The organism is Kribbella caucasensis (assembly GCF_004361855.1).
Taxonomy (GTDB): domain Bacteria; phylum Actinomycetota; class Actinomycetes; order Propionibacteriales; family Kribbellaceae; genus Kribbella; species Kribbella caucasensis.
On sequence record NZ_SNWQ01000004.1, the window covers coordinates 173,015 to 227,581 of the forward strand.

Sequence of the window (54,567 nt, forward strand, 5' to 3'; positions counted from 1 at the left end):
GACGGACCGGACCCGGAGTGGACCCCGAAGGTGCTCGACCTGCTCGCCCGGTACAAGATCAAGGCGACGTTCTTCGTGATCGGCACCCAGGTGGCGGAACATCCCGAGCTCACCCGCCGCATCGTTGCCGAGGGCCACCAAATCGGCGTGCACACCTTCACCCACACGAACCTCGGCACCTTACCGGACTGGCGCCGCTCGTTCGAGTTGCGCCAGACCCAGCTCATCCTGGCCGGTGCCGCCGACGTCGACAGCCCGCTGTTGCGGCCGCCGTACTCGTCGACGCCGGAAGAGCTCGCAGACGCCGACTGGTCGGCGATCCGGTCCGCCCGCGAGGCGGGTTATCTGACGGTGCTGAGCACCCTGGACAGCGAGGACTGGCGGAAGCCGGGGGTAGCCAAAATCGTGGCGAACTCCACGCCGAAGGGCACTGCCGGCCAGGTGCTGCTGATGCACGACGCCGGTGGCGACCGCAGCCAGACGCTGGCCGCCCTGCAGAAGATCATCCCGGCCGCACAGGCCCGCGGGTTCCGGTTCGCGACGGCGAGTGATGCGGTGTCCTTACCGCAACCCGTCACCAAGGCGAGCCTGTCCGAGCGCGGCCGCGGGCTGGCCGTCATCGGGGCGATCCGGTTGAGCGACGGTACGACGACCGTGCTCACCTGGCTACTGGTCGCCGCGGGCGCACTGAGCGTGCTCCGTGCGGTGACGACCGTGATCGCGGCCCGACGGCATGCACGGGAGCGGTACTGGACCTGGGGCGACGGGACTCCGGTGACCGAACCGGTGACCGTGATCGTCCCGGCGTACAACGAGCGGGCCGGGATCGAGGCCGCTGTACGGTCACTGGTGGCGTCCGACTATCCGGTCGAGGTGATCGTGGTCGACGACGGATCGACCGACGGCACGGCCGACCTGGTCGAGTCGTTGCGGCTGCCCGGCGTACACGTCATCCGGCAGGCCAACGCGGGGAAGCCCGCGGCGCTGAACACCGGCCTGCAGGCCGCGTCGTACGACCTGGTGGTGATGGTCGACGGCGACACGGTGTTCGAGCCGGACGCGGTGCGATGGCTGGTCCAGCCGTTCGCCGACCCGGCGGTGGGGGCGGTCTCCGGCAACGCCAAGGTCCACAACCGTGGCGGCCTGCTCGGCCGCTGGCAGCACATCGAGTACGTCGTGGGGTTCAACCTGGACCGGCGGCTGTTCGACCTGGCCGAGTGCATGCCGACCGTGCCGGGCGCGGTCGGCGGGTTCCGGCGGAGCGCGCTGGAACAGATCGGCGGGCTCAGTGACGTGACCCTCGCCGAGGACACCGACCTGACCATGGCGCTCTGCCGGGACGGCTGGCGGGTGGTGTACGAGGAGCGCGCGGTCGCCTGGACCGAGGCGCCTGCCTCGCTGGGCACGCTCTGGCGGCAGCGGTACCGCTGGTGCTACGGGACGCTGCAGGCGATGTGGAAGCACCGTGGGGCGTGGGTCCAGCGGGGCCAGTCAGGCAAGCTCGGCCGTCGCGGTCTGACCTACCTGCTGATGTTCCAGGTCCTGCTGCCGCTGTTGGCGCCGGCCGTGGACGTGTTCGCCATCTACGGTCTGGTGTTCCTCGACCCGGTGCGCGTTCTCGCGGTGTGGCTCGGCTTCCTCGCCATCCAGACAGCCATGGGCTTCTACGCATTCCGGCTCGACGGCGAGCACCCTGGCCCGCTGTGGAGCCTCCCGCTGCAGCAGTTCGTCTACCGCCAACTCATGTACCTGGTCGTGATCCAGTCCGTGTTCACCGCACTGGCCGGCAACAGACTCCGCTGGCAACGAATGGAACGCTACGGCACCCTCACCACACCCCCGAGCAGCCCCGCAGACAACCTGGCCGACGCACCGCGCTGACCAGGTCGTCCGATCGGTGTCAGCTGACGGTGAGTGTCTTTGGGGGGCTGACGGTGGTGGCGTGGTCTGCGTCGGCTAGCCAGACCGCTCGGTAGTTGTAGGTGCCGCGGGCGCCCGGCTTGATGGAGAAGGCGTAGTTGCCGGTGCTGTTCAGCTTGGTTGTGGCGACGGTGGGCCAGGTTGTGCCCGACTGGCGCTGGAGGTAGACGGTTGTGCCCGGATGTTGGGGTCGCATGTACCCGTAGAACGTCGTGGTCTGACCGAGCTTGATCGCCGCCACGGACAGGTTAGCCGTGATCAGCGGCCGGACCTCGATGGTGGCGTTGCCGCTGCGGGAGCCGAGGAAGTCCGCCGACCCGTTGTAGCCCCACGCGTACACCGTGGACACAGTCGGCTTCTGCACGGAGCTGGCCTGGCCCGTGCTGTTCGACGTCACCCGGGCGACCTCACGCCAGGTGGAACTGTTCTTGGCCCGCGCGTACAGGGACAGCGGTACGCCGACCAGCGATGCGCCGTTGTCCTTGCGGGTCGCGCGGGTGTAGAGCGTGACCGCACCGCCGTACGTGATCGACGGGGTGCTGGCGGCCACGGTGGCGCCGGTGCCGACCAGGACGGTGTCGACGCCCGGGCCGATCTTGCCGGAGCTGTCCTTCACCCAGGCCCTGAACGCGTAACTGGTGGAGTTGGCCAGACCGGTTGCCGTCGTGCTGCTCGCCGTACCCGCGTAGACCGGCGTACCGACGTTCGGCATTGGTGGCGGGGTGAGGCCGGAGTTGCGGCGGACGATGACCTGGCCGAGGCTCGTGCCGGCCGGGATGGTCCAGCGCAGGGTCGCGGTGGAGTACTGGCCGGTGGCGTCGAAGCCGGTCACGGGTGCGGGCGGCGCGGTGAGGTTCACGGCGTTGCTGTCGATGTTGATCGTCACCCCGCCGTGCGTCTCGTTGTGCGGACCCGAGTACTGGTGGACCCGCTGGTGGTTGGTCCAGTACGACGCCGGGATGTACCTGTCGTCGGTGGTGTTCGTGACGTTGTTCCACCGGGCGAACCAGAGGTTGTCCGGTCGCGTGTAGGCGGTGTTGTTGTAGTTGTTCGACAGGTCGACGCCGCCCGACGCCGCGCCGGTGTAGACGCCACCGACGTAACCGCGGGTGTTCAGCTCGAGAGTCCAGCCGCTCACGTAGGACAGGACGGCCGCCGTGCACGGGGCGTTCGGCGTGTAGCCCTCGAGGTCGCTGTAGATCGCGCTGCGTGGCGCGAAGCCGAGCGCCTGCGCGGCGCTCACCGCGTTCGCCGCGGCGGCCCGGCCCTGGGCTCGCGCGGTGGCGGGATCCGACGACATCTTCGCCAGGTTGGTCTGGTTGACGCACGGGGCCTGCAGGCTGACGTCGATCAGCAGGAACTGCCAGCCCTTGGCGGCGTTGGTGCTGACCCAGGTCGGGGTCAGGTTCGGCTGCAGGTCGCAGCTGCGCATCTCACCACTGATGTAGATGCCGAGGGCCTTGTAGCCGGAGTTCGGGTAGCGCCAGGCGTCCATCGTGGACTGGCTCGGAGCGTCGCACGCGTCGAAGGCGAACCCGTTCAGGGTGCCGGTCGCCACCACCGTCGGCGCCGCCGCGGCGGCGGTCGCCTGGGGCTCGGCGGTCGCGAACGTCTTGCTGGTCACCCGGCCGGTGCTGAGCACCTTGCGCGCGGTCTCGGCGCCAGCCGGCGCGTAGTACGCCGTCACCAGGACGCCGGCGTCGCGGACGGCCTGCTGGATCCGGCCCTCGCTCGAGCGGGGCGCCCGGGTCAACGGCTCAAGCACCAGGCCCTCACTGCGGCCGACGAGGTGGGACGGGCAGTCGGGTTGGGCGGTGCTGCGGCCCAGGTAGACGGCCGGGCGGTCGAACCGCACGCAAGCGGTCGGGTTCTTCGCCAGATCGACCACCTGCCAGTCGGCGGGAACGGTGACCTGATAGCCACGGTAAGAAATGGTTTGATCACTCACGGCTTGCGCAGGGGCCCATGACTCGAACATGAACAGCCCTGACGCCAGAACCGCTACTGGGACAGCAAGCTTCCACAGCCTCACAAGCAAATCTCCTCACAGTGCCGAATCGGCCGACCGTGAGTATTTCAGAGACTTTGCGGAAGGCGCGTGAGTATTTCCCCTTGTTGCAACCCACCCCCGGGCGGCTCGAAGGTTTTCCCTCGTTCCGCCGATTCCACATCTCGATCGCTTCCCGATCAGGCATGAGGACGCGCAATATTCCGGCACCAGGCCGCCCGCCCAACGCGGCCCGATTCCCGGAGGAGCGCAGAAAATGCGAGCTCTCACAACCCGGCCCCGCGTCCTGGCGGTGCTGCTGGCCGGCACGGCACTCACCTTCAGCCCGCTCGGCGGTCAGGCAACTGCCAAACTGCCCGCGGACCAACTGACCAATCCGTGCTTCACCCCAGCCGGCGCCTCGGCCAAGGGCGGCCGAGCGGCCGACCACCGGGAGATCAGCGCGGCCGAGCAGAAGGCGATCGAGGCACGGACCGCCCAGTTGCTGAAGGCCAAGGCGGCCCGCGGCATCGCCGTACCGAAGGGTGCGCTCGCCGCCGCGACCGTGCCGGTCTACGTGCACGTGATGCGCGACGCGGCCGGCAACGGCGACGTCACCAACACCCAGATCGCCGACCAGATCGACGTCCTGAACGAGACCTTCGCCGGCGACGAGTCCTCGGCGGCCGCGGACACCGGCTTCACCTTCTCGCTGGCCGGCACGTTCCGGTACAACAACAACCAGTGGCACAAGGACAAGCAGAGCGCCTCGTACCGCAAGCAGACCCGCAAGGGCGGCGCGAACGCGCTGAACATCTGGCTGGTCGACTTCAGCTACCTCGGCATCGCGACCTTCCCTTGGGACTACGCCAAGAACCCGGGCGTCGACGGCATCCGGGTGCACTTCGACTCGCTGCCCGGCGGCTCGATCGCCAACTTCAACCTCGGCGAGACCGCCACCCACGAGGCCGGCCACTGGTTCGGGCTGTACCACACCTTCCAGGGCGGTTGCACGACGACGAACGACGAGGTGGAAGACACTCCGGCGCAGAGCAGCCCGACCAGCGGGTGTCCGGTCGGCCGTGACTCCTGCAACCTGCCGGGTCTCGACCCGATCCACAACTACATGGATTACTCGTACGACTCCTGCTACAACCAGTTCACCCCGAAGCAGAGCACGCGGATCAGCAGCATGTGGACCGCCTATCGAACCTGACCCCCACCTCCCACCGAACCGGCCCCGAGCGCTCCCCGGGGCCGGTTCATCGCGTCAGATGACGTAGCGGTCCCCCGGCCGGACGATGCGCAGCCAGCGGCAGTCGTACGCTCCCAACTCGACCCGGAGCGTCCCGTCGGCCCCCACGTCCGTCGTACCGGAGTGCAGTAGATCGACCGCCCGTACGCCGACACCCGCGCCGGCGACCGCGAGCGTCACGGCGGCCGGCTGATCGGAGAAGTTGTGCAGAGCGACGACGCTGCCGCCCTCGTAGTCGGAGCGGTGGGCGAACACCGACGGCGACTCGTGCTCGAGGATCGTGCAGCGGCCCCAGGAGAGCTCGGGCGACTCGCGGTAGCGCTGGACGAGCAGCTTCGTCCAGTTCAGCAGAGAGTCCGGGTCGCGGCGCTGGTCCGCCACGTTGACGTGCGCCGGACTCAGGTCACCTTCGACGACTGGCGCCGCGAGGTCGTCCGGGTCAGCCGGGGAGAAACCGCCGTTGGCGTCCGTGGTCCACTGCATGGGAGTCCGGACCGCGTTGCGCCCCTCTGCCGCCAGGTTCTCCCCCATGCCGATCTCCTCGCCGTAGAAGAGAACCGGTGTGCCCGGCAGCGTGAAGAGCAGGCTGTAGACCATCCAGAGCCGCCGGTGGTCGTTGCCGAGCATGGTCGGCAACCGCCGGCGCAGGCCACGGCCGTACAACTGCATGGACTCGTCTGGACCGAACGCGGCGAACACCTCGTTCCGCTCCTCGTTCGTGAGCTTGTCCAGCGTCAGCTCGTCATGGTTGCGGACGAACGTGCCCCATTGCGCCTCCTCCGGCGGATCCGGTCGCTCGCGCAGCGCCTTGACCAGCTCGGCCGGGTTCTGCCGGGCCAGCGACAGGTACAGCTTCTGCATGCCGATGAAGTCGAAGCACATGGTCAGCTCGTCGCCGTCCTCGTCACCGAAGAACTGCCGGGTCTCCTTGTACGGCAGGTTGACCTCGCCGAGCAGCACCGCCTGGCCGTTGCGCCGGCTGAGGAACGCCCGCAGGTCACGCAGGTAGTCGTGTGGATCAGGCAGGTCCTCCGCCTCGAGAGACCCGGCCGTGTCGAGCAGGAACGGCACCGCGTCCACCCGGAAGCCGGACAGCCCGAGCCGCAACCAGAATCCGATCACCCGGGTGATCTCCTCCCGGACCCGCGGGTTGGCGATGTCGAGATCCGGCTGGTGCTTGTAGAACCTGTGCAGGAAGTACTGCCCAGCCTCATCGTCGTACTCCCACAGACTGGTCTCCTGGTCCGGGAACACGATGCCCTTGTCCCCGCCCGCCGGCGGCTCGTCCCGCCACACGTACCAGTCCCGGTACGGCGACTCAGGGGACTGCCGCGCGCTCTGGAACCAAGGGTGCTGGTTCGACGTATGGTTCACCACCAGATCCGCGATCACCCGCATCCCGCGGTCCCGCGCGAGCGTGATCAGCTCGACCAGGTCACCGTGCGACCCCAATCGTGAGTCGACGCCGTAGAAGTCGGTGATGTCGTAGCCGTCGTCGCGATCAGGTGTCGGGTAGAACGGCATCAGCCACAGGCAGGTCACCCCCAGTTCGGCCAGGTGGTCGATCCGCTGCGACAACCCGCGAAGGTCGCCCCGGCCGTCGCCGTCAGCATCGAAGAAGGTCTCGATGTCGAGGCAGTAGACGACGGCGTTCTTCCACCAGACATCGGCGGTCTCGGTCAGCCTCATGGCCGGGTCACCTCCAGTTGGGGCAGCACCTTGGTGCCGAACACGTCGATGAACTCGGACTGCTCCTGGCCCACGTGGTGCAGGTAGATCGCGTCGTACCCGAGCTCGGCGTACTGGTTCAGCCACTCGGCGTGCCGGCCGGGATCGGACGAGATCCGCACGGTGTGGTGCATCGCCTCGGGTGGCACGTGACGGGCCGCGAGGTCGAACGACTCGACGGTCTCGGTGTCCCAGCAGAACGGCGGCGGGAACACGTTGGTCCGCCACTGCTCGTGCGCGATCCGCAGCGCCTCGTCGTCATCGCTCGCGTAGCTCAGGTGCACCTGCAGACAGAGCATGCCGCGCCCGCCCGCGTCCCGGTACGCCGCGGCCGTCCGGCGCAGGTGCTCCTCGTCGGCATTGACGGTGATCAGCCCATCGGCCCAGGTGGCGCACCACTTCGCCGTCTGCTCCGACACCGCGGCGCCGATGAGCTGGGGTGGTTCGTCAGGCAGCGTCCACAGCCGGGCGCGATCGACCGTGATCAGGCCGTCGTGGCTGACCTCCTCGCCCCGCAGGAGTCGCCGGATCACCTCGACCGAGTGCTGGAGTCTGGCGTTGCGCACGGACTTGCGCGGCCACGGGTCCCCGGTGATGTGCTCGTTGCTCGCCTCACCGGTACCGAGCGCTGCCCAGAACCGGCCCGGATACATCGAGGCCAGCGTGCCGATCGCTTGCGCGATGATCGCCGGGTGATACCGCTGACCAGGGGCGTTCACCACACCGAAGGTCAACCCCGTCGCCTGCAGAGCGGCGCCGAGCCACGACCACGCGAACCCGGACTCCCCTTGCCGCTCGCTCCACGGACTGAAGTGGTCCGAACACATCGCGGCGGTGAATCCGGCCTGCTCTGCCCGCACCACCGCTCGCAGCAGGTCGGCGGGCGGAACCTGTTCGTGCGAGGCGTGAAACCCGAAGACGGTCATGCGTCCCCGTGCCCGGGTGCCGCGGTTCCTACACGCTTTCCCCTTCTGCGAGTGCCGTCGTCAGCGTTTGGCGTTGTTGTTGGCGGCGTCGACCAGGGCGGCGGCGACCTCGCGGAGTTTGGTGTTGGAGGTCTGGGAGAGGCGGACCAGGAACGCGAACGCGCGGTCGGCGTCGAGCGAGTAGCGCTCCATCACGAGACCGACGGCCTGGCCGATCTGGTTGCGGGTCGCGAGGGCCTCGGTCAGGGACTGCTCCTGGCGGGCCCAGCCCATCGCGACCGCCGTCTGCGCAGCGAACAGACTGCCGAGGTGGATCGCGTCCTGGTCGATCGAGCCCGGCTCACCGGCGTACAGGTTGAGTGCGCCGCGGACGTGCGGCTCGGCCCGGAACTGGAAGGCGACCTGCGAGCCGATGCCGAGGTCGGCCGCCTTCGGCCCGAACAGCGGCCACCGAGGATCCGTGGCCAGGTCGTTCACGATCACCACCGGCTCCTCCAGCGCGGCGTCGAGGCACGGTCCCTCATGCAGCTCGTACTGCAACCGGTCGGCCTCGACGGCCAGCGGCCCACTGGGCGCGAGTGTGTCGATCGTGCCGTCCCGCCGGGTGATCGAGATGCTCACCTCGAGGATGCCGGGCACGGTGTCGGCGGTGCCGCGGGTGATCAGCTCCAGCGTCTCGTCCAGCTTCGCCGGTTCCTGCAGCAACTCGGAGACATCGACCATCGCCTCCGCAAGCTGACCCAGAACCGTCTCATCCTGTGCAACCATCGCCACCCCTCCTAGCTGGAGCGCCGATATCCCCCAGAGCGTCAGGCGCGTCTTTCAGCCATCGTAGGCCGGGTCGACCCCGTCGAGAGGGTTGAGCGCAGGCATCGCCTACCGCAACCAATCGACCACGGGGAGTAGGTTCTCTACATGATCCTGAAGCGCGCCGCACTGATCGCCGGAGTACTGATCCTCGCCTCGGCCGGGGCTGCCACCGCATCGACCGGCGCCGACCGCAGACTGATCGTGGGCGGCACGCTGGCGAGCACCTCCGAGGCGCCCTGGGCGATCGCGCTGACGAACTCGAATTCGTCGAAGCAGAGCAGCCGTTGGTGCGGGGCCACCCTCGTCCGGGCGGACAAGATCATCACCGCGGCGCACTGTATGACGAAACCGGCCGACAGCTACACCGCGATCCAGGGCCGTGCGGATCTCCTCGACGACGAGACCGGCCGGACGTCGGCGATCAGCAGGATCTGGATCCACCCGGACTACACGAACAACCGCAACGACTTCGCCGTACTCACTCTGGCTCAGCCGTTCACCGGCGTACCGACGCTGAAACTGGAGACCGATCCGAAGGCCGACCGGAAGGGAGTCGTGCCGACCGTTTACGGCTGGGGCGACACCGAGGACACCGGACCGGCCGACACCCTGCAGAAGGCGGCCGTCCCTGACCTGGGCGACAGCACCTGCCTGGCCGACAAGGGGTACGTCGGCAACGGGTACACGGCCGCCACGAACATCTGCGCCGGCTACCTCGAAGGCGGCCGGGACGCCTGCCAAGGCGACTCCGGCGGACCACTGGTCCTCAACGGCAGACTGCTCGGCACGGTGTCGTGGGGCAGGGGCTGCGCGGACCGCGGCTATCCCGGTGTCTACGCGGAGATCGCGCCGGCCGCACCGATCCTTCGCACGCAACTTGATCGTTGATCAGATTCATCTACCTGAAACGGTCCTGTTCCACAAGCGATCCCGGACAGGTTCGTCAACCCGAAACAATACTGACAAGTCAGCTTTCCCCCGGTCACTGAACCGATATAGCTGCGAAACAGCCCGTCATTACCTTCCTGATCAGCAAGGTCGTCTCTCCCGATCCCGTGCAGTAGCGAGCAAGTGCTCGGTGCGGTAGCTCGGTGTGCTGGAGCGAAGGCAGCGATGCGGCGCATCGTGGCCTTTGCTCCAGTGCAGCGAGATGCCGTGCCGAGTGCTGCGCAGCACGCAGGGGATCGGGAGAGACGACCTCCCTTGAGCTGCTCAGTGAGGAGATGGCATGGCCCAGACCAGAAGGCAGTTCCTCCAGCAAGTCGGTATCACCGGTGGGGCCGGGGTGATGTACTCCGCGATGGGCGCGATCGGCCTGGCCGGCGTCGCCGAGACCCCCGCGTACGCCGCCCCGACGCGGATGGAGTTGAACGGCCGCGGCAAACACGTGGTGATCCTCGGTGCGGGGATCGCCGGCCTGACCTCGGCGTACGAGCTCGGCAAGGCCGGGTACAAGGTCACCCTGCTGGAAGCCCGCAAGCGCCCGGGCGGACGGAACTGGACGGTGCGCGGCGGCACCGAGGAGAAGGACCTGCACGGCAACACCCAACGGGCGAAGTTCTCGTCCGGGCAGTACATGAACGCCGGCCCGGCCCGGATCCCGCAGCACCACGTGACGCTCGACTACTGCCGCGAACTCGGCGTCGCGATCGAACCCTTCGTCAACCAGAACGCCGACGCGTACCTCTACCGCGAGGGCACCACAGCCCTGTCCAGCAAGCCGATCCGGCACCGCACCGCCAAGGCGGACGTGTACGGGTACGTCTCCGAGTTGCTCGCGAAGGCGACCGACCAAGGCGCCCTCGACTCGGCCCTGACCGCCACCGACAAGGACGCGCTGATCACCTTCCTGCGTTCGTTCGGGTCGATCGGCACGAAGGAGGAAGGCTTCAAGTACACCGGCACCAGCGGCCGCCGTGGCTACGAGGTCGAACCTGGTGCCGGACTCGAAGGCGGCACCACCGCAGCGCCGTACGGGCTCAGCGACGTGCTCGCCAGCGGGGTCGGGAACTACTTCTCGTTCGAGTTCGGCTGGGACCAGGCGATGATGATGTTCCAGCCGGTCGGCGGCATGGACCGGATCCCGTACGCGTTCGAGCAGGCGATCGGCCGGGAGAAGATCCAGTACGGCGCCCAGGTGCTCGGGCTGCGCAACACCACCGAAGGCGTCACCGTCACCTACAGCACCGGATCGCGGCCGCGCGAACTCAAGGCCGACTACGCGATCTGCACCCTGCCGCCGCACATCGCCGCGACGATCCCGTCGAACCTGCCCACCGACATCGTCGGCGCGCTCCAGTACGCCCGGCCGACGAACGCGGGCAAGATCGGGATCGAGTACTCCCGTCGCTGGTGGGAACTCGACCACCGGATATACGGCGGCATCACCAACAGCAACCTCGACCTGGTGAACATGTGGTACCCGTCGACCGGGTTCCACAGCGACCGCGGCACCATGATCGGCTACTACAACACCGGCGCCAATGCGACCGCGTACGGCGCCCTCACCCCGGCCGCCCGGCTCGAACGGGCCCTCGCCCAGGGCGCCAAGATCCACGGCGACGTCTACACCAAGGACGTGAAGGCCGCGTTCTCGGTCGACTGGGCCGGGACCGAGCACTCCCGGGCGGCGTGGGTCGGCTGGACCTCCCAGACCGACGGCGTCTACGCCAAGCTGCTCGATGCCACCGGCAACATCTACTTCGCCGGTGACCACCTCAGCCACGCCATCGCCTGGCAGCACGGCGCGATGGTGTCCGCCCGGGCGACCGTGACCGCCCTGCACACGAGAGTGACCAGCCGATGAAGAAGCGCAACCTGATCGCCGGACTCGCCGTCGTCGCCGTCTCCTTCACCGCAGGGGCCGGCAGCGCGGCCGGTTGGTGGGACAAGCCGAAACCGCCCCACCCCGGCACCGTCGTACCGGCGCTGCCGGCCGGCCAGTCGAATCCGATGATCGCCACCGGCGTCGGCATCGGGGCGAACACGCCGTACTACAAGACCTCCGGCCTCGGCCCGAGCGCACTGAACACCGGCGCACCCGCAGGCAGCGAGGCGTCGTACATCGACACCACCGTCTTCCCCAGCGGCGTGCTCCCGGCCGGCGTCACCATCACCGAAGCCCAAGGCATCAATGTCCTCCGCCGCATCGGGGAGAACCTGCAAGCTGCCGGCCTCTCGTACGACGACGTCTACACGATGCGCGTCTTCCTCCAGAACCCCGCCGGCGCCGCCACCGCCGACTTCGCCGGCTGGAACCGTGCCTACCGCCAGTACTTCGCCAACACCGACCTCACCACCGGCCAGTACATCCCCGTCCCCCTGGGCACCGCCGCCCCCACCAAACCCTTCGTAGTCAACAAAGCCCGCCCCTCCCGCTTCGCCCTGGAAATAGAAAACCTCCCCGTCAACGGCTGGCTCGTCGAGGTAGAAGTAGACGCCGCCTACCCTGCCCGCTGATTCCTCAGCTTGGATGCCCTGGCCGGCCTTGTCCCCCGGCCAGGGCATCCGCTTTCCCCCACCGCTGACGGCTTATCGCACCGCTGGCCTACTGCAACTCGCCACCAGTGGCATGACAAGCCAGCGGCCGGCAGGAGCAGACTGGCCCTGGAAACGGTCGCCCGAGATTCAGGGGAGGGTGTATGCGATACGGGGTCTATCTGCCGAACCAGGGAGACTTTGCCGACGTCGGCGTACTCGTCGAGTTGGCGCGGTCGGCCGAGGCGGCGGGGTGGGACGGATTCTTCCTGTGGGACGAGTTGTTGCCGTTGCACCCGCACAGCGACACGGTTCGGGCCGCGTTGGGCGAGTCCGACGACGTGGCCGATCCGCTGGTGGCACTGACCGCGGTGGCGACGGCAACCGAGCGGATCCGGTTCGGCTCGCTGGTCGCCGCGGCACCTCGGTTGCGTCCGGAGGCATTCGCTCGACAGCTGGTGACGCTCGACCGATTGTCCGGCGGACGGGTTGTCGCCGGGGTCGGCCTGGGCGATCCGGCGGACCAGTTCACCGCATTCGGTCTGGAGCCGGACCTTCGGATCAGGGCGGCGATGGTCGACGAGTTCCTCGACCTGGTGAACCGCCTGTGGACCGGCGACCGGGTTGGCTTCGACGGCGCTCACTACACCTGCCATGGCGTCACGCTGCGACCGACACCACTCCAACGTCCACGAATCCCGATCTGGATCGGTGCCGGCGGCTCCCACCGCGCACCCCGCCGCCGAGCAGCCCGCTGGGACGGCTTCGCCCCCGCCAGCGAACAATGGCCGGACGTGGTGATCTCACCCGAAACGTATGCGGAGATCGCCACCGACATCCGCACCTCCCGCACCACCGACACGCCGTACGACGTGGTCTTGATCGGGAACGCGGCCGCCACCGAGCCAACGCCCGCCACGATCTCGCAGTACGAACAGGCCGGGGTCACCTGGCTCCTCACCCAGGCGCTGACCGTGGCCGACGCCCGGGAGCGAATCAGGCTCGGACCGCCCGACCCAGGAGGACGTTATGAGTGAGCCCATTCGTGTGTTCAAGAAGGGCGATTTGGTGGTGGCCGATCCGACGCCGGGGATGTTCCGGGAGCGGGCGTTCGAGCTGCCGATCCTTTGGGCGGGACGGGTCGTGACGGCTCCGGGGGCCGTTTCCGGGTGGCATCACCACGATCGCAACGAGTCGAGTCTGTACGTCGTCTCGGGTGTGCTGCGGTTGGAGTTCGAGGGCGGCGATGGGTACCTGGATGCCGTTGCCGGTGACTTCGTCCACGTGCCGGCGTTCACCGTGCACCGCGAGAGCAACCCCACCGACGAGCCCTCGGTAGCGGTGATCGCCCGGGCCGGCGGCGGCATCCCCACTGTGAACGTGGACGCCCCGAGGAAGTGATGCACGCCGACGGCCGCTCGAAGGAACCGCCCCCGCCAAACCCTTCGTAGTCAACAGGTCCCCCGCTTCGCCCAGCCGGGCGCACCCTCGATCCGAGGTGTTCTGAAATTGGCTTCAGGAGAGAAAACTGCTACGTTTTTCTCTCAGGAGGCTTCAAGTGAGCGTTGCATCGATGGTCCGAGACGAGATCGAGCGTGCCGATACCGGCACATGGTTCGTCGTGCGTGACGTCGTTGATCAGATCGGCTCGCGTCGCGCGGTCGAGCTCGCACTCACGAAAGCGGCACGCGAAGGCCGACTTGTATCCGTTCGCCGCGGCCTGTACTGGAAAGGTGCCAGGACTAGATTCGGCACGACGCGACCAGACACCTTGGACGCGGCGCTGGCGGTAGCTCGCGTCAACGACTTCCAAACCGGTGTCGGGCCCACCGGCTGGTCCGCGAGCCACACCCTCGGGTTGTCGACGCAGATCCCCGCCATGACCCACGTCGCCGTACCAGGCCGCCCTCCGGCCCCGCCTGCCGGCGTGCAGTTCCACTCTCGCTCGCCTCGCGGTCGACTCGGGCTGGGTGTGCTCGACGTCGCCCTCCTGGAGGTGCTATCACAGTTCCCGGACCAGATCGAGGCCTCGTGGGACGAGCTCGTCGCCAAGGTGCAGGCACTTATCGCGGACGGCCAGATCGACATAGCCAAGGTGAAGGCTGCCGCGCTCAAACAGCACAGTGTCGCGACTAGAGCGACCGCCGAGCGCCTCGTCACGGACCTGGCGCGACCCGATCGAATCAGGACCCGGGCGTTTGTCTGAGTCATCACTGCCCAGAAATCCTGGCGTCAAGAAGGAGCGGCTCGCGGACCTGGCCGACGAGCGTAACGCCCTCGTCGGTCAGGCAACTGATTGGTTTGCAGCTGGAGGCCGACGTATCCCGGCCGGCTACCTGGAGAAGGATTTCTGGGTGACAGAGGCTCTCCGGTCACTGTCCAGGCCTCATCGATCGATTCTCCGAGGACATCGACCTCTATATCGTCACCCGTTTCCAGCCTGCCGGCGAGGATCCGCCCATACTGCCTGACTTCCTCGACAGCGATGATGTCAGCAACCAGCGCGCCGACCGGCTTTTCAGCGCCTTGGCCGAACGGATGCAGGCCGATGTTCGGCGTGACGTGGTCAAGGACACCGAGAAGAACCCTCGGACAGGGACACGGCGCGCTTACCGATTGGAGTTTGCGACCGGCGGCGTACCAGTCGCGCTGCGGCCGCATGTGTTGATCGAGCTGACCCGGATGGGCAATCCGGAGCCGAACGCGCCCCACCAACTACGCTCGCTGGTCAACGAGTACGTGATCGCCGCCGGTATCCGGGACGCCGACTTCGCGGAGTTCGAGCCGGTCACCATGGACGTCCTGATGCCGCACCGCACGCTGATCGAGAAACTCTGTGCCTTGGAGTGGTGCGCCCAAGCCCTGGGCGAGCGACCAGATGCACTCTCACACATGGCGCGCCACTTCTATGACGTGCACCAGTTGCTTGGATCAGATTCGGTCATCGAATCCCTGGCAGCCGAGGCAGGCGGAGCGGACTCGATCGCTCGCGACCACGTCGAGCGAAGCAGCACGGTCAGACGAGAGACCGGTCCGCGACCCGATGGTGGATTCGGCAACTCTCGCTGGATCCACGATGCGGGCGTGCAGTCGATAGCGCAGGCGGCATACGAAAGCCAAGTGATCGCCCTGGCCTACGGTGCCATCCCAACGTTCAACGAGGTGTGCCAGCGAGTGGTTGCGCGAGCGGACGTGCTCTAGCAAGGCAGCTCGACAACGGTGGTTCAGTTGACGGGGATCGAGTCGTAGCGGGAGGAGATGGCGGCGCGGGCGGCTGGGTCACGGATGGCGTTGGGAGCCATTTCGCCGAGTTCGATGAACATCTCCTCGAGTCCGCCGGGCACCATCAAGGTGAGGAATCGGCCGCCGCCCGGGGCCGCGGTGATCGTGTGCGCCGTGTCGCGCGGTACGAGAATGTAGGTCCCCTGGTTCGCTTCGACAGCCTCATCGCCGACGGTGAAGGTGAACCGTCCGTCCAGGACGTAGAAGGACTCCTCGAAGCCGCGATGGAGATGCGGAACCGTCCATGCGCCCTCGGCGGTACCCCAGAACTCCGTCAGCGCGAAGGCGTTCGTGGCGTCGCCACTGGCCAGCACCCGCATCCGGGCGACACCGAGGTCCACGGTCCGTCCATTGCCTGACGTCACGACGTACGCGTGTCCCGGCAGAATCATCTGACCCACCCCTTTCACCGAGGGCCGGTACGACGCCGGCCCGCCGGTCTCAAGGTCGCGCCGAAACCGCGGCTGGGCAACATCAAAATCTGAAGTTGCCAACGGTCGCCTGCGGGCGGACGCTGACAGAGTGCGGGATTACGGCCAGTTCTGCCCGATCGCCAGGAGCTCCGAGCTACTGGCGGAGCGCTGGACGCCGATCATCGTCCGCAACCTGCTGAATGGCTGCCACACCTTCAACGAGATCCGGCAGGGAGCGCCGGGAATCTCGACTGCCCTGCTTGCCCAACGTCTCGAGGCCCTGGAGCGACACAGGGTGCTGGTCCGAACGGTGAAACCATCCGGCCGTGGCGTGACGTACGAGCTGACCGAGATGGGCCTGGCGTTGCGAGCGGTCCTGAACGCGATGGGTCAGTGGGGTGCCCAGTGGCTCGAGATCGAGTCTCGTCACGTCGACCCCGCCTACATCCTCTGGGCAACCCTGAAGCTCATCGACCTCGACCGGATCCCCGCGGAGACGACGGTGATCCGGTTCGAGCTGACCGATCGCCCGGCGGACGCCTACTGGCTGCTGCTGCGCCGCCCACAACCGGAACTCTGCACCCGCTCCAGCGGCTACACCGAGGACATCGTCTGCCGTACCGACTCGATGACCCTCATCGACCTGCACCTGAAGCGCCTGACCTACCCCGCCGCGATCCGCACCACCCGCCTCCAGCTGATCGGCCCACCCCACCTCACCCACCAGTTCCAAACCTGGTTCCACACCAGCCCCTTCGCATCCTTCGTCCCACCCACCCCGACAGGAGCGACCCCATGAGGTACGCCGAACTACGTCGGCACACCGACAACGAAGGTGATCACCTCACCCCGCAGGGCATCGCGGACGCCGAGGCGATCAGCCGCAATGAACTGCATCCGCCGTACGCGGCGTTCATCTCGACCGGCGCGGCGCGCGCCACCGAGGCGCTGGACATCTTCCGTCGAGCCGCCGGCCAGGACGACGTTCCTGTCACGGAGGTGATCGGCCTGCGGTCCTCGGTCGAGGATCGCTGGCGGGAATCAGCCAAGGCGGCGGGGAAGGGGGCAGATCTCGAAGCCATCCGGGCCGTCGATCCAGATCTGGTCGAGAAGGAGTCGTCGCTCCTCGGCCAGGTGTTGCGAGGGGTTGTGGACGCACTGCCGGACGGCGGCCGCGCGCTCGTCGTGGGACACAGCCCGACCAACGAGGCCGCCGTACTCGGGCTGACCGGTCAGGTGGTTCGCCCATTGGGAAAGGGCGAAGGCGTACTGCTGATGGAAGACGACGGGCGCTACTGGGCGGAGCCGCTGCACTGAGTATCCGACCGTTGACAGTGTGGGCGACAGGCTGCACGCTGCAGCCAACGCGTGGAGGGGGGCCTCCCGACAGTCACAGCAGCGGAGGTGCTCGATGGCCGACGACGACTCGACGTCCGACGACGAATCGAAGGGCGGATCGACCGGGGAGGACGAGGCGGCCTCGAAGGACGGGGAGGTTGACGAGACGAAGGTTCGTAATTGCACTGCTGATCGCTTGCGGTTGGTCAATGCCAAGGACGAGGCGTTTGTCTTCGCCCCACTCGAGAAGCGGACGCAGCCGGATGCGGCCCGGTGGCCCCTTCAGCAGCTCTTCGATCGCGAGATCCTCGTCGCCGTGGAGCCTTCTCGCAAGCGTGATGTGGAATGGATCCTGCAGCCCGCCGGCGGAGCGGCGGGAATTGCTTTCCTCGTGGCCATCTACGTTGCCGATGCGAATCCGATCCGCCAGGGGTTGGTCTGGGGCATCGTCGCCGGTATCTACGTGTTGCTCTTCGCCATGGCGCTGGTCGTGGCGCTGATCGGCGGTCCGGCCGTCGCCCGGCAGGCGGGACAGTTCGCGACGCTCTTCCTCGTCATCCTGATCAGTGTCGGCGTCCCCGCTGCCGTTGCCTGGCGGTACAGCGTCGAGGGTTTGTTTGCAGGTACTTCGCTGGCGGACCTGGGCCGGTTGCTTCAGGTCAGCTTCGTGAGTCTCGCCTGCCTGGTACCGGGACTGCTTTTCTTCCTGTTCGACCGGCAACGCCTCAGCACTCTTCGGGATCGCTTCGAACAGCAGATCTTTCGCCTCGACCCGAACGTCGACACGCTCGCCGACGCTTACACCCGCTACGGCAAGCAGATCGAGGAAACCTACGGCCACGGCGGCGACCGGACCGAGACCCGGCTGGAACGACAGCGGCGCTGGCCGATCGTGGTCGCCACTATCGCCCTCGCGCTCGGCTGGGTCATCACCCTGCTACCCGTCGGCGAACTGGACGACCCGAACACGCCGGCCGAGGTCGCCGCACTGTTCGTTCCGCAACAGAACGCCGTGGCCTTCGGTTTCCTCGGCGCCTACTTCTTCGCGATCAACCTCATTCTCCGGCGTTATGCCCGGGGCGACCTCCGGCCGAAGGCCTACACCACGATCACCGTCCGGATCCTGGTGGTCGTCATCCTCGGCTGGCTGGTCGATGCCATCGCGCCCGGCCAGAACGACTGGATCCTGGTCGTGGCGTTCCTGATCGGCATCGTGCCGGAAACCGTGCTGACCTTCCTGCGCGAGATCTACCGCGGGCCCACGATCGGCACCTACCTCAAGCCCCTCGACGAACCGCTCCCGCTGCATGATCTTGAAGGCATAGACCTGTACGACCGTGCGCGGCTCCTGGACGAAGGCGTCGCCAACATCGAAGCACTGGCGCACCACGACTTCATCGACCTGCTGCTGGAAACCCGGATCCCCGCGGCCCGCCTGGTCGACTGGGTGGATCAAGCCATCCTCTACCTGCACGTCGCCGGTCCCACAGCCAACGGGAAACACACATCTCCGGCAGCGCGAGCCAATCTCCGGCGGCTCGGCATCCGGACCGCAACCGACCTGCAGACGATCTGCACCAGATATCCAAGCGGCCCGGTCTTCAATCAGCTGGGCCAAGCCGTCTCGGATGGTCAAAATGACGACAACTGCACGCTGAACCTGCTGCTCGCGTCGCTGCAGGACGACGAATGGATGAACTACGTCCACAGCTGGCGAAGCAACGCGGTCATCGGCGACCGCACCATAAACCTGGCCGACAACGGCACCATCACCACCGACAACCGCACCGTGCCCCAACCACCCAGCGGTTAGAGGACCGCTCCTCGGGGGGCTATTTCTACGGCGGAGACGCCTCGGGCGTAGAGGACCAGGAGGCGGCCGCCGTGTAGGCAGCGGAGCATGCCGTCGTTGCCGGCGAGGGCTGCGACGGCGTGATCGACGACCTCGTCGTCGCTGGCGATGTCGGGTTCCTCGTACCTGACGTCCAGGTGATCGCCGCTCACGAGTCGGATCCGCAGCACAATTTCGGCCATGGTCGCAGCCTAGGCGTGCCGGTCATCGGCCGTCACGCACCAGGCAGCGGTGATCCTCAGGGCATGCGGTCGTAGGCGGGGAGCGTCAGGAAGTCGGCGTAATCGTCGGCGATGGCTACCTCGAGGAAGAGTTCGCGAGCGGCTTCAAAGCGCTTCGGGTCGTCGCCGAGGTTGGTGATCTCCTCGTCAGCGATCTGGGTGACAAGGGAAGCGGTGACGGGTTTGCCGGTGTCGAGGGTGACGTCGTTGTGGATCCACTGCCAGATCTGCGAGCGGGAGATCTCGGCGGTGGCGGCGTCCTCCATCAGGTTGAAGATGCCGACGGCACCGGTTCCCTCGAGCCAGGCGGCGAGGTACTGGATCGCCACGCTGACGTTGTTGCGGAGACCGGCCTCGGTGACCTGGCCCGGCGTCGACCCGATGTCGAGGAGGTCGGCGGCGGTGACCGAGACCTCTTCCCGGAGCCGGTCGAGCTGGTTCGGGGCAGAGCCGAGCACCTCGTCGAAGACCTTGCGGCAGGTCTCGACCATCCCCGGGTGCGCGACCCACGAGCCGTCGAACCCGTCGCCCGCCTCGCGGCGCTTGTCCGCCTCGACCTTGGCGAAGGCCTGCTCGTTGACGGCCGGGTCCTTGCTCGGGATGAACGCGGCCATCCCGCCGATCGCGTGGGCGCCGCGTTTGTGGCAGGTGCGGACCAGCAACTCCGTGTACGCGCGCATGAACGGGACCGTCATGGTGACGCTGTTCCGGTCGGGCAGCTGGAAGGCCTTACCCCTGGTCCGGAACGTCTTGATCACGCTGAACATGAAGTCCCAGCGGCCCGCGTTCAGCCCGGCCGAGTGCTCGCGCAGCTCGTACAGGATCTCCTCCATCTCGAACGCCGCCGGGAACGTCTCGATCAGCACGGTCGCCCGGATCGTGCCGCGCGGGATGCCGAGGAAGTCCTGGGCCAGCACGAACGCGTCGTTCCAGAGCCGCGCCTCCAGGTGCGACTCCATCTTCGGCAGGTAGAAGTACGGGCCCTGAACGCGATCGAGCTGCAGTCGTCCACAGGCCACGAGATACAGCGCGAAGTCGACCAGCGAACCCGAGGTCGGTGCGCCGTCGACCAGGAGGTGCTTCTCCGGCAGGTGCCAGCCGCGCGGCCGGACCACGATCGTGGCCAGCTCCTCGTCGGGCTTCAGCTCGTACGACTTGCCCGCCTCGCTGGTGAAGTCGATCTTCCGGGTGATCGCGTCGAGCAGGTTGAGCTGGCCGCCGATCACGTTCTCCCACAGCGGGGTGTTCGCGTCCTCGTGGTCGGCCAGCCACACCTTCGCGCCCGAGTTCAGCGCGTTGATCGTCATCTTCCGGTCGGTCGGCCCGGTGATCTCCACCCGCCGGTCCACCAGCCCCGGCGCGGCCGATGCCACCCGCCAGTTCGGATCATCCCGTACTGCGGCAGTCTCGGCCAGGAACCCCAGATCCGCACCGGCCGCGATCTCGGCGACCCGGGCCCGGCGCCGGTCGAGCAACTCCAGCCGGCGCGGATTCAGCTCCCGGTGCAGTAACCCGATCAGCTCGAGCGCCTGCTCGGTCAGGATCTCGTCGTACCGCTCGTTCATCGGTCCGGTGACCTCGACTGCCACAGCTGACTCCTCGCTACGAGATGACCACGACTTCGTGGTCGGTGATCCGGCCTACTTCGACCGTAGTCCAGCCGTCCGTGGAGCTCACCTCGACCTCCCCACCACCGACCAGGAACGCGGCCGCGCGACCAGTGCCCTTGACCCGGACAGTGAACGGCCCGACCGGCGTGAGTTCCTCCAATCGCCCCCGCCACGCGCCGCCCTGATCGAGGTTGACCAGGTGCACGATGAGCGCGTCACCCTGCCGATAGAGCTGGCAGTCCAGAACGCCGGTCCCGGCCACCTCCAACGGAATCTCCCCGGCAGCGGCCCAGCGGACCAGGTTGGCCAGCACCCGACCGTGGTCCGGGTGGTGATAGCTCGCGTAGAGCCTGTCCAGGTCGGCGGCGAGGTACGCGGTCCGGTCCCGCAGCACGAGCGCCGGTACGTCCGTCCGCGGTTCGACCATCCAGGACTTCTCCGGCGGGTAGATCGGGAACGGCGGTACGAAGGTCAGGGCCGCCCGATCCGACCGGACCACCTGAAGCTGACCGCCGAACGGCACCAGGTCGGTGTCCCCCAACCCGTCGGCGATCGCGCGATCCTCGATCCGCAGGTAGCTGTGACCGTCGAACGTCTCCCAGCTGGCCGCGCTCCCGGTGACACCGCGTCGCTCGCCGGTGTGGTGTACGCCGAGCAGGTCGGCGAGCGCGAAGTCGGCCCGCCGATCACCCCATTCGTCGTACAGGCTCGACTCGCCGGTCACCACCAAACCACGGCCACCAGACGCAAACGCCCGCAACGCCGCACACTGCGAATCGGTCAGCACACCAACGTTCGGCACCACGATCACCGCGCAGGCAGACTCAGCGACATGGTCCGCATGCACGGGCACATACGGGATCCGCGCACGGATCAACGCGTCCACGAATCCCCGGTAAGGCAGCATCGCCGTCTCCGGCCGGTCCTTGCCATGGAAGTCCACGCTGCGCTGACTCCAAAGCAACCCGACAGTCGCAACCGGTTCACGATCGATCAAGTAGGACTCGTGCTCCGAGTGCCAGCGGAACAACGGCTCGGCCGTCGCGTACTGCCGCCGGTCCTCGTGTACCGAGCCGATGTGGTGCCACCACGGCTGGATACCGCCCGCGAACCCCTCGACGGCCCACATCCGCGCCTCCGGCTCCGGCTTGCTCCCGAGCCGGAATGTCGGCGTGCCCGCGTCGTACATGGCCGTGCTCTCCGGGATCAACGTGTCCCACCCGAGCAGGCCGTGCAGCCGTTTCCCGCTGTCCGCGTTCGCCTGGAACCCGGTCTCGTCGTGCCGCCACTGCGAGTCGAGCAGGAAGATCGACGCGCGCCGGCAGATCTCCACGTCATCCCGCAACCGTTTGCTCTGCGCAACGACCTCACCGCCGTTCATGCCGATCCACAAGCAATCTGGACCGCCCACGCGCCGGGTCACCGAGTTGTTGAGATCCCAGACCGCCAGCCGGGTCTGGTAACTCCACAGGATCCACCGCCGGTACGCCGGGTCCGCCCAGTCCGCCCGCTTCGGAAGATCCTCGGTGAAGCCTCGGCGGCAGTGTTCGCAGTAGCAGATGTGGTCCCGATCGAGACCGCTCCAGCTGTTGTCGGTGATGCCCTCCGGTGCGCTCCGCTCGATGATCTCCTCGAGCACAGTGGGTAGAAATTCCTTGTAATAAGGCGAATTGACGCATGCGACGTACAGCTCGCCGGCTCGATAGGGGTTGCCCTCGGCATCGATCGCGAACCAGTCGGGGTGCGCGTCGTAGAAGGACTGGTGCGCGCGGTTCGAGTCCATCCGCGCGAGCACCACCAGCCCCTCCGAACGAGCCGCCGCCACGATCTCGCCGTACAGATCGCGGTCTTCCAGGAAGGCAGCCCGATGCTGCAGCGGAAACTTGCTCGGGTAGTACGCGACGATCCCGCCCGCATTGACGATGACGCCCTGCACCCTGGTCCGGCGCCACTGGTCGCGCCACCAGTCCGCGTCGTACCGGGCCGGGTCCTTCTCGGTCAGATTGGTCTGTGCCCAACGCAGCGTCCGTCGATACCAAGCGGCCGTCATCCGGCAAGACTCCTCATCGCGTCACCGGCGCCGGACAGGTTGTCCAGCATCATCTCCGAGTACTTGCGGCTCAGTACGACACCCTCCGCGCCGCCCTCGAAAGCGGCCAGCACCGCATCCCGGACGCTGCCCGGCGTACACGTGGTCAGATCGCCCTCGTTGTCGTCCCAGTTGACCTTCCCGACATCCCTGGCCGGCTCGAGTCGTTCCCGCGGACGGCCGACCGGGATGTCGATGTCGATCCCCGGGTAGATCTTGCTCTGGCCGTCGACACCAGCCACGGCGCGAGCGGTCTCGCGTCGGACGTAGTCGGCGGTGAACCCGGTCTGCGGCAGCTTCTCGTACGTGCCCTCGTCCAGCTGCAGCAGCTTCATCATCAACGGGTAGATGTCATCCGGCTCGGCGTCCCCGAACAGTGCGGAGCAGATGTTCTTCACCCAGGTGTAGAACCGCGGCCCGGCGCAGTTGTTGTAGATCACCACCTTGATGAAGTCGGAGAACTTCGCCATCTCGGTGTAGTCCTGGTCCGCCCGGTAGAACGGGCTGAACGAGATGTTGTGATACACGTGCCAGCCGACCTGGACCTGCGGCGAGATCGCCTTCGCGACGCCGTAGATGTCGCGGTACAACTGCCGCTGGCTCTCCGTCCACAACGTCTGCCAGGCCAGTACTTCGGGGAAGTTCAGCAGGATCCGCCAGAACGTCACGAACGCGCCGTCCACCGGACGTTCCCCGGCGCCGACCCGATGGTTCCACTCCACCAACTCGCGGTACCCCTGCTGCGCGCGGGCCACGTCGATACCGCGAGCCCGGCCGAGCTGCTGGCAATGCGGGCAGAAGCACCCGATCTCGGCGACCTCAACCGGCCCCTGCATCAGCAGGTTGAGTGGTCCCGGCCGCTCCGAACACCAGGCGAGCCCGTCCAGTTCATAGCTCTGCACGTAGTCCTCGACGAAGCCGAGATGCCAGTTGCGGTAGTCCGGATTGTTGAAGCACGGCCGGCGACCTGGGCGCGACCACGCGTCCACTTCCAGCACCTTGGCGAAGTTCGGGTACCGCCTCAGCTCCCGGGCGCCACCCGACTCCTCCATCCAGGCGAAGTTCTGCATCCCCCGCTCACGCGCCTTCGGGATCACCTCCTCCAGCAGGTCGCGCTCCGGATGCTCAGGCGCCCGGCCGACAGCGCCCAGCGCCGTGTTCCCGTAGTACTGCGGGTGTGGGGTCGCGTAGTTCCCGCCGACCCAGCCCAGGTCGTACTCCGTCCCGCCGTGGTCCGGGATCTTGTACCCAGGGATCTGGCGTCCTCCGGTGCCCCGGGTCCACGTCGGGGTGGCCAGGAACAACGCGTTCACCGCGCCGCGTTCGGCCAGGATGTCCAACGTCTGGTCGACACCTTCGTCGACGAACGAAACCGCTCCGATCTGCATGGCCACCAGCCGATCCGGCAAGGTGCTCACCCCTTCATTCCTGTCATGGTGATGCCCTGGATGAAATAGCGTTGTGCGAAGAGGAAGACAGCGATCACCGGTACGACGGACACCGTCGCACCGCACATCAGCAGACTGATCTGGGTGAAGTACTCGCCCTGGAACTGCGCCAGCGCCACCGGCAGCGTCTGCAGGTTCTCGGAGTTGATGTAGATCAGCGGCCCGAACAGGTCGTTCCACGACTCCAGGAAGGTGAACACCCCGATCGCGGCCAGCGCCGGTTTGGTCTGCGGCAGCATGATCCGCCAGTAGATGCCGAAGGTGGACGCGCCGTCGATCTTGCCGGCGTCCTCAAGTTCCTGCGGGATGGTCAGGAACGACTGCCGCATCAGGAACGTCGCGAACACCGGCGTCAGCACCTTCGGCACCCACAACGGGTACTGCGTGTCCACCCAGCCGATGTGCCGGAACACGATGTACTGCGGGATCAGGTACGCGATGCCCGGGATGATCGAGGTCGCCAGCAGCACCATGAACGCGATGTCCCGCCCTGCGAATCGCAATCGGGCGAAGGCGTATCCGGCCATCGACGCGACGACCAGGATGCCGATCACGTTCAGCCCGGCCAGTTTCACGCTGTTCCACAGGAACACCGGGATCAGCTCGAAGATCTGCCGGTAGTTGTCCCACTGCGGATCGGTCGGCAGGAACTTCGGCGGCACCGACAGCACCTGCGCCTCCGGCCGGAGCGACGCGCTGACCATCCACACCAGCGGCGCCAGGAAGGCCACCGCGAACAAGATCATCACCACGTACTGCGAAGTCCGCGTCGCCAGCCTCATGAGTAGAACACCCACCTCTTCTGCAGCTTCCACTGCAGATAGGTGACGGCCGCGATCACCGCGAACAGGATCCACGCCATCGCCGAGGCGTAGCCGACCTTCCCGAAGCTGAACGCGTTCTGGTAGATGTTGAAGATGTAGACGCTGGTCGCATGCCCCGGCCCGCCCTTGGTCATCACGTAGATCAGGCCGAACACCTGGAACGACGTGATGAACTGGGTGATCAGCAGGAACAGGAAGTGCGGTGTCAGCAGCGGCAACGTGATGTAGCGCAGCCGCGACCACGATCCGGCGCCGTCGATCCGGGCCGACTCGAAGTACTCCGCGGGCAGGCCCTGCAGACCCGCGAGCAGGATGATCATCGGGTACCCGATGCCTTGCCAGACGCTCACGAGGATCACCGCCGGCATGGCCCAGGACGAACTCGACAACCACTGCGGCCCGGTCACGCCGACCTGGCTGAGCAGTCCGTTGACGACCCCGTTGTCGGGCTGGAAGAACCAGAACCAGACGAACCCGATCGCGACAACATTGGTCACGTACGGCGCGAAGTACGCGGTCCGGAAGAACGCGACACCCCGGATCGGCCGCGCACACAGCAGGGCCAGGATCAGCCCGACGCCGATCGTCAGCGGGATGCTGGCGAGGGTGAAGTAGATGGTGTTCTTGAACGTCTGCAGGAACAACGGGTCGTTGGAGAACAGGTCGGTGAAGTTCTTCAACCCGACGAACTTCGGCGCCGAGATACCGTTCCAGCTGGTCAGCGACGCGGCCATCGAGACCAGGATCGGGAAGAACTGGAAGGCCACCACACCGACCACGATCGGGCTGATGAACAACCAGCCGACCAGGTTCTGTTTCCGGCGTGCACGGCGGGCCTCGGCGATCGCCTCCGCCCGTCCGTACTTCGGCGCGGGCTGCTGTTGGCGGGTCGGCGGAATCGAGCTGATGGTTGCCATGGACATCAACCCTTCAAGGCGGTCTCCACCTGCGGCTTGATCTGCTGCAGGACCTCACCGACCGGCTTCTCGCAGTTGTAGGCCTGGTCCAGGGCGGGCCGGTACAGCTCCCGGGCGCCGAGCGTGTTCTTGGTCTGGTTGGTCGCGGTCAGGTGTTTGGACGCCTCACCGAACAGACCGATGTGCTCGGGCATCTTCCCATTCGGGGCCAGCGCGGCCGCGGCCCTGTTGTTGATCGGGGTCAGCGCGCCACCCTGCAAGAGGATCCGGCCGCCCTCCTCGCTGGAGAGGTACTTGAGCAGCGCCCACGCCTGGTCCGGGTTCTTCGCCGCCTTCGGGATGCAGAAGACGATCACGCTCGACTCGGTCCGTTGCTCGACATCGGCCGGCGGCGGAGCGACGTCCCAGGTGAAGTCCTTGATCGTCGTACGGAGATAAGGCACGGTGCCGAACGTCGCGTACATCATCGCGAGCTTGCCTTGGGCAAACATTTGCGTCTCCGCGTTGTCCTGCTGCAGCATCGACCAGGGCGGCTGGACCTTCTCCTTGCAGGTCAGGTCGGTGGCCCACTGCAGCGCCTCGATCTCCTTCTCCCCGGCCAGGGTGAATTGGTTGCCGTCGGGCGAGAAGATCCCGGTCTGGCTGCCGTGGTTGACGGTGAAGGTCTGCTCGTAGCCGGTGTCGAGGTAGACCAGCGCACCCCAGCGCTTGCCGGGGACGGTCAGCTTCTTCGCCCGGTCGGCGAACGCGTCCCAGGTCCAGTCGGTCCCGGACCACGTGGTCGGCGGCAGCGGTACGCCGGCCTCCTTGAACAGGTCGACGTTGTAGAAGACCAGCCGTGGTTCGTAGCCGATCACCCAGGCGGTGTGCGACCCGTCCGTCTGCTTCGGGAACTCGTACACCTCCTTGGCGAACTGGCCGGTGTCGAGCCCGTCCTTCTCGATGTACGAACGCAGGTCGAGCAGCGCGCCCTGCTCGGAGAAGCCGCGGACGAAGTCGTCGTTGATCCGCATCACGTCCGGTGGGCTGCCACCGGCCAGCAGGGTGCGCATCTTGGTGTCGTACTCCTGGGTGACCGCGGGCTGCACGGTGACGGTCGTCCCGGCCGCCTTCTCGTGCGCCTGGATCGCCTGCTCGAGTGGGGTGCCCTTGACCTGCGCCCAGTTCAGGAACGTCAGGCCGTTCTTGCCGCCCGCCTGCTCACCGCCTCCACCACAGCCGGCCAGCAGCCCGCCCGCGGCGAGCCCGGTCAGCCCGGCGAGCACCCTCCGCCGGCTGAGCGTTGGTTGTCGGTTGAGCATTGGGGAACTGGGATCTGAGGGGATTGTCTGCACCGGAATCTCCCATCCGCGTCGTGTCGAGATGGCCTGCGCAGTCCGTACCTCCCGGCCCGAGGGCGTGCGGGACCAGCCCACCGGCATCGGCGGGTTGACTGGCTTCGGCGGGAGATCTGGGCTATGAATACGTATACACAAGCGCGTTGGCGAGGTCAACGGCGAAGCGTGAGAGTCTCTGTCTTGCAGGCGTTCGGGGAGGAGGCGGGGAATGGGTGAGCGACCACCGACCAGCAGGGATCTGGCCCGGCTGGCGGGCGTGTCCCAGGCGACCGTGTCGCGGGTGCTGACCAATCACCCCCGGGTCAGCCCGGACACCCGCGCCCGCGTGCTCCAGGTACTGGCCGAGACCAACTACACGCCGAACGCGCTGGCCCGGGCGATGAAGACCGGCCGGACCGACACCATCGGCGTGTTCATGACCCGGGTGACCAGCCCGTTCCACGCCGAACTGCTGGACGAGATCGGCCGGCTGCTCAGCGCCGCCGGCCTGCACATGATCCTGTGGAACATCGAGCACGACCCGGACGAGTCGGTCGCCGAGATGCTCCAGCAGCGCCTGGTCGACGGCTTCCTGCTCACGTCGGCCACCTACGACTCCAAGCTGCACACGGCCGCGGTCGCCTCCGGGGCGCCGACCGTGCTGCTGCACCGCGGTATCGACGACTTCGACTGCGACCAGGTCGTCGGAGACAACTGGCAGGGCGCGTACGACGCCGGGCGCTACCTGGTCGAGGCAGGGCATCGCGACATCGGCCTGGTCACGCTGGAACACACCGGGAACAGCTCGCGCGATCGTGACCTCGGCTTCCGGGCCGCCCTCGCCGACGCCGGCGTAACCCTCAAGCCGCGCAACGTCATCACCACGAATGTCCGGCACGCCGACGGTCACGCGGCCGCACAGAAACTGCTCTCCCGGGCGAAGCCACCGACTGCGATCTACACCATCACCGACCTGCTCGCCTTCGGTGTGCTGGACGGCGCGAGAGCTCGAGGGGTCCGGGTTCCCGACGACCTTTGGGTGGTCGGCTTCGACAACACGGACCTCGCGTCCTGGGAGGCGTTCGACCTGACCACGGTCGACCAGCCCATCCACGCCATCGTCGAAGCCGGTATCGACCTGCTCCGCAACCGCATCGCCGACCCCACGGCCGAAACCACGATCCGCCAGCTCCCCTGCAAACTGGTCGTGCGAGGCTCAACCGCCCACACCCCACCGAAACCTGCCGGCAACCACACCACCTGACTCTCCAGGCGTTCTGGCTAGTCAGCCGTTCTTCAGCAGCGTCAGGACATCGCGCAGTACGGCGGCGTGGTCGGCCGGGGTCCGCAGGCCCATCCCCATCGTGTTGACGCACGCATGCGTGGCGCCGAGTTCGCGCCAGCCCTGGACGAACGCAGGCCAGTCGCGCTCCGGGACAGACCCGAGGCTCAGTCGAGCCTCGAAGCCGATCCCGGCCGGATCGCGGCCCGCCTCGACGGCATACGCGCGCACCCGCTCCAGTCGTGCCCGTGCCTCCTCGTTCGGCGGACTCTGCGGCATCCAGCCGTCGCCGATCCGGCCGGTCCGCCGCAGGACGGCCTCGGCACTGCCGCCGAACCAGATCGGGATCTGCCGTCCGGACAACGGATTGAGCCCGGCCTCCTCGATCTCGTGGAACCGTCCGTCGTACGAGATCACCGGCTCGGCCCAGAGCTTGCGGAGTACGTCGACCTGCTCGGTCAGCCGCGGCCCACGCCGCTCGAACGGCACCCCGAGAGCCTGGTACTCGACCTCGTTCCAGCCGATGCCGACACCGAGCCGGAGCCGGCCGCCACTGAGCACGTCCACCTCGGCGGCCTGCTTCGCAACCAGAGCTGTCTGCCGCTGCGGCAGCACCAGGACGCCGGTCACCAGCTCGAGCTCGATGGTGATCGCGGCCAGGTAGCCGAAGAGGACGAAAACCTCATGAAACAAGGACTTGTCGGTGTATCCGGTCCAGCCCGGCCGTTTCGCCGGGCTCGCGCCGAGGACGTGGTCATAGGCCAGCACGTGCGTGTAGCCGGCTGCCTCCACGGTCTCCGCCCAGGCCCTGATCACCGCGGGGTCGCTGCCGATCTCCAGTTGCGGGAACACGGCACCGATCCTCATCGGGCCACCCCTCGCAGTAGCTCGATCATTCCTTGCACGGCCTGCTCGAACGGCTCCTCGTCCGCGGCCGCCCGGGCGAGAACGTAACCACCCTGCAGTACTGCGGCGATGGTGGCCGCCGTCTGTTCCGGGTCCAGCCGATCCGGATACTCACCGGACCGCTTGCCCTCGGCAATGATCTCGGCGAGGCGGTCGCGAAGCCAGCGGAACAGGTCGGCGACTGGCGCGCGCAGTACGGGATCGGCCATCACCTCCGGATCGGCGGTCAGCCGGCCGATTCGGCAGCCCTTGAGGACTTCGCGGTCGCGTTCGAGGTAGCGGGTGATCCGGTCGGTCGCGGTACCGGGGCCGGCGAACTGCTCCTCGACGGCGGCCCGCAACTCGGCGCCTGACCGCTCGATCGCTGCCTTTGCCAGCTCCGCCTTGCCGCTGAAATGGTGGTACATGCTGCCCTGGCCGGCTTCGGCCGCCGCCTGGATGGCTTTCGGACTGGTGCCGACGTAGCCACGCTCCCAGAGCAGCTGCTGCGTGCTCCGGATCAATCGTTCCGCTGTCTCCACCCCACCGATTGTACCGAGAGGTACAGCCGAATGGCTTCGGCTGCCGCCGGGCGGCTAGTCTCGGTCGGCATGAGCACCACCGTCGCCATCGCCGTGATCACGTTCCGGCGGCCCGAGCTGCTGGCGGAGCTGCTGGGCAGCCTGCAGGCTCAGGAGCTGCCCGCGGACGGCGAGTACGCAGTCCGGATCGTGGTGGTGGACAACGACGCCGAGGGATCGGCGGCCGAGGTGATCGCGGCCGCGGCCGAGGTCGGGCCGTATCCGGTCGATTCGGCGGTCGAGCCGGAACCGGGCATCCCGTTCGCCCGGGAGAAGTCGGTGCAGCTGGCCTGGGACGACGACGCGCTGATCTTCGTGGACGACGACGAGGTGGCCCCACCCGGCTGGCTCGCGACCCTGCTCACCGCGTGGGAGACGACCGGCGCGGATGTGGTGACCGGGCCGGTCCAGGGGATCCTGCCGCCCGACGCACCGGCCTGGAACCGGTACAGCGACGTCCACGACTCGACCGGCAAGCACGCGACGGGCGACGTACTGAACAAGGCCTACACGAACAACACCCTGGTCGCGCAGCGCGTCTACCACGCGGTCACACCGGCCTTCCATCCCGCGTTCCGCTACACCGGTTCGAGCGACCTGCACTTCTTTCTGCGGGTACACCGGGCCGGGTTCCGGATCGTGTGGTGCGAGGAGGCCGTGATCCAGGAGGAAGTGCCGGCGTCGCGGACCACATTGCGCTGGTTGTTCCGGCGCGCGTTCCGGTCCGGCAGCGGTGACAGCATCAGCCGGGTGCTGATCGAGCCGGGGGTGGCCAGCAAGCTGAAGGCACTGGCCTATGCTCTGGCGCGGATCGCGTCGGCCTTCGCGTACGGCCTCGGCGGTCTGGTGCTCGTGCGGAAGACCTATCTGCTGAAGGCCGTCCGCCGGTTCTTCTCGGGCATCGGAACCCTGGCGGGCATAGTAGGGATCAACCATGACGAGTACCGGGAACGGCACCGACCAGACGGTGGCGACGCTGTGCCAGGCGATCTGGCAGGTGGAGAAGGAACTGGATCTGCTGAGCTGGCGGATCCAGGGAGCCCACCCGTGGCCGATCATCCGGATGCGCGTCTTCCATGAGCTGACCAAACGCAGCGGCATCCACGGCAACCCGCATCCGGTCCGCCGGACCCGCTCCGACAAGGCCCGCCTGGTCGGCAAGCACGTCGCCGGTGTCGTCGGCAGGAACCCGTTCCTGGCCCCCGGCTCGTACGACGCGCTGGTGATCCCGCATCCGCGCAAACCCGGCGGCGTCGAGATCTACACCGACCGGCTCCGCGCCGAATTGGGCTCGTCCGCGCTGGTGCTCGACTCCGGGATCAACGGCACCCCGCTCCCGGGCAGCCGCAACCTGGACTTCTTCACCTCGGCCGCCGGCGCAGTGCACAGCCGCTCGGCCGACGGCCGCAGCTCGACCATCGCGGACGCTCTGGAGGCCCTGACCGGCGTCAAGGTGCCGATCGGCGCGCTCGTAGCTCGCGAGATCCCCAAACATGTCCGGCTGCGAACGATCTACCGGGCGCTGCTCCGCCGCCACAAGATCAAGACCGTGTACGCCGTGGTCGCGTACTTCCACCAGCACATCGTCGGCGCGGCTCGCGATCTCGGGGTCCGGGTGGTCGAACTCCAGCACGGCGCGATCAGCCCGTACCACCTCGGCTACAGCTACCCGGGCCGCCCCGTCGTCGCGGACCAGCCCGACGAACTCTGGTGCTTCGGCTCGTACTGGACCGACGTCGTCGAACTGCCCGCGGGGATGCGGACCGAGGTCGTCGGTGCTCCGTTCATAGACCGGCTGACGCCTGCGGAGGCCGAGGCGAAGGATCCGCAGCGAGTGGTGTTCCTGTCCCAGGGCACCATCGGGCCGCGGCTGCTCTCCTTCGCGCTGGAGCTGTCCGCCGCCCGTCCCGAGCTGGATGTCATCTATCGGCTGCATCCGAGCGAGCACTCAGATGATTACGTCATCCCGTCTTCCAGCAGGGTTCGGCTGTCGACCGGTTCCGCGGAGCCGACCCTCGACCTGCTCGCCTCGGCGACCTACCAGGTGGGGGTCTCCACCACTGCTCTCTTCGAGGGCATGACGCTGGGCTGCCGGACCGTCGTCGCCGACCTCCCGGGCAGCGAGTACCTGGCGCCGGCGATCGCCCGAGGTGATGCGCTGCTGGCCGAATCCGGCACCGAACTCGCCACCCAACTGACGGCAGCACCGCTCTGCCAGGACAGTAAGGCGTACTACGCCCCTGACGCCCTCGCCAAATTCCTCTGAATTAGCTGCTCAGCCTGCGCGCGGATCGCGCCCGATGAAGCCGAGCAACCGGTCCTGCAGCGGAGCGTCCTCGGGAACGGAGACCTCAGGCCCGAACACCTCGATACCTGGCCCGAACGCGTCGGGCGTCCGGTACTGCTCCATCACCGCGGCCGGAACGGACGTAGTACTGCGCCACAACCGCTCCACATCGGCCGAGTCCATCGCCTCGTCCTGCCCGGTCGCGCGGGCGAGATCCCAGCCGTGCAGCACCAGGTCGTCGCTGACCACCTGATCGATGTGGTCGGCGACCGTCATCTTCCCGCCGGGGGTGTCGACCTGTTGCGCGGCCAACTGCTCGTCCGCGAGCACCTCTTCGACCGCGGCACGCGCTCGCTGGAACGCGTCCAGCGGGTCGGCCTGCACAGACGCCTCTGGGTCGAGCGAACGCCCGAGCGGCATGACCATGACCCCGTGCATCGTCACGATGTGGTCCACGACGTCCCGCGCGGTCCACTTCTCGCACGGTGACTGGTTCTCCCACTGGTCCGCTTTGGTCGCCGCGACCTTCTGTTCGAACGCCTCCGCCCGCCGCCGGTACCGATCCGCGATCTCGCCCATCTCCGCCCCTTTCCAGACGCCGACGCCAGCCATCCTCCAGCGTGGGCAGGAGACACGCCAGAGCTCCGGGCCGCTGACATACGCCGGCCACGCTCTGCGCGGGTGGGTCGCGTCGGGCCCCGGGCCGCTGGCAGCTTCCTGTCAGGTCCCACGAGGCCCCAGATCAGGCCCCTAGCCTCGGGCATATGAGGAGGGCTGCGCTCGTCGCCGCGATCGTGGTGGTCGCACTGGGTTCGGCCGGGTGTGGCGGATCGGCCCCGGATTCCGATTCCGCACCCCCGGCCGGCGCCACCACCCCGTCGGACACCCCCTCGCCGTCGGCCACGCCGTCGGGCCCAGCCATAACTACGCCGAAGCCGACCCCGCAGCCGAAGCCGACTCCGCGGCCGGTGCCGACCGCGACCACTCCCACCGGACCGGTCCTCGTCGCAAAGGGCCAGACCAGCCCCGGCGCCCGGCTCCGGTTCGGACGCAAAGCCATCGTTCCGATCCGCGACTACGACTCGTTCACGCACGACTACACCGTGGGCGTCCTCGGCATCACCGTCGGCCCGATCCAGCGCGTACCCGCCACCCAACTGGAGGGCAACTACGACGCCGCCAGCCGCGCCCGGCTGAAGGGCCGCACCGCGTACTACTCCCGGATCGTGATCACCAACGAGAGCGGCAACGACATGTCCAGCATCGTCAAACCGGCCTTCGACGGCCTCCGCCGCAACGGTCAGAACCCCGACCTGGTCCTCCTCGGCGGCGACATCCCGTCCTGCCCCGAGAACGTCTCGTCCCCCGACACCTTCGACCACAAGGGCGCGACCTGGGTCGTCTGCCATTTCGAGGTCTCGTCCGCGTCCCGGCCCGTTCGCATGATCAGCTACGAAGAGCCGCCGTACGGCCTGGAAATCCAGATCTTCGACAACCCCGCCCCGCGGTACAACCAGTTCTACAACCTCGGCCCGATCACCTGGCGCTGAAAACTGTCGGTGCGATCTTCTACTCTCCCGGGCGTGGAGACAGTGGCGCTGGGGCGGACGGGATTGCGGATCAGCCGACTCGGACTGGGGCTGGCCTCGCTCGGCGGCATGTTCACGGCCGTACCGGATGGCCAGGCCATCGCGACCATCGACCGAGCCTGGGAGCTGGGCATCCGCCTCTTCGACACCGCCCCGGTCTACGGCTACGGACGATCCGAGCAGCGCGCCGGCCTCGCCCTCCGCGGCCGGCCACGGGACGAGTACGTCCTCTGCACCAAGGTCGGCCGACTGATCGAGCGCGACGGCCCGGACCTGCAACCGATCTGGGCCGACCCACCAGCCGGAGTCGGTCCACGACTGGATTACTCGTACGCCGCCGTGATGCGCTCCTTCGAAGACAGCCTCGCCCGGCTCGGAATCGACCGCATCGACGTCCTCCACATCCACGACCCCGAACTGGACTTCGCCACCGCCTCGACTGCCACCCTCCGAGCCCTGATCGAACTCCGCGACCGCGGCACCATCCGAGCCCTTTCCCTCGGCGTCAACCACGCCGACGTCGCCGCCCGCTTTATCCGCGAAACCGCCCCACCCGGCCCCGACTGCATCCTCCTGGCCGGGCGCTACACCTTGCTTGACCAATCCGCCGCAACCGATCTGCTCCCGCTCTGCCACGACCGCGGCATCGCCCTCCTAGCCGCCGGCGTCTTCCAAGGCGGCGCGCTCACGTCCCCCGGCTATCCCCCACTCCCACCAGCCCCCACCGGCCGAGTGGAAGCCCTCCGCACCATCTGCACCCAGTACGGCGTACCGCTGCTGGCCGCCGCCGTACAGTTCCCCCTCATCCACCCCGCCGTACCAGCCGTCATCGTCGGCGCCCGCACCCCCACCGAAATCACCGAAGTCGCCGAGTACCTGTCCCACCCCATCCCCGCCACCTTCTGGCCCGCCCTCCAACGAGCCGACCTGATCCCTGCCCCCACTCTCACCTAATCCGCCACCACCAGCCCCAGACCCGCGCCGGGATCCGCTACAGCCGGGCCGGAATCCCCTACGGCGGGGCCTGGATCCGTTACGGTCGGAGCAGAGGTGGACAGCACGGGAGTCCGTGGCTGAGCGACCGGAGGATGAGCCGATGCGGTACATGCTGCTGCACAAGACCAACGAGAACCTCGAAGCCGGGAACCCACCCGACCCCGAGATGCTCGCCCGCGCCGACGAGGTGCTGGAGGAGATGCGCCAGGCCGGCGTACTGCTCACCGCCGAAGGCCTGATGCCGAGCTCCCGCGGCGCCCGGATCACCTTCCAGGACAGCAATCCCCGCGTCACCGACGGCCCCTTCACCGAGACCAAAGAACTCGTCGCCGGCCTCTCCATCATCCGCGTCGACACGAAGGCCGACGCCATCCGCTGGGCCCTCCGCTTCGCCGAAGCCGACCCCGGCACCGAAATAGACATCCTCGAACTCGCCGACTAACAGCCCCCAGGTTGCCCACACCCTGGGGACACCTGTGGACAACTCGACGAACTCGACTCATCGCGAAACCCCTTATCCACAAGGGCTTTCCGGCCCCACAAAGTGTCGGCGGCATCATCTAGGCTTTTCGCATGGACAGGTGGTACGAACGGCCCGTGTGGTCGATGACCGGCAGCGACAAGCTGACGGCCCTCGACACACTGCAGGCCGACCTCACCCGCCTGTCCACCCGCCGCCTCGAACTCTTGGCCGCGTTGGACACCGACGGCTACGCCACCGAAATCGGCGCCCGCGACACGGTCAACCTGATCGCCATCCGCCACCGCCTCGACCCCACCGATGTCCGCCGAGACCTCAAACTCGCCCACGCCCTCCCGAAATACCCTGCCGTGTCCACCGCCCTCCACACCGACCCCACCACCACGCCGACCGACGCCGAAAGCCCTGCGCCAGCTGAGGAAACCGCGGCCAATGCGGAGACGGCCACGGACGCGGAGGCGGAGGCCGAGCGGGCCGGGCAGGCGGCGGCCGATGCGATCGGGGTGGCAGACGTGGACGGTGCGGCGGACGCGGAGCGGGATGGGCCGTCGGTGCTGCATCCGGGGCAGGCGGCGGTGATCGTCGATGCGCTGGAGAAGATCCCGTCTTCGGCGCGGGTCTCGGCCGAGTCTCTGCGGTTCGCCGAGGAACAGATGGTGAAGGCCGCCCAGGTGTTGCCGCCCGGCGAGCTGCGCAAGCTCGGCCGGGAGGTCCGCAACCGGCTCGACACCGACGGCCCCGAACCGGCCGAGAAGCGCGCCGCGGCGAACGAGCGGCTCTGGTTGAAGCGGACCGACGACGGCATCAAGTTCGGCGGGTTCCTGGCCGGTGACAACGCGGAGTTGCTGCAGACGATGGTGTTCGCCAACTCCAAGCCCCACAAGACCCCCGACGGGCAGCGGGACCCGCGCAGCCGCGGGAAACTCCAGGCCGACGGCTTCACCGACATCCTGCACACCGCGGCCGCGACCGGTGTCGCCCCGGCCCACGGCGGCATCAGGCCCCACATCACCGTCACCATCTCGCTGGCCGATCTGCTCGCCGGCACCGGCACCGGTGACCTGGCCCACGGCGGGACCCTGTCGGCGGCCGCGATCCGCCGGCTGGCCTGCGATGCCGGGATCATCCCGCTCGTCCTCGGCGCCAACTCCGAGCCCCTGGATGTGGGCACCGAGGAACGGTTCGTCAACCGGGCGATGCGGCGTGCGTTGAACGCCCGCGACAAGGGCTGCGTGGTGTGCGGCGCTCCACCGGCGATGTGCGAGGCCCACCACATCATCCACTGGGCCGAAGGCGGCCCGACCCGCGTCGACAACCTGGTCCTGCTCTGCAAGGCCCACCACATCGACGTGCACCACGGCCACTGGACCATCGAGATGGTCAACGGTCGCCCGGTGCTGTCCCGCCCCGACTGGGCCACCCCCACACCAACCCGTACTCCCACCTCCCCGGATCCGTGGGCCGACAACCCGGGCCGAACTCCGACCGCGCCGCCGGATCCCTGGGCGACCAGCCCGTCCAACACGCCACCCGCCGGGTCACCCGCCCCGGCGTCAAGCGGCGACTCGCCCGAAACCCCACCAGGTGCCGGGCCGCCCACACCCGAGCCTGCGCCCGAAACCCCACCAGGTGCCGGGCCGCCCACACCCGAGCCTGCGCCTAACACTCCACCAGGTGCCAGGCCAATCACACCCGAGCCCTGGCCAACCACACTCGACGCCGGAGCCGGCACCACAGCGGCCCGCAGCACGGGGTCGGCCACCACACCCGCCGGATCGTCCAGCCGCGCCACCACCCCGGCCGCCCCGGCCTGGGCGCGCTCCGGCCGCGACCCCGCCGACTATCCAGACCCCCGGGCCGACGAGCCGCCCACCGGAGCCACGCTGCGGGACGCCGACACCACGGGCCTGGCCCGGGAGATGGCCGCGGCGAAGGAGCATCCGGTCGACCAAACCAGTGGACCGGCCGACCACGCGGCCTGGCCAACCGGTTGGAGCCCCACATCGACCGAACGGGCGATCACCCCGCCCGGCGGCGCCACCCGCCGCCTCGGTGGATTCGCCCACCCACTCGGGGATTCCACCGGCAATCTCGACATCATGGTCGACCAGTTACGCCGCGAGGTTGCCGACTACCCAGACCCGTGGAGCGATGACCCATCGCCACAACCCACGGTCCCGCCGACCACGGCTTCTGCCTCACCTCCCCACCCAGGCCAGGCAACCCCAGCCAGATGAACAACCCAGGCGCTCATGCAACTCATTCCGCCACCCCACTCGGAGCGCGAGAAGTGCGGGAGACCGGTGCCGGACGGGTGTCGGTGAGGGTGAGGTGCGGGAGAAGACCGGTGCCGGTCAGGTGTCGGTGAGGGTCAGGTGCAGGAGACCGGTGCCGGTCAGGTGTCGGTGAGGGTCAGGTGCAGAAAACCGGTGCCGGTCAGGTGTTGGTGAGGGTGAGGTGCAGGAGCGGGTAGGGCTTGCCGGTGGTGTCGTGGGCGGAGCGGCCGGTCACCTCGAAGCCGTGGTGGAGGTAGAAGCCGACCGCACCCACGTTCTGCTCGTTGACGTCTACGGATCGTACGCCGAACGTGCGGATCGAATGCTCGAGCAGCAGCCGGCCGCCGCCACGGCCGAACGACTCCGGATCCACGAACAGCATCTCGAGATTGCCGTCGGCCGCACCGGCGAATCCCATCAGCCGACAACGACCATCCCGCAGCCCAATCAGCTGCGGGATCTCCTCGAACGCTCCCCGCACGAGAGGCCGGAAGACATCCAGGTCAGCCTCGGTGACAAACAGATGCGTCGCGCGGACGGACGCCTCCCAAAGTTCCGCGGCTCGGTCGTATTCCTCCGGCCGGATCTCCGAGATCTCCACCGGCCCAGTCAATCCGACAAATCCATCGACGCCCACCGATTAAGGCCCTCGACCGGACCGCCAGCCCAGCCCCGCTCAGTCCGACCAGCGTCAAGCCCCGCGCATCAACTCCCGGCGAGGGTTCCCTCCTCGGCGCTCACCAGGGAGTCGATGGCGGCGAAGAAGCGGGCGATGCCCGGCAGGTTCCCGCCCTTCGCCCGGCTGGCGGCCAAGTCCTCCGCACTCACCCACTCGACAATGTCCAGCCACTCCCCATCCGGCAGCCGCACCAGCCGCGCCCCCAGAAACCCAGCCCGATCCGCCACGAAGTCTGCCAGCATGCCCGCCCGGGCCGCCAGCAGCTCATCGGTCTTCTCAGCCGCCACCTTGAAGCGGGTCAGCTCAATCGTGTTCGACACCAGTCACTCTCCTTGCTCGATCATCAGTCCGACAGATTCGTAGAAGCCCACTGGTTAAGGTCTTCCCGGCGGATCGCAGCCGCCATCAGGTCCGGAAACAGGTCCGGCGTACAAGCGAAGGCCGGCACCCCGAGATCGGCCAGCGCCGCCGCGTTGTCCGCGTCGTACGACGGCGCCCCCGAATCCGCGAGCGCAAGCAGAGCCACCACCTGTACCCCCGACTCCACCAAAGAACGGGCCCGGCGCAACAATTCCTCCCGCACCCCGCCCTCGTACAGATCGCTGATCAGTACCAGCACCGTCTCGCCCGGCCGCGCCACCAGCGACTCGCAATAGGCCAGCGCCCGATTGATATCCGTCCCGCCCCCGAGCTGCGTCCCGAACAGCACATCCACCGGGTCCTCCAACTGATACGTCAGATCGACCACGGCGGTATCGAACACCACCAAGCTCGTCTTCAACGTCCGGATCGACCCCAGTACGGCGCCGAAAACGCTTGCGTAGACAACGGATTCGGCCATCGATCCCGACTGATCGATCGCCAGCACGACATCACGTTGCACACTGTGGTTGCGCCGCGCATACCCGATCAGCCGGTCCGGCACGATCGTCCCCAAAGCGGGCGAGAAATGCTTCAGATTGGCCCGGATCGTCCGATCCCAGTCGATATCCGAATGCCGCGGCCGCGCAGTCCGCCCAGCCCGATCCAGTGCTCCCGTGATAGCAGCCCTGGTCCGCTCAGCCAGCCGTTTCTCCAGATCCGCAACCACCCGGCCGACGACCTCACGTGCGGTCTGCTTGGTCTCTTCCGGCATCACCTCGTTCAGCGCGAGCAACGTGCTGACTAGGTGCACGTCCGGCTCGACCGCGCTCAACAACTCCGGTTCCATCAGCATCCGAGTGATCCCGAGCCGCTCGACCGCATCCCGTTGCATCACCTGGACCACCGAACTCGGGAAGTACCCGCGAATGTCGCCGAGCCATCGTGCAACCCGTGGCGCCGACGACCCGAGGCCCGCGGAGCGCTTCGAACCACTCTCGCCCGGCTCAGCGTCGTACAAGGCGGCCAGTGCGGCGTCGACGGATCGGTCAGCCGTCGACAGCGTCGTACCGGTCTCCGGGTCGGCTTCGCTGCCTAGCACCATCCGCCAGCGGCGCAGGCGTTCGTCGTCCACCATCACACCCCCAGCAATTGGGCGACCACCGGCAACACGGAAGCGGCCAGCTCGTCGTCCAACTCATTGTCCTCAGCAACAACCTGTACTCCGTTGCCGAGAGCACGGGCCCGTTCGCCGATCGAGCGTCGTTCGGGCGACGCGAACGTGCCGAAAGTACGCCGCAGCAACGGCAACACCTCCAGGAACGCCTCGTCCGGAATCGCGGCCAGCCAGGAATCCACCAACGCCAGCAGGCGTTCGTCATGCACGAGCAGCAACCCACCACCGGCAAGGAAGCCCTCGACATACCCGGCCGCATCACTCGTCGGCGTCCCCGGCGACAGCGCCCGCCCGAGCCGCAACGCGACCTCGCCGGCCTCGATCCGCGACGTGTCCAGCATCAACCGGGTCAGCCGCCCCGCGATCAACGGCGGCACCGACGACCGATCGCTCAACCCCTGCAACGTCCGCAACCACTCGTCCCGTACGCCGGACGACAGCAAAGTGGTCGCGTCCTGCACCCCGTCGACGAGTTGCAGCACACCCGCGGCCGCCTCCGGATCCAGCCCATGCACGAACCGCGCAAGACCCACACAAACGCGCGACACCATCCGCTCCGCCACGGACGCGAGGCCAGCCGTGTCGCTGCCCCGCACATCGCCGTACCGCGCGGAGCGGGCCAACGCGGGAAGGGCCTCCATCAGGTGACCCACATCGGTGTCCTTCGCCGCCCGGGTGTCCACACCGGCCAGCAACTCGGGCAACGCATCGGCCAACTCCGCGAGCAGGGACCGCTCGAGCGCCGCCGTCACCTCGGCAAGATTCGCCGACTCCGCGGCGACGCCCAGCATCACCGAAGTCGCGGCTCCGGCCACCGTGGTCCCGTGTGCGCCCGCGGCCACCAGATCGACCTCGAGCCCGGGATCCCAAGTGAGCTTCCACATCTCCCGGAACGTCCCCTGACTCCGCCTCTCATCCGAAGTGGGCAGACCCCAGTCGATCCCGAGAATGCGCAGCCGATGCAGCAGGTGCGACTTCTCCAGATCGTTCGGCTTGCGCAGATCGAGATCGATCACCCGCTCGACCGCGTCCCGCTTGAGCCGAAGCCGTCGCGCCTGCGCAGCCAGATCCGCCGCCACGGGCGCTTGCGGAGTATCGCTCGGCACCGCACCGAGCAACTCGCCGACGACGGCCTCCCTCGTCACAAGATCAAGCAGTACTTCGTTCCCGCCGCACATCACCGCTCGGGTGGCCTCGGTGACCTCGCTCAATCCCGCGAGTGGACGTTCCCGGAGCGCCGCGAGGGTGTCGGCCAGCCGAACCGCCTCGATCACGTGTGCGCTGGACACGGGGAGATCCTCGGCCCGCAGTACCTGGGCGACCTTCGTGAGCCAGCGCGTCGTCACCTGGTCGGGCGTGGTGAACAGGTGGTGGTACCAACCAGGCGAGGTCACGCCCGCGCCGTACCCGCTGGAGCTGGCGAGACGGCCGTGCGTCCACGGGACCCAGGTGCACGCGACCTTCCGCTTGGCCAGGCCCTTCAGGATCCGCTGGTCATGTGTTGCTGGGGGCAACGGTATGGTCAGCGCCGGGACGTGCCAGGCGCCGCAGACCACCGCGATCCGCTCGAATCCTTCCTTGATCGCCTTACGCAGCACGGTTCGCATGTACGCCTCGCGCTGCGCTTCCCGCCCACTCGGCACCTCGTCGCGACGCAGCTCGCCCATCGCCTCCGCGATCACCGTGAACGGTTCGGCCCCGTCCCGCCGGTGCTCGATCACGTCGTCCCACCAGCGCTCGGGATCGTCGTACCCACCGGCCGCCGCCAACGTCGCCAGCGGATCCGTCGCCAGCCCACGCCCGTCCCCACGCGACCCGAACTGGAAGGCTGCAGGCAGATCGCAAAACCGCACCGGTACGCCGGCCGACAGCGCGTGCCGGATCGCCTGCCACTCGGGACTGAACACCGCGAACGGCCAGAACGCCGCCTTCGTCGAATCGTCCACCGCATAGGCCAGCAACGCGACCGGCGGCACCATGTCCGGATCGCCCGCCAGCGCGACGATCTTGTCGGCCTCGGGCGGTCCCTCGATCAGCACGATGTCGGGCCGCAACTCGTCGAGCGCAACCGCCAACGCCCGCGCGGACCCCGGCCCGTGATGCCTGATCCCGAAGAGGTGAACCGTCATCGTCTGGCCCCGACCGTCATCCGTTGATGTCCCTGCAGGCGCGGTAGAAGTCGGACCAGCCCTCGCGTTCGCGCACGACGGTCTCCAGGTACTCCGACCAGACCACCCGATCCGCCGATGGGTCCTTCACGACGGCGCCCAGGATCCCGCCCGCCACGTCGTACGAGCGCAGCACCCCATCGCCGAAGTGCGCCGCCAACGCGAGTCCACCGGTCACCACGCTGATCGCCTCGGCGGTGGACAACGTCCCGGACGGTGACTTGACCGCTGTGCGCCCGTCCTCGGTCCGGCCCGAGCGCAGCTCACGGAACACGGTCACCACCCGGCGGATCTCGTCCAGCGCCGAATCCGGCCGCGGCAACTCCAGCGACGATCCGAGCTGCTCGACCCGGCGGGACACGATCTCCACCTCGTCGTCGGCCGAATCCGGCAGCGGCAGCACGACCGTGTTGAACCGTCGCCGCAACGCGCTGGACAATTCGTTGATCCCCTTGTCCCGGTCGTTGGCGGTCGCGATCACGTTGAATCCCTTGCGCGCCTGGACCTCGGTGGCCAGCTCGGGGATCGGCAGCGCCTTCTCCGACAGGATGGTGATCAGCGCGTCCTGTACGTCGGACGGCATCCGGGTCAGCTCCTCGATCCGGGCGATCTTCGCGCCGGCCATCGCCCGCTGCACCGGACTCGGCACCAGCGCGGCCTCACTGGGGCCCTGGGCAATCAACTGGGCGTAGTTCCAGCCGTACCGGATCGCCTCCTCGGCCGTACCCGCCGTCCCCTGCACGAGCAGGGTCGAGTCCCCGCTGATCGCCGCCGCGAGGTGCTCGCTGACCCACGTCTTCGCGGTCCCCGGTACGCCGAGCAGCAGCAGCGCGCGGTCGGTCGCGAGGGTGGCGACGGCGACCTCGATCAACCGGCGCGGACCGACGTACTTCGGGGTGATCTCCAGGTCATCCGCCTGACCACCGAGCAGATACGTGACGACCGCGGCCGGTGACATTCGCCAGGCAGGTGGCCGCGGCCGGTCGTCGGCGGCGATGAGCGCGGCCAGTTCGGCGGCGTACTCGTCCTCGGCGTGCGGCCGCAACACGGCAGTGGTCGTCATGACAGCTCCTCGTACATCTCGCGACGGAAGATCAGGGTCTCGACAAGTCGCGAACGCCAGGTGTCTTCCTCACCGGTCGGCTCGCGGGTGATCGGATGGTTGAGCGCTTCGTGCGGCACGGCCCTCGCAGCGATACTGGCCAGCCTGGCCCAGTTCCTGGCGGTGCCGGCCTGCTTGAGCTGATCCAGTGCCAGTACTGCGAGCGGCGCGGGCCAGGGGACCGGGAGACCGCCGACCAGGTCGGCAAGGTCGAGCTTGGCGCGCAACTGCTCGATCGCAGCCGGCCACTCGTCATGCGGCAACACCTTCAGCAAGTCCGTGGTCCTGTTGTCGGTCGCCGCGTTATGCCGCAGCAGCGCCCGAGCCCACTCGACATTCCCCTCCCGCACCGCAGCCTCAGCCCACGCCGCCTGCAGAACCTCAGCCGCCACGCCTTCAACCCGGAGCCGCAACACGTCGGCCGCCAGGACCTGGTGCGGGTCGCCTGGCGCGCGTTGCCCGAGGTCCGGGGCGCCGGGCAGCGGTGCGGCGGCGATGAGTTGGCGCAGCCACCAGGCCCGCCGGCCAAGCCCGGGATGCGGTTGGGGGTCGATCCCGTCGCGCTCCATCGCCTTGGTCACGCGTTGCGGCAGGGTGACGGTGAGAACACCATCGCTGACCGCCAGGTGGGACCACACCCGCTCCGCCATGCGCCCGGCGTACTGCGAACCCTCGATCCGCTGGAGGAGTTTCGCCGCGGCTCGCCGTACTTCCTTGGATCGGTCGTCGAGAGCTTGCTCGAGGAACTCCTCGTCCGTCTTGCTCAAGTTGGGCTGGAGCTCGGTCAGAAACTCGGCGCGCGCCTGTGCGTGCTCAGTCGGCCAAACCTCGCGAAGCGCCTCCAGCGCAGCCGCCGGATCGCGCCGACGGAGTTGGCGGAACCAGCTTCGCCGCTGAACCTGATTGCCGTGCGTCCAGTCCTGCGGATCGTCGGTCGCCGCCTGATGCATGAAACGCCACTCGGGGTTGAGATCCGCGAGCCAATGCGCGCGTCGGCCCGCCGCGGCGACGACCAACGGACGGTACTCCGCCCGGCCGCGGGCGTAGTCGGCCAGCGCGGGCAACTGCTCAGGTGGAATCCCCCAGCCCTTCTCGTTGGCGATGCGCAGCCATTCGCCGAGCGCGGCCGTCTGGAATCCGCCCATCATGGCCGCCAACCGCCTGATCGCGTTCGGCCTGGGAAGCGGTCTGTCCTCACCGTCTGCCGCCTCCACCGGCGTCAGACCTTCCAACGGACGTCGACCGGCTCGCTTGTACAGCGTGGCAAGCGCGGCCGCATCCAGCAGCTCCGCACCCTCGTGCAACTGCTCCCGAACCGCCGGCGGGAGCTCCCCAAACTCCGCTGGCCTCCGCTCGGTCCCCAACAACGCCGAGCTCACCAACCCATCCCACCCCCTCACGACGCCCCCACCAGACACCCACTCGCCCCGCCGCACCCCGCGCAGGCGGTCCCCGCCTCGCACCCCGCGCGGAAGGTCCACGCGACTCGGGCTGCATACGTGGTTGGCACGTCGCGGGGTGGAATGGTCGTGATCACAGGATCACCGGGCGAGTGTCGTGCCAGCAGGTCATGGGGCGGAAGCCGGCTCGGTTCCATTCGCCGGCGATCGTCACCGGGTCCCCGGCCGATACCGCAAGCAGCTTCCATGGATCGAACATCGGCAGGATCTCCAGCGCGTCCCCGGTCTCGTCCACCAGCGCCCAGCCGTCGCCGCCGTACCGGGCCGGCCGTACGTCCTGCAGGACCAGCGGCCACCGCTCGTTCCACGGATCCGCTGCCAGCGATTCGACGTACGACGCGAGCGCCTGCTTCGCGGTGAACCCTGTCGGTTTGGGCGCCGGCAGACGCGGTGCCGTCTGGGTGAGCAGCGCCCTCATCGGCAAAGCGCCCGGGTAGAACGACAGCACCGCAGGCACGTACTCCCCTGGTCGCGCCGGCAAAGGGTCCAGCCGTCGCCCGGCCGCCGCGAAGTTCAGGATCAACGCGATCCGCCCAGTCGTTGCCCCACGCAACCACAGTCGCCGGACCGTCAACCGCTCGTCCGGCTCGATCACGCGGCCGAGGACGAGCCAGTCGTCCTCCACCTTCTCCCCCTCGGCGAGCACGCGAGCGGTTTCGACGGTCCACCCGATCCGCGACTGCACGGTATCCGCGAGCGAGGGCGGCAACTCCGCGAGCCGGTTGTGCGCGGACACGGTGAGGTGGATCAGCGACAACTCCTCCAACAGCTCGCCCGGCCAGTCGTGACCGCGACCGACCACACCGGCCGCTCGGCGTACCGCTCCCGCCACGCCAGGTGCCTGGGCGTCGACCATCCGCGCGGCGAGCCGACTCAGCTCGCCATACCCCCGCTGCTCGAATCCGCTCAACCCACGCCGCATCTGATCGTCCAGCCAGCTCTCCAGCTCCGCCATCCCGGCCGACACCCGATCCGCCCGCCGCGCCGCCCGCTGCTGTGCCGCCAACGGATCCGCGACCTCCCCCGGCTTCCGCTCAGCCCGCTCCGCAGCCCGTTCAGCCCAAGAACCCCGCTCGGTCAGCCACGCCCCGACCCAATCCGGCTCCGCTTCTTCGCCCAACTCATCGGCCGCCCAGAGCAGCATCAACCCCAGCGCATGCTTATATAGAAACTTCCGGCTAGGACAGGAACACCGGAACGCCGGCCCACTGAGATCCACCACCGTCTGGTAGGGGCTCTTCCCGCTGCCCTGGCAGTACCCCCAAACCGCCCGCTCAGAGCTCCCCGCCCGAGACCACTTCCCCGCCCGAGCCAACCCTTGCCCGGCCTTGGCCGCGGCAGGATCAGACGCCAGCCCCAGCACCTGCTCCACATCCCAGTCCCCCACCGCCCCTCCAACCCTCAACAAACCCAACCCCGAGAGCATCCCACCCCCCACCGACACCCACCCCACAACCCCACCCCACCACGCCCCTCGGCGAGCCCATGCCACACCCCCACGCGACCACCGACACTGCCGCGCCGACCCGGTCGCCAGCCCGCATCCCCCCAACCCGCGCCCCGCAGCCCCGTCCAACCCGTCCCCCCCGCGACACGCGGGCCCCTTGCCCAGCTCCCCGACGGCGCTCGGACCTTGAACAAGATGTCGGGACCGTGAACACGGCACGACATGACCGAGCACCCCACATCCTGTTCACAGATCCCCACACCCACCCGCGGCACCACCGCGCCGCAGTACGGACCTTGAACAACATGCCGGGACCGTGAACACGGCACGACATGACCGAGCACCCCACATCCTGTTCACAGTCCCCACACCCACCCGCGGCACCACCGCGCCGCAGTACGGACCTTGAACAACATGCCGGGACCGTGAACACCAACACGGCGTGTCCGAGCTCCCGACAACCTGTTCACGGTCCCCACTCGCCCACAGGCGCCACCGCAAACGCAGTACGCGCACTGGTCAGCCAAAGGCCTCGTGCTCAGACTCGTACTGGGCGGGGTAGCCGTTGCCGGTCGCGGGGTGACCGCTGCTGGTGCGGCGGGTGTCGTGGGCCGGCGGCGGCGCGACAGGTGGCGCAGGCGCCGTAGGCGATGCCGGCGCGGCAGCCGGCGGCACGGCAGGTGGTGTGGGCGCGGCAGGTGGTGTGGGCGCGGCAGGTGGTGTGGGCGCGGCAGGTGGTGTGGGCGCGGCAGGTGCTGTGGGGGTGTCGATAGGCCGTCGCGGACTGCGACCAGCAAGCGGTGTTCGACCAGCCGCAGTTCGGTGATCCGCTGACGGATCGCCTCCTCTTCAGTGCGCGCAGCCGCAAGTAGCTCGTCCGCGTCGGCCTTGGCGACCTGCCGGAGGTGGTCGGCTGTTCGCTGGCTTGCGCTCAGCACACTCAGCTCGTACCGCCGCAGCTCGTCCACCCACGTACCGTCCTCCGGCTGTGAATCCAGCACCGGCGCCATTGGGTGATCCGCGTCGACGCCCGGCAGCGTCCGTTCCAGTTGGGCGATCTGCTGATCCACCCGGGCGGTCCGTGAGACGACCCGCTGCTGAAAGGGCTTGCCCGGGCGTAGCATGCCGCTGCTGTTGAACGATCAACAGCACGAAGCCCCGGCGGAGCGGTCAGGGCCCTGCCGGGGCCTCGTAAACGGCCCGCGCGACTCAGTGGGGTCGGCTCGCTGGACCGTCCCGGTGAGCTGTCGCGAGAGTAGGTTCCCGAGTCATGGAGAGCCGTCGACGATTCCTCGCCAGGACCGTTCCGGTGACGCTCGGAACCGCAGGCCTGCTCGCCGGTTGTGCCGCCGGTACCTCGTCGCGGCCGGCCGGCTCGTCGACCACCACGCCGAGCGGCTCGCCTGCTCCGCCGAAGCCGGCCGATGCCCGCTTTCGCTACGGCAAGCACCCCAACCAGTGGGCCGACCTGTACCTGCCGTCGACCGGCGCGAAGTTCCCGGTCGTGGTGACGATCCACGGCGGCGGCTGGACCGTCGGCGTCGATGCCCGCGAGACCGTGCCGTTCGCCGGCGACCTGACCCGGGACGGGATCGCGGTCTGGAACATCGAGTACCGCCTGCTGGACGGGGGCGGCGGTTGGCCGGCCACCTTCCACGACGTCGCCGCCGCGATCGATCTGTTGCCGAAAGCAAGCAAGGGCCGGCTCGACCTCCGCACCGTGATCTCCTTCGGCGCCTCCGCCGGTGGTCACCTCGCCGCCTGGGCCGCCTCCCGGCACCGGATCCCCGCACAACACCGCGCTCTCCTCGGCGGCGCACCGAAACAACGCCTTCGAGGTGCCGTCGCCTACGCCGCGCCGCTCGATCTCGCCTACGACAGCGACAACTTCGGCAACTCGGTGCACCTGATGGACGGAACCCCGGCCAGACATCCCGACCGGTACGCCGCCGGCTCGCCGTACGCGCTGCTGCCGATCGGGATCCCCGTGGTTTGCCTGCACGGAGACGCCGACCAGGTGATCCCCTACGAACAGTCGAAACGCTATGTCGCGAAGGCGAAACAGCTCGGCAGCCCGGCCAAGCTGATCACTCTGCCCGGCGTCGACCACAACAACACCCAACCCCTCCGCATCGGCGAACCCCTCTGGAACCAGACCAAGGCCGAACTCCACACTCTCCTCGGCCACTAACCAGGGCTCCCACGTCTGTCGTGGGAGCCCTATCGCCTAGATCGACTCCCAGAAGTCGCAGCGGTGTTCGACGCGGAGGTCGATCGGCGCGGTCCGCGCGACGCTGATCGATCGGACCACGTCCTTCTCGTACTCCGTCCAGCCGGCGCCCGGCGAGCCCGTCCGGGCGAACGTCGTCCACTGGTCGAGCAACCGATCGGCCAGCTGCTCCTGCTCGGGAGTCAGCGGAGGCGGCGTCCACGGACCTGGGTTCGTGCTGTCGAAGAAGTACCTGATGTCCACGCCGTGGTGTGCGCCGTACGGGAACTCACCCGGCTGCTGGGTCCGGGGTTCCGCGAACTCGTACGCGTACACCGGGGCACCGCGCTTCATCAGATCGTCCGCCGGCAACTGGGAGCAGGCGCCGACCAGCTTCCCCTCGTCGGTGAGGATCTGCGCGAACGCCAGACTCGGCGTCGGGTACGCCGTCAATGGGTACTCCGCCAGGATCTTCCGCGCCGCCCGCTCGCCGTACATATCCCGGACCACCACCGGATACTGCTCAGCCGTCAGCGGATTCCCACTGTCGTCGTACCGCGATCCGACGAACGACCGGGCCTCGTCCTTCGTCCCACCGTGGATGATCGGCACGTCGGCGGCGAGGCCCAGCCGATGCGCGACCGATGGCTGGAACGGCAGCGCCCACGTCCCGGTGACCGGCAACCAGGGCCGATCGGCGACCTTGCGGTTGACCACGGTCGGATCCTCGTTCAGCCCGGTCAGCTCCTGGAACGGCTTGTTCCGAAGGCATTCCACCGCGGTCCGCGGATCCGCACAGCCGAGGTCGGCCGCGGTCTTCAGCCCTCGTCGCTCGGCCGTCGACTGCGGGACGAAGTCATTCAGACAAGGGGCACTCTGCACGATCGCCTGCTGGAACAGGCCCCGCGCACCAGGCGAGACGAGCTGCGCACAAGTGCTGAACCCGCCGGCCGACTCACCCCACAAGGTCACCCGACGCGGATCCCCACCGAAGGCCACGGCGTTCCGCTGCACCCAGCGCAAGGCTGCCTGCTGGTCGGCGAGGCCGAAGTTCCCGGCGCCCGGATCACGCAGCCCCGGATGATCCAGGAACCCGAGCGCGCCGAGCCGGTAGTTCACCGCGACCACTACGTTGCCTCTGGCAACCATTGCGGAAGGGTCGTACAAAGATCCCGCGCCGGTGGTGAACCCACCACCATGAACGAAGACCAGCACCGGAGCCGACGACGCATCCACCGGCGTCCAGACGTTCAGCGAGAGGCAATCCTCACTCCCGGACACCACGGGTGAACCACTCTCGGACCAGCCGAGTTGCGGACAGATCGGACCAGGTGAGGTCGCGTCGCGAACCCCTGGCCATGGCGCCGCCCGATCCGGAACACGCCATCTCCGCTCACCGACGGGCGGCGCGGCGTACGGAATGCCTTCGAAGACGCGGATGCCGTCGACCGTCTCGCCGCGCACCTTCCCGGCGTCGGTCGCAACCACCTCGCGAGGGGGCGAAGCGGCAGCCGGCAACACAGCGGCGGTACCGAGCGCCGACACCAGCACCAGGACACTGAGGACACTTCCGATTCGTCTCATGACTGAGATCCTCCCGGCTACCCGGCGTAATCGGCATCGTCCAGGCGCGGTATCTTCAGCTACCTCAACTGCGGTATTCCCTTCAGATAAAGGCGTTCACCAGTACGTCGAGGCACGGCGGCGAGTGGTCCGTGTTGATCACCAGTTGCCCGGGCACGCTCAACGCAGGCGCGAACGGCCCCATCCACAGCTCCCCGTCCGACACCTCACAAGCGTTGCCGTAGACAACGGTCCAGGCCGGCGAACCGTTCGTCATCTCGACGATCGCGTCCTCCAGGCTGTCCACCGCCCGTCCCGGCAACGGCTCGAAACCGGCGTCCCGGCAAGCCTCCAGAACCCGATCGGACAGCGCCGGCTCCTCGACCCGAGGCGGCAGTCGCAATGGCAACGCGGCCAGCTCGACCAGCTTCACCCCGTCAGCAGCCTTGTACTCCGATGGGAGTAGCACCGACAGCGGCTCCTCCCACAGCGGTATCCCCCGTACTCCGGCTGTGGTGACGGGTCCGCGTACGAAGGCGACGTCCAGCTCGCCCGATCGGACCGCCTCGACCTGTTCGCCAGGCGGCCGCGAACTGAGCTTGATCTCGATCCCCGGCACGGTTCTCCGCAGTTCCGACAGCCCGCGCTCCAGCCGTTCCCGAAGACCGCTGCTCGTGCCGATTCGCAGTACTCCGGCCTGGCCCGCGACCAACTCGGCCGCCACCTCGGCAGCCCGATCCGCGGCGGCCAGGACAGCCCGGGCCTCCCGGAGCATCCGCTCACCATCGCCCGTGAGCGTGACCCGGCGGGAGGATCGGTCGAGCAGACGCAGCCCGAGTTCACGTTCCAGCCTGGCGACCTGCTGACTGACGGCAGGCTGGACGATGTTGAGCCGCTCGGCGGCCTTACCGAAGTGGAGTTCCTCGGCCACGGTGACGAAGTACCGCAACTGCCGTAGCTCCATGCCGACCTCCCGTGCTGATCGCCGATGCGCACCACGCGATCCACCGGAGTATCGGCTGATCGATCACGGGTCCTTATCGCCGGACAGCGTAACCGGGGCTTGGTCGGCGGGTGGGGCGCTCGTTGACTGGTGGACATGAGAATCGGACTTTGGATCGAGGACGAAGAGCGCAGGATCGACGAGATCGCCGCGGCCGGACGGACGGCGGCTGACAGCGGGATCAGCCGCATCTGGTTCAGCCAGCGCACCGGCTGGGATTCGCTGACGTTGATCGCGGCACTCGGACCGCTGGTGCCGAAGGTGAAGCTCGCTGTCGGCGTCGTGCCCGTCTATCCGCGGCACCCGATCGCGCTTGCCGCGCAGGCGCTCAGTGTGCAGGCGGCGACCGGCAACAGGTTGACGTTGGGGATCGGGTCCAGCCACCAGGTGATGATGGAGGGGCAGTATGGGCTGTCGATGGACCAGCCTGCGAAGTACATGCGCGAGTACGTCTCGGCGCTCACTCCTTTGCTGCACGGCGAATCCGTCGCGTACCAGGGCGAGAAGCTCACTGCTGTTGGGCAATTGAGCGTTCCGGACGCTGCTGCGCCAGAGGTGATCGTCGCTGCACTCGGCCCGCGGATGCTGCGGATCGCCGGTGAACTCACCGACGGCACCGTCACCACTTGGGCTACGCCGGAAGTCATCGCCGACTACATCCGGCCCACGATCGATAGGGCCGCCCTCGGACGGCCGCATCCGCAGGTGATCGCCTGCTCCTGCGTAGCGGTGACGGATGACGCGGACGGTGCGCGGCAGTGGATCGCGGACCACTACGGCCCGGCCGCTGGGCTACCGGCGTACCGCGCGATCATGGATCGCGGCGCGGCAGCGGGTCCCGCGGACACAGCGGTGATCGGCGACGAGGACGAGGTCGCCCGGCAGCTCCAACGCTTCGCCGACGCCGGCACCACGGAGTTCATGTTCGCCCCCGTCGGCGGCCCCGACGTACAGGCACGCACCATCGCCCTCGCCCTCGACTTGGCCCGCACTACGCCCCACCGGGCAACCGCCTGACGTCCTACCCACACCCGTCGACGCCCGACGTACAGGCACGCACCATCGCCCTCGCCCACGACCTAGCCCGCACTACGCCCCACCGGGCAACCGCCTGACGTCCCATTCACACCCGTCGATGCCCCGAAGCACAGGCACGCACCGTCGTCCTCGACCACACCTGGCCGGTACTACCGCCCTCCGGGTGACCGCTTGACGTCCTGTACTCGGCCCAGCAGCCGTACTGCGTTCGCGGTGGTCCGATCGCGCCACCCATCGGCCGCTGTCGATCCGTCGAGTGCTGCGATCTGGTCGGCGACCGCTTCGGCCGGAGTGAAGCAGTGATCACTTCCGTAGAGCAGGTGATCCGTGCCTGCGACAGCCTGGAGGGCCGGCAACTGGTTCGGCACAGGCGTCCCGGCGACGTCGTACCAGAGGTCCTTCAGCTGTCCGGACACACTGGGCAGGTTGCTCATCGGCGCTAACGTATCCCGGAAGCTCTCCAGCCGATCACACAGCAACGGCAGTACTCCGCCCGCATGCGTGACGATGAACCGGATCCGCGGGTAGCGCGTGAACACCCCGGTGAGCACCAGATCGGTCACCGCGCGGGCGCTGTCGAACAGGAACTCGATCATCGGCCGCGGCCGGTCGAGCGAGACCTGACGCCATTGCGGCGGCGAAGTGGGATGCAGAAAAACAACCGCGCTTCGCCGATCAAGAGTTCGCCAGAGCTGTTCCCAGGCGGGATCACCCGGATACTGGCCGGCCGCGTTGCTGTTCAGGACGACACCGTCCGCCTGCAACTCGTCGAAAGCGTGGTCCAGTTCGGCCAGCGCGCCGTCCAGATCCGGCAGCGGCAAGCTCGCGAAGAACCCGAACCGGCCTGGGTGATCCCGACCCAGCTCGGCGGCCGCCTCGTTCATCCTCCGGGCGAGCACCTGCGCCCGGAAGTCGTCGCCGAAGTGCACTCCTGGCGACGACACCGACAGGATCGACCTGGCGATCCCGTTCCGGTCCATCAACTGCAGTTGCCGCAGCACACTCCATCGAGGCCAGCCCGGCATCCCGTCCGGCCGCAAATGCCCCGCCCGCTCCGCTGCCGCCACATACTCCGGCAACACGAAATGCGTGTGCACGTCAATCAGTCCCGTTCCCATGAGACCCCTCCCGCACCAGCACCCTCGACGCCGCCTCGCACCTCGGGGCCTGTTGGCCGAGCAGCCCACTGAGGCGGCCGAATATGGCCGCCTCAGCAGTTAGAAGACAGATCACGCGCTGCCCGGGTGGAAGACAGGCGACCCGTTGCTCGGGTGGAAGACAGGCGACCCGTTGCTCGGGTGGAAGGCAGGTCACCCGTTGCCCGAACGGAGAACAGGTCACCCGTTGCACCGGTGGAGGGCAGGTCACCCGTTGCACGGGTGGAGGGTAGGTCACCCGTTGCACCGGTGGAGGGCAGGTCACCCGTTGCACGGGTGGAGGGCAGGTCACACGTTGCTCGGGTGGAGGAGGTCTTCTAGGCCGATGCGGCGGAGGAGTTCGGTGCGGACCCGGTCGGCGACGGCGTTGACCACCGCGGCGCCGTCGTCGGACGGGTCGACGTGGACCCGGAACGGCCGCTTGCCCTTCTCGGTGCCGACGACAGTGACGATCGCACGGGCGACCTCGGCGACGTCGGCCCACTCGGGTTCGAGTTCGGCGAGCTTCTGGCTGACCTGGTCCATCAGCCCGGCGTACCGGGTTTCGTACGCCGCGACGATTTCGGTGTCGGCCGGCTGACCGCTGTGCGCGAAGTGGTTCGTGCCGTGGGTGAAGGCGCCCGGTACGACGATCGTGGTCTCGATTCCGAACCGCGCGACCTCGAGCTGGTAGCTGACCGCCAACGCATCCATCGCCGCCTTGGCCGCGAAGTACGGCGCGAGGTACGGCGGGGTTCCGCCGCGGGTGCTGGAGCTGCCGACCCACACCAGCAGACCGTCCTGCTGTTCACGCATGTCGGGCAGGGCCGCGCGGTTGAGGCGCTGGGTGCCGAGCACATTCGTGTCGTAGAGGTCGGCGAGTTGCTCGGGGGTGAAGGCCTCGGCGGGGCCGGTGACCATGTGGCCGGCGTTGTGGATCAGTACGTCCAGGCGACCCTGCTCGTCCAGCACGGTCCGTACGGCCTGGCGGGCGGACTCGTCCGAACTCACGTCGAGCTCCACCGCGCGGAGGTCCACGCCGTTGCCCCTCTCGTCATGCCCAGCCCTGTACTGCGCTGCGTCGGCCGCGGCAGTCGCGTTGCGTCCGGCAAGGTCGCGCATTCCGGCGTACACGGTGTGCCCGGCGTCGGCGAGAGCCCGGGCGGTGAGCGCCCCGAAACCACTCGAAGCTCCGCTGATCAGAATTGTCTTGCTCATAACAAGCTCCCTTTCAAATAACAAGTTCGAGTTGGGCAAGCGGGCGCGCTTACCGAGTGCGATTGGGAAGGGGTAACGCCGGCCAGGCGGCAGGGCCGCTGGTGGGGTTAGGCGGCGGAGCCGCTGGTGGGGTTAGGCGGCGGAGCCGCTGGTGGGGTTAGGCGGCGGAGCCGCTGGTGGGGTTAGGCGGCGGAGCCGCTGGTGGGGTTAGGCGCGG

The 54,567-nt window shown here is 68.0% G+C and carries 48 protein-coding genes (1 of these 48 running past the window's edge); 21 read left to right on the forward strand and 27 right to left on the reverse strand.

All coding sequences use genetic code 11. The annotated features are described in order from the left end of the window. A protein-coding gene (locus EV643_RS10675) for a bifunctional polysaccharide deacetylase/glycosyltransferase family 2 protein (RefSeq protein ID WP_166665398.1) crosses the window boundary here: on the forward strand, positions 1–1,881 show its 3' portion. 222 nt of this gene lie to the left of the window's left edge; the window shows 1,881 of its 2,103 coding nt (coding positions 223–2,103); the start codon falls outside the window, past its left edge; the stop codon is at positions 1,879–1,881. A gap of 19 nt (positions 1,882–1,900) precedes the next feature. Here the strand turns inward: EV643_RS10675 and EV643_RS10680 are convergent, their stop codons facing one another. Then, on the reverse strand, positions 1,901–3,868 hold the full coding sequence (locus tag EV643_RS10680) for a DUF1906 domain-containing protein (RefSeq protein WP_238165489.1): 1,968 nt from the start codon (positions 3,866–3,868) through the stop codon (positions 1,901–1,903). Positions 3,869–4,184: 316 nt separating this feature from the next. Between EV643_RS10680 and EV643_RS10685 the strand changes: the two genes are divergently transcribed. Then, positions 4,185–5,123 (forward strand): zinc metalloprotease, encoded by a 939-nt coding sequence (locus EV643_RS10685; RefSeq protein ID WP_133799852.1) that lies wholly within the window; start codon positions 4,185–4,187, stop codon positions 5,121–5,123. Between the two features lie 54 nt (positions 5,124–5,177). Here EV643_RS10685 and EV643_RS10690 read toward each other — a convergent pair whose 3' ends face one another. From EV643_RS10690 to EV643_RS10700, 3 genes are read right to left on the reverse strand one after another with little or no spacing between them, the layout of a single operon-like run. After that, on the reverse strand, positions 5,178–6,851 hold the full coding sequence (locus EV643_RS10690) for an alpha-amylase family protein (RefSeq protein WP_133799853.1): 1,674 nt from the start codon (positions 6,849–6,851) through the stop codon (positions 5,178–5,180). Beyond that, positions 6,848–7,816 carry a TIGR03885 family FMN-dependent LLM class oxidoreductase gene (locus EV643_RS10695; protein ID WP_133799854.1) on the reverse strand — a complete coding sequence of 323 codons (969 nt, stop codon included), beginning with the start codon at positions 7,814–7,816 and terminating at the stop codon, positions 6,848–6,850. Before EV643_RS10695 ends, EV643_RS10690 begins: the two co-directional genes overlap by 4 nt. Positions 7,817–7,876: 60 nt before the next feature. After that, complete coding sequence (locus EV643_RS10700; RefSeq protein ID WP_133799855.1) at positions 7,877–8,584, reverse strand: GAF and ANTAR domain-containing protein; 708 nt, start codon at positions 8,582–8,584, stop codon at positions 7,877–7,879. 147 nt (positions 8,585–8,731) lie between these two features. Here EV643_RS10700 and EV643_RS10705 point away from each other — a divergent pair, with 147 nt between their 5' ends. The 7 genes from EV643_RS10705 to EV643_RS10735 all read left to right on the forward strand — a co-directional run bounded on the left by EV643_RS10705 (position 8,732) and on the right by EV643_RS10735 (position 15,304). Further along, positions 8,732–9,514, forward strand: coding sequence for a S1 family peptidase (locus tag EV643_RS10705; protein ID WP_238165490.1), 783 nt, complete (start codon positions 8,732–8,734; stop codon positions 9,512–9,514). A gap of 340 nt (positions 9,515–9,854) precedes the next feature. After that, entirely contained in the window at positions 9,855–11,432 is a 1,578-nt protein-coding gene (locus tag EV643_RS10710) for a flavin monoamine oxidase family protein (RefSeq protein ID WP_133799856.1), read from the forward strand. Beyond that, on the forward strand, positions 11,429–12,085 hold the full coding sequence (locus tag EV643_RS10715) for a Rid family hydrolase (RefSeq protein WP_133799857.1): 657 nt from the start codon (positions 11,429–11,431) through the stop codon (positions 12,083–12,085). The genes EV643_RS10710 and EV643_RS10715 overlap by 4 nt, the downstream gene beginning before the upstream one ends. A 182-nt stretch (positions 12,086–12,267) precedes the next feature. After that, complete coding sequence (locus EV643_RS10720) at positions 12,268–13,140, forward strand: LLM class flavin-dependent oxidoreductase (protein ID WP_133799858.1); 873 nt, start codon at positions 12,268–12,270, stop codon at positions 13,138–13,140. Then, the gene (locus tag EV643_RS10725; RefSeq protein ID WP_133799859.1) at positions 13,133–13,504 is read left to right on the forward strand and encodes a cupin domain-containing protein; all 372 of its coding nucleotides are present in this window, start codon (positions 13,133–13,135) and stop codon (positions 13,502–13,504) included. Before EV643_RS10720 ends, EV643_RS10725 begins: the two co-directional genes overlap by 8 nt. A 157-nt stretch (positions 13,505–13,661) precedes the next feature. Beyond that, positions 13,662–14,309 carry a DUF6088 family protein gene (locus tag EV643_RS10730; protein ID WP_133799860.1) on the forward strand — a complete coding sequence of 216 codons (648 nt, stop codon included), beginning with the start codon at positions 13,662–13,664 and terminating at the stop codon, positions 14,307–14,309. Positions 14,310–14,491: 182 nt separating this feature from the next. After that, on the forward strand, positions 14,492–15,304 hold the full coding sequence (locus EV643_RS10735) for a nucleotidyl transferase AbiEii/AbiGii toxin family protein (RefSeq protein ID WP_133799861.1): 813 nt from the start codon (positions 14,492–14,494) through the stop codon (positions 15,302–15,304). Between the two features lie 23 nt (positions 15,305–15,327). Here the strand turns inward: EV643_RS10735 and EV643_RS10740 are convergent, their stop codons facing one another. After that, on the reverse strand, positions 15,328–15,777 hold the full coding sequence (locus tag EV643_RS10740; RefSeq protein WP_133799862.1) for a cupin domain-containing protein: 450 nt from the start codon (positions 15,775–15,777) through the stop codon (positions 15,328–15,330). 130 nt (positions 15,778–15,907) lie between these two features. Between EV643_RS10740 and EV643_RS10745 the strand changes: the two genes are divergently transcribed. From EV643_RS10745 to EV643_RS10755, 3 genes are all read left to right on the forward strand, one after another. Continuing rightward, a complete protein-coding gene (locus EV643_RS10745; RefSeq protein ID WP_166665400.1) occupies positions 15,908–16,597 on the forward strand; it encodes a winged helix-turn-helix transcriptional regulator in 690 nt (229 codons plus the stop codon). Then, on the forward strand, positions 16,594–17,115 hold the full coding sequence (locus EV643_RS10750) for a hypothetical protein (protein WP_133799864.1): 522 nt from the start codon (positions 16,594–16,596) through the stop codon (positions 17,113–17,115). Before EV643_RS10745 ends, EV643_RS10750 begins: the two co-directional genes overlap by 4 nt. 94 nt (positions 17,116–17,209) lie before the next feature. Then, positions 17,210–18,949: a hypothetical protein gene (locus EV643_RS10755; RefSeq protein ID WP_133799865.1), complete on the forward strand. Its 1,740-nt coding sequence runs from the start codon at positions 17,210–17,212 to the stop codon at positions 18,947–18,949. On the opposite strand, the gene EV643_RS10760 is transcribed toward EV643_RS10755, so the two are convergent. Genes EV643_RS10760 through EV643_RS10790 form a run of 7 tightly spaced genes read right to left on the reverse strand, consistent with a single transcriptional unit; the run spans position 18,946 to position 27,398 of the window. After that, positions 18,946–19,170 (reverse strand): hypothetical protein, encoded by a 225-nt coding sequence (locus EV643_RS10760; RefSeq protein ID WP_133799866.1) that lies wholly within the window; start codon positions 19,168–19,170, stop codon positions 18,946–18,948. The genes EV643_RS10755 and EV643_RS10760 overlap by 4 nt on opposite strands. A 56-nt stretch (positions 19,171–19,226) precedes the next feature. Continuing rightward, positions 19,227–20,798: a malate synthase A gene (gene aceB / locus EV643_RS10765; protein WP_133799867.1), complete on the reverse strand. Its 1,572-nt coding sequence runs from the start codon at positions 20,796–20,798 to the stop codon at positions 19,227–19,229. Between the two features lie 13 nt (positions 20,799–20,811). Beyond that, positions 20,812–22,869 (reverse strand): alpha-amylase family protein, encoded by a 2,058-nt coding sequence (locus tag EV643_RS10770; protein ID WP_133799868.1) that lies wholly within the window; start codon positions 22,867–22,869, stop codon positions 20,812–20,814. Beyond that, complete coding sequence (locus EV643_RS10775; protein WP_133799869.1) at positions 22,866–24,326, reverse strand: glycoside hydrolase family protein; 1,461 nt, start codon at positions 24,324–24,326, stop codon at positions 22,866–22,868. The genes EV643_RS10770 and EV643_RS10775 overlap by 4 nt, the downstream gene beginning before the upstream one ends. Further along, on the reverse strand, positions 24,323–25,138 hold the full coding sequence (locus EV643_RS10780; RefSeq protein ID WP_133799870.1) for a carbohydrate ABC transporter permease: 816 nt from the start codon (positions 25,136–25,138) through the stop codon (positions 24,323–24,325). Before EV643_RS10780 ends, EV643_RS10775 begins: the two co-directional genes overlap by 4 nt. Next, positions 25,135–26,097: a carbohydrate ABC transporter permease gene (locus tag EV643_RS10785; RefSeq protein ID WP_133799871.1), complete on the reverse strand. Its 963-nt coding sequence runs from the start codon at positions 26,095–26,097 to the stop codon at positions 25,135–25,137. Before EV643_RS10785 ends, EV643_RS10780 begins: the two co-directional genes overlap by 4 nt. 5 nt (positions 26,098–26,102) lie before the next feature. Continuing rightward, positions 26,103–27,398: an ABC transporter substrate-binding protein gene (locus EV643_RS10790; protein ID WP_166665401.1), complete on the reverse strand. Its 1,296-nt coding sequence runs from the start codon at positions 27,396–27,398 to the stop codon at positions 26,103–26,105. 244 nt (positions 27,399–27,642) lie between these two features. On the opposite strand from EV643_RS10790, the gene EV643_RS10795 reads away from it, so the two are divergent. Continuing rightward, positions 27,643–28,677: a LacI family DNA-binding transcriptional regulator gene (locus tag EV643_RS10795; RefSeq protein WP_133799873.1), complete on the forward strand. Its 1,035-nt coding sequence runs from the start codon at positions 27,643–27,645 to the stop codon at positions 28,675–28,677. 21 nt (positions 28,678–28,698) lie between these two features. Here EV643_RS10795 and EV643_RS10800 read toward each other — a convergent pair whose 3' ends face one another. Further along, positions 28,699–29,562 (reverse strand): LLM class F420-dependent oxidoreductase, encoded by an 864-nt coding sequence (locus tag EV643_RS10800; RefSeq protein ID WP_133799874.1) that lies wholly within the window; start codon positions 29,560–29,562, stop codon positions 28,699–28,701. Continuing rightward, positions 29,559–30,122 (reverse strand): TetR/AcrR family transcriptional regulator, encoded by a 564-nt coding sequence (locus EV643_RS10805; protein ID WP_133799875.1) that lies wholly within the window; start codon positions 30,120–30,122, stop codon positions 29,559–29,561. The genes EV643_RS10800 and EV643_RS10805 overlap by 4 nt, the downstream gene beginning before the upstream one ends. Before the next feature lie 69 nt (positions 30,123–30,191). Here EV643_RS10805 and EV643_RS10810 point away from each other — a divergent pair, with 69 nt between their 5' ends. Together EV643_RS10810 and EV643_RS10815 are read left to right on the forward strand one after the other, a co-directional pair. Next, positions 30,192–31,241, forward strand: a complete 1,050-nt coding sequence (locus EV643_RS10810; RefSeq protein WP_133799876.1) for a glycosyltransferase family 2 protein — start codon at positions 30,192–30,194, stop codon at positions 31,239–31,241. After that, on the forward strand, positions 31,225–32,427 hold the full coding sequence (locus EV643_RS10815; RefSeq protein WP_133800051.1) for a hypothetical protein: 1,203 nt from the start codon (positions 31,225–31,227) through the stop codon (positions 32,425–32,427). Before EV643_RS10810 ends, EV643_RS10815 begins: the two co-directional genes overlap by 17 nt. Positions 32,428–32,436: 9 nt before the next feature. On the opposite strand, the gene EV643_RS10820 is transcribed toward EV643_RS10815, so the two are convergent. Continuing rightward, positions 32,437–33,027 carry a TIGR03086 family metal-binding protein gene (locus EV643_RS10820; protein WP_133799877.1) on the reverse strand — a complete coding sequence of 197 codons (591 nt, stop codon included), beginning with the start codon at positions 33,025–33,027 and terminating at the stop codon, positions 32,437–32,439. A gap of 185 nt (positions 33,028–33,212) precedes the next feature. Between EV643_RS10820 and EV643_RS46660 the strand changes: the two genes are divergently transcribed. From EV643_RS46660 to EV643_RS10840, 4 genes are all read left to right on the forward strand, one after another. Further along, a complete protein-coding gene (locus tag EV643_RS46660; RefSeq protein WP_133799878.1) occupies positions 33,213–33,998 on the forward strand; it encodes a hypothetical protein in 786 nt (261 codons plus the stop codon). Between the two features lie 33 nt (positions 33,999–34,031). Further along, positions 34,032–34,991, forward strand: coding sequence for an aldo/keto reductase (locus EV643_RS10830; RefSeq protein WP_202869505.1), 960 nt, complete (start codon positions 34,032–34,034; stop codon positions 34,989–34,991). Between the two features lie 142 nt (positions 34,992–35,133). Beyond that, positions 35,134–35,475 carry a YciI family protein gene (locus EV643_RS10835; RefSeq protein ID WP_133799879.1) on the forward strand — a complete coding sequence of 114 codons (342 nt, stop codon included), beginning with the start codon at positions 35,134–35,136 and terminating at the stop codon, positions 35,473–35,475. Positions 35,476–35,606: 131 nt separating this feature from the next. Further along, a complete protein-coding gene (locus tag EV643_RS10840) occupies positions 35,607–37,751 on the forward strand; it encodes an HNH endonuclease signature motif containing protein (RefSeq protein WP_133799880.1) in 2,145 nt (714 codons plus the stop codon). A gap of 199 nt (positions 37,752–37,950) precedes the next feature. Here EV643_RS10840 and EV643_RS10845 read toward each other — a convergent pair whose 3' ends face one another. The 8 genes from EV643_RS10845 to EV643_RS44095 form a co-directional block, all read right to left on the reverse strand. Next, positions 37,951–38,391, reverse strand: coding sequence for a GNAT family N-acetyltransferase (locus EV643_RS10845; protein WP_133799881.1), 441 nt, complete (start codon positions 38,389–38,391; stop codon positions 37,951–37,953). A 104-nt stretch (positions 38,392–38,495) separates the two neighbouring features. Further along, on the reverse strand, positions 38,496–38,789 hold the full coding sequence (locus EV643_RS10850) for an antibiotic biosynthesis monooxygenase (RefSeq protein ID WP_133799882.1): 294 nt from the start codon (positions 38,787–38,789) through the stop codon (positions 38,496–38,498). Between the two features lie 23 nt (positions 38,790–38,812). Next, positions 38,813–39,967, reverse strand: a complete 1,155-nt coding sequence (locus EV643_RS10855; protein WP_133799883.1) for a VWA domain-containing protein — start codon at positions 39,965–39,967, stop codon at positions 38,813–38,815. Beyond that, positions 39,967–42,135 (reverse strand): DUF5682 family protein, encoded by a 2,169-nt coding sequence (locus EV643_RS10860; RefSeq protein ID WP_133799884.1) that lies wholly within the window; start codon positions 42,133–42,135, stop codon positions 39,967–39,969. Before EV643_RS10860 ends, EV643_RS10855 begins: the two co-directional genes overlap by 1 nt. Positions 42,136–42,151: 16 nt before the next feature. Next, a complete protein-coding gene (locus EV643_RS10865) occupies positions 42,152–43,237 on the reverse strand; it encodes an ATP-binding protein (RefSeq protein ID WP_133799885.1) in 1,086 nt (361 codons plus the stop codon). Continuing rightward, positions 43,234–44,655 (reverse strand): DUF5691 domain-containing protein, encoded by a 1,422-nt coding sequence (locus EV643_RS10870; protein WP_238165491.1) that lies wholly within the window; start codon positions 44,653–44,655, stop codon positions 43,234–43,236. Before EV643_RS10870 ends, EV643_RS10865 begins: the two co-directional genes overlap by 4 nt. A 154-nt stretch (positions 44,656–44,809) precedes the next feature. Continuing rightward, positions 44,810–45,880 (reverse strand): SWIM zinc finger family protein, encoded by a 1,071-nt coding sequence (locus tag EV643_RS10875; protein ID WP_238165492.1) that lies wholly within the window; start codon positions 45,878–45,880, stop codon positions 44,810–44,812. Positions 45,881–46,539: 659 nt separating this feature from the next. After that, positions 46,540–47,253 carry a hypothetical protein gene (locus EV643_RS44095; protein WP_166665403.1) on the reverse strand — a complete coding sequence of 238 codons (714 nt, stop codon included), beginning with the start codon at positions 47,251–47,253 and terminating at the stop codon, positions 46,540–46,542. 200 nt (positions 47,254–47,453) lie between these two features. Here EV643_RS44095 and EV643_RS10885 point away from each other — a divergent pair, with 200 nt between their 5' ends. Then, positions 47,454–48,374 (forward strand): alpha/beta hydrolase family protein, encoded by a 921-nt coding sequence (locus tag EV643_RS10885; protein WP_133799889.1) that lies wholly within the window; start codon positions 47,454–47,456, stop codon positions 48,372–48,374. Between the two features lie 36 nt (positions 48,375–48,410). On the opposite strand, the gene EV643_RS10890 is transcribed toward EV643_RS10885, so the two are convergent. Both EV643_RS10890 and EV643_RS10895 read right to left on the reverse strand, forming a co-directional pair. Beyond that, entirely contained in the window at positions 48,411–49,976 is a 1,566-nt protein-coding gene (locus EV643_RS10890) for a carboxylesterase/lipase family protein (protein ID WP_133799890.1), read from the reverse strand. 82 nt (positions 49,977–50,058) lie between these two features. Continuing rightward, positions 50,059–50,919 carry a LysR family transcriptional regulator gene (locus EV643_RS10895; RefSeq protein ID WP_133799891.1) on the reverse strand — a complete coding sequence of 287 codons (861 nt, stop codon included), beginning with the start codon at positions 50,917–50,919 and terminating at the stop codon, positions 50,059–50,061. Positions 50,920–51,054: 135 nt separating this feature from the next. Between EV643_RS10895 and EV643_RS10900 the strand changes: the two genes are divergently transcribed. Next, complete coding sequence (locus EV643_RS10900; protein WP_133799892.1) at positions 51,055–51,975, forward strand: TIGR03564 family F420-dependent LLM class oxidoreductase; 921 nt, start codon at positions 51,055–51,057, stop codon at positions 51,973–51,975. 170 nt (positions 51,976–52,145) lie between these two features. Here EV643_RS10900 and EV643_RS10905 read toward each other — a convergent pair whose 3' ends face one another. Together EV643_RS10905 and EV643_RS10915 are read right to left on the reverse strand one after the other, a co-directional pair. Further along, the gene (locus EV643_RS10905; RefSeq protein ID WP_133799893.1) at positions 52,146–53,114 is read right to left on the reverse strand and encodes an amidohydrolase family protein; all 969 of its coding nucleotides are present in this window, start codon (positions 53,112–53,114) and stop codon (positions 52,146–52,148) included. A gap of 327 nt (positions 53,115–53,441) precedes the next feature. Further along, positions 53,442–54,350 (reverse strand): SDR family oxidoreductase, encoded by a 909-nt coding sequence (locus tag EV643_RS10915; protein ID WP_133799895.1) that lies wholly within the window; start codon positions 54,348–54,350, stop codon positions 53,442–53,444. Between the last annotated feature and the right edge of the window lie 217 nt (positions 54,351–54,567).

Excerpts from the sequence above, each read along its gene's own strand:
- EV643_RS10685 (WP_133799852.1), top strand. The coding sequence starts at position 4,185 with ATGCGAGCTCTCACAACCCGGCCCCGCGTCCTGGCGGTGCTGCTGGCC.
- EV643_RS10690 (WP_133799853.1), bottom strand. The coding sequence starts at position 6,851 with ATGAGGCTGACCGAGACCGCCGATGTCTGGTGGAAGAACGCCGTCGTC.
- EV643_RS10695 (WP_133799854.1), bottom strand. The coding sequence starts at position 7,816 with ATGACCGTCTTCGGGTTTCACGCCTCGCACGAACAGGTTCCGCCCGCC.
- EV643_RS10700 (WP_133799855.1), bottom strand. The coding sequence starts at position 8,584 with ATGGTTGCACAGGATGAGACGGTTCTGGGTCAGCTTGCGGAGGCGATG.
- EV643_RS10705 (WP_238165490.1), top strand. The coding sequence starts at position 8,732 with ATGATCCTGAAGCGCGCCGCACTGATCGCCGGAGTACTGATCCTCGCC.
- EV643_RS10710 (WP_133799856.1), top strand. The coding sequence starts at position 9,855 with ATGGCCCAGACCAGAAGGCAGTTCCTCCAGCAAGTCGGTATCACCGGT.
- EV643_RS10715 (WP_133799857.1), top strand. The coding sequence starts at position 11,429 with ATGAAGAAGCGCAACCTGATCGCCGGACTCGCCGTCGTCGCCGTCTCC.
- EV643_RS10720 (WP_133799858.1), top strand. The coding sequence starts at position 12,268 with ATGCGATACGGGGTCTATCTGCCGAACCAGGGAGACTTTGCCGACGTC.
- EV643_RS10725 (WP_133799859.1), top strand. The coding sequence starts at position 13,133 with ATGAGTGAGCCCATTCGTGTGTTCAAGAAGGGCGATTTGGTGGTGGCC.
- EV643_RS10740 (WP_133799862.1), bottom strand. The coding sequence starts at position 15,777 with ATGATTCTGCCGGGACACGCGTACGTCGTGACGTCAGGCAATGGACGG.
- EV643_RS10750 (WP_133799864.1), top strand. The coding sequence starts at position 16,594 with ATGAGGTACGCCGAACTACGTCGGCACACCGACAACGAAGGTGATCAC.
- EV643_RS10755 (WP_133799865.1), top strand. The coding sequence starts at position 17,210 with ATGGCCGACGACGACTCGACGTCCGACGACGAATCGAAGGGCGGATCG.
- EV643_RS10760 (WP_133799866.1), bottom strand. The coding sequence starts at position 19,170 with ATGGCCGAAATTGTGCTGCGGATCCGACTCGTGAGCGGCGATCACCTG.
- EV643_RS10770 (WP_133799868.1), bottom strand. The coding sequence starts at position 22,869 with ATGACGGCCGCTTGGTATCGACGGACGCTGCGTTGGGCACAGACCAAT.
- EV643_RS10780 (WP_133799870.1), bottom strand. The coding sequence starts at position 25,138 with ATGAGGCTGGCGACGCGGACTTCGCAGTACGTGGTGATGATCTTGTTC.
- EV643_RS10785 (WP_133799871.1), bottom strand. The coding sequence starts at position 26,097 with ATGGCAACCATCAGCTCGATTCCGCCGACCCGCCAACAGCAGCCCGCG.
- EV643_RS10790 (WP_166665401.1), bottom strand. The coding sequence starts at position 27,398 with ATGCTCAACCGACAACCAACGCTCAGCCGGCGGAGGGTGCTCGCCGGG.
- EV643_RS10795 (WP_133799873.1), top strand. The coding sequence starts at position 27,643 with ATGGGTGAGCGACCACCGACCAGCAGGGATCTGGCCCGGCTGGCGGGC.
- EV643_RS10800 (WP_133799874.1), bottom strand. The coding sequence starts at position 29,562 with ATGAGGATCGGTGCCGTGTTCCCGCAACTGGAGATCGGCAGCGACCCC.
- EV643_RS10810 (WP_133799876.1), top strand. The coding sequence starts at position 30,192 with ATGAGCACCACCGTCGCCATCGCCGTGATCACGTTCCGGCGGCCCGAG.
- EV643_RS10815 (WP_133800051.1), top strand. The coding sequence starts at position 31,225 with ATGCGCGTCTTCCATGAGCTGACCAAACGCAGCGGCATCCACGGCAAC.
- EV643_RS10820 (WP_133799877.1), bottom strand. The coding sequence starts at position 33,027 with ATGGGCGAGATCGCGGATCGGTACCGGCGGCGGGCGGAGGCGTTCGAA.
- EV643_RS46660 (WP_133799878.1), top strand. The coding sequence starts at position 33,213 with ATGAGGAGGGCTGCGCTCGTCGCCGCGATCGTGGTGGTCGCACTGGGT.
- EV643_RS10835 (WP_133799879.1), top strand. The coding sequence starts at position 35,134 with ATGCGGTACATGCTGCTGCACAAGACCAACGAGAACCTCGAAGCCGGG.
- EV643_RS10840 (WP_133799880.1), top strand. The coding sequence starts at position 35,607 with ATGGACAGGTGGTACGAACGGCCCGTGTGGTCGATGACCGGCAGCGAC.
- EV643_RS10855 (WP_133799883.1), bottom strand. The coding sequence starts at position 39,967 with ATGGTGGACGACGAACGCCTGCGCCGCTGGCGGATGGTGCTAGGCAGC.
- EV643_RS10860 (WP_133799884.1), bottom strand. The coding sequence starts at position 42,135 with ATGACGGTTCACCTCTTCGGGATCAGGCATCACGGGCCGGGGTCCGCG.
- EV643_RS10865 (WP_133799885.1), bottom strand. The coding sequence starts at position 43,237 with ATGACGACCACTGCCGTGTTGCGGCCGCACGCCGAGGACGAGTACGCC.
- EV643_RS10875 (WP_238165492.1), bottom strand. The coding sequence starts at position 45,880 with ATGCTGCTCTGGGCGGCCGATGAGTTGGGCGAAGAAGCGGAGCCGGAT.
- EV643_RS10885 (WP_133799889.1), top strand. The coding sequence starts at position 47,454 with ATGGAGAGCCGTCGACGATTCCTCGCCAGGACCGTTCCGGTGACGCTC.
- EV643_RS10890 (WP_133799890.1), bottom strand. The coding sequence starts at position 49,976 with ATGAGACGAATCGGAAGTGTCCTCAGTGTCCTGGTGCTGGTGTCGGCG.
- EV643_RS10895 (WP_133799891.1), bottom strand. The coding sequence starts at position 50,919 with ATGGAGCTACGGCAGTTGCGGTACTTCGTCACCGTGGCCGAGGAACTC.
- EV643_RS10900 (WP_133799892.1), top strand. The coding sequence starts at position 51,055 with ATGAGAATCGGACTTTGGATCGAGGACGAAGAGCGCAGGATCGACGAG.
- EV643_RS10905 (WP_133799893.1), bottom strand. The coding sequence starts at position 53,114 with ATGGGAACGGGACTGATTGACGTGCACACGCATTTCGTGTTGCCGGAG.
- EV643_RS10915 (WP_133799895.1), bottom strand. The coding sequence starts at position 54,350 with ATGAGCAAGACAATTCTGATCAGCGGAGCTTCGAGTGGTTTCGGGGCG.